Source organism: Glycomyces tarimensis (genome assembly GCF_054776215.1).
Genome location: NZ_BAAHCB010000015.1, coordinates 95,988 through 139,247, shown reverse-complemented (window position 1 = coordinate 139,247; position 43,260 = coordinate 95,988). Strand labels below are relative to the sequence as shown.

General features: G+C 69.8%; 43 protein-coding genes. 18 read left to right on the top strand and 25 right to left on the bottom strand.

What is annotated here, in order from left to right; all coding sequences use genetic code 11:
• The 8 genes from ACYVK3_RS12825 to mbhE form a co-directional block, all read right to left on the bottom strand.
• Window positions 1-628, bottom strand: a 628-nt coding sequence (locus tag ACYVK3_RS12825) for a DUF2306 domain-containing protein (protein WP_460497715.1), incomplete at its 3' end; no start/stop codon positions are given.
• A 141-nt stretch (window positions 629-769) separates the two neighbouring features.
• Window positions 770-1,978 (bottom strand): sulfotransferase family protein, encoded by a 1,209-nt coding sequence (locus tag ACYVK3_RS12820; RefSeq protein ID WP_460497714.1) that lies wholly within the window; start codon window positions 1,976-1,978, stop codon window positions 770-772.
• Between the two features lie 155 nt (window positions 1,979-2,133).
• Window positions 2,134-2,472 carry a cation:proton antiporter gene (gene mnhG / locus ACYVK3_RS12815; RefSeq protein WP_460497713.1) on the bottom strand — a complete coding sequence of 113 codons (339 nt, stop codon included), beginning with the start codon at window positions 2,470-2,472 and terminating at the stop codon, window positions 2,134-2,136.
• Complete coding sequence (locus ACYVK3_RS12810; RefSeq protein ID WP_460497712.1) at window positions 2,469-2,738, bottom strand: monovalent cation/H+ antiporter complex subunit F; 270 nt, start codon at window positions 2,736-2,738, stop codon at window positions 2,469-2,471. The genes mnhG and ACYVK3_RS12810 overlap by 4 nt, the downstream gene beginning before the upstream one ends.
• A complete protein-coding gene (locus ACYVK3_RS12805) occupies window positions 2,725-3,138 on the bottom strand; it encodes a Na+/H+ antiporter subunit E (RefSeq protein ID WP_460497711.1) in 414 nt (137 codons plus the stop codon). Before ACYVK3_RS12805 ends, ACYVK3_RS12810 begins: the two co-directional genes overlap by 14 nt.
• Entirely contained in the window at window positions 3,138-4,613 is a 1,476-nt protein-coding gene (locus tag ACYVK3_RS12800) for a monovalent cation/H+ antiporter subunit D family protein (RefSeq protein WP_460497710.1), read from the bottom strand. Before ACYVK3_RS12800 ends, ACYVK3_RS12805 begins: the two co-directional genes overlap by 1 nt.
• Window positions 4,610-4,921: a sodium:proton antiporter gene (locus ACYVK3_RS12795; RefSeq protein WP_460497709.1), complete on the bottom strand. Its 312-nt coding sequence runs from the start codon at window positions 4,919-4,921 to the stop codon at window positions 4,610-4,612. Before ACYVK3_RS12795 ends, ACYVK3_RS12800 begins: the two co-directional genes overlap by 4 nt.
• A complete protein-coding gene (gene mbhE / locus ACYVK3_RS12790; protein ID WP_460497708.1) occupies window positions 4,918-7,722 on the bottom strand; it encodes a hydrogen gas-evolving membrane-bound hydrogenase subunit E in 2,805 nt (934 codons plus the stop codon). Before mbhE ends, ACYVK3_RS12795 begins: the two co-directional genes overlap by 4 nt.
• A gap of 220 nt (window positions 7,723-7,942) precedes the next feature.
• Here mbhE and ACYVK3_RS12785 point away from each other — a divergent pair, with 220 nt between their 5' ends.
• Complete coding sequence (locus ACYVK3_RS12785; protein ID WP_460497707.1) at window positions 7,943-8,575, top strand: universal stress protein; 633 nt, start codon at window positions 7,943-7,945, stop codon at window positions 8,573-8,575.
• A 94-nt stretch (window positions 8,576-8,669) separates the two neighbouring features.
• Here the strand turns inward: ACYVK3_RS12785 and ACYVK3_RS12780 are convergent, their stop codons facing one another.
• Genes ACYVK3_RS12780 through ACYVK3_RS12770 form a run of 3 tightly spaced genes read right to left on the bottom strand, consistent with a single transcriptional unit; the run spans window position 8,670 to window position 9,774 of the window.
• Window positions 8,670-9,038 (bottom strand): DUF202 domain-containing protein, encoded by a 369-nt coding sequence (locus tag ACYVK3_RS12780; RefSeq protein ID WP_460497706.1) that lies wholly within the window; start codon window positions 9,036-9,038, stop codon window positions 8,670-8,672.
• Window positions 9,035-9,406 carry a YidH family protein gene (locus ACYVK3_RS12775; protein ID WP_460497705.1) on the bottom strand — a complete coding sequence of 124 codons (372 nt, stop codon included), beginning with the start codon at window positions 9,404-9,406 and terminating at the stop codon, window positions 9,035-9,037. Before ACYVK3_RS12775 ends, ACYVK3_RS12780 begins: the two co-directional genes overlap by 4 nt.
• On the bottom strand, window positions 9,403-9,774 hold the full coding sequence (locus ACYVK3_RS12770; RefSeq protein WP_460497704.1) for an ArsR/SmtB family transcription factor: 372 nt from the start codon (window positions 9,772-9,774) through the stop codon (window positions 9,403-9,405). The genes ACYVK3_RS12775 and ACYVK3_RS12770 overlap by 4 nt, the downstream gene beginning before the upstream one ends.
• Before the next feature lie 87 nt (window positions 9,775-9,861).
• On the opposite strand from ACYVK3_RS12770, the gene ACYVK3_RS12765 reads away from it, so the two are divergent.
• Window positions 9,862-10,860 (top strand): zinc-dependent alcohol dehydrogenase family protein, encoded by a 999-nt coding sequence (locus ACYVK3_RS12765; RefSeq protein ID WP_460497703.1) that lies wholly within the window; start codon window positions 9,862-9,864, stop codon window positions 10,858-10,860.
• Window positions 10,861-10,907: 47 nt separating this feature from the next.
• On the opposite strand, the gene ACYVK3_RS12760 is transcribed toward ACYVK3_RS12765, so the two are convergent.
• Window positions 10,908-11,894 carry a hypothetical protein gene (locus ACYVK3_RS12760; protein WP_460497702.1) on the bottom strand — a complete coding sequence of 329 codons (987 nt, stop codon included), beginning with the start codon at window positions 11,892-11,894 and terminating at the stop codon, window positions 10,908-10,910.
• Between the two features lie 223 nt (window positions 11,895-12,117).
• Here ACYVK3_RS12760 and ACYVK3_RS12755 point away from each other — a divergent pair, with 223 nt between their 5' ends.
• The 8 genes from ACYVK3_RS12755 (at window position 12,118) to ACYVK3_RS12720 (ending at window position 21,608) form a co-directional block, all read left to right on the top strand.
• Window positions 12,118-13,155, top strand: a complete 1,038-nt coding sequence (locus tag ACYVK3_RS12755) for a LacI family DNA-binding transcriptional regulator (protein WP_460497701.1) — start codon at window positions 12,118-12,120, stop codon at window positions 13,153-13,155.
• Between the two features lie 5 nt (window positions 13,156-13,160).
• Window positions 13,161-14,756: an FAD-dependent oxidoreductase gene (locus ACYVK3_RS12750; protein ID WP_460497749.1), complete on the top strand. Its 1,596-nt coding sequence runs from the start codon at window positions 13,161-13,163 to the stop codon at window positions 14,754-14,756.
• 15 nt (window positions 14,757-14,771) lie between these two features.
• Entirely contained in the window at window positions 14,772-16,031 is a 1,260-nt protein-coding gene (locus tag ACYVK3_RS12745; RefSeq protein ID WP_460497700.1) for an ABC transporter substrate-binding protein, read from the top strand.
• A complete protein-coding gene (locus ACYVK3_RS12740; RefSeq protein WP_460497699.1) occupies window positions 16,028-16,984 on the top strand; it encodes a carbohydrate ABC transporter permease in 957 nt (318 codons plus the stop codon). The genes ACYVK3_RS12745 and ACYVK3_RS12740 overlap by 4 nt, the downstream gene beginning before the upstream one ends.
• Window positions 16,974-17,816: a carbohydrate ABC transporter permease gene (locus ACYVK3_RS12735; RefSeq protein WP_460497698.1), complete on the top strand. Its 843-nt coding sequence runs from the start codon at window positions 16,974-16,976 to the stop codon at window positions 17,814-17,816. Before ACYVK3_RS12740 ends, ACYVK3_RS12735 begins: the two co-directional genes overlap by 11 nt.
• A gap of 67 nt (window positions 17,817-17,883) precedes the next feature.
• Window positions 17,884-18,690: an IclR family transcriptional regulator gene (locus ACYVK3_RS12730; RefSeq protein WP_460497697.1), complete on the top strand. Its 807-nt coding sequence runs from the start codon at window positions 17,884-17,886 to the stop codon at window positions 18,688-18,690.
• A gap of 77 nt (window positions 18,691-18,767) precedes the next feature.
• A complete protein-coding gene (locus tag ACYVK3_RS12725) occupies window positions 18,768-20,474 on the top strand; it encodes an IlvD/Edd family dehydratase (protein WP_460497696.1) in 1,707 nt (568 codons plus the stop codon).
• A gap of 102 nt (window positions 20,475-20,576) precedes the next feature.
• Window positions 20,577-21,608, top strand: coding sequence for a hypothetical protein (locus ACYVK3_RS12720; protein ID WP_460497695.1), 1,032 nt, complete (start codon window positions 20,577-20,579; stop codon window positions 21,606-21,608).
• Between the two features lie 124 nt (window positions 21,609-21,732).
• Here ACYVK3_RS12720 and ACYVK3_RS12715 read toward each other — a convergent pair whose 3' ends face one another.
• Both ACYVK3_RS12715 and ACYVK3_RS12710 read right to left on the bottom strand, forming a co-directional pair.
• Entirely contained in the window at window positions 21,733-23,964 is a 2,232-nt protein-coding gene (locus ACYVK3_RS12715; protein ID WP_460497694.1) for an alpha-galactosidase, read from the bottom strand.
• Between the two features lie 92 nt (window positions 23,965-24,056).
• Window positions 24,057-25,217 carry an ROK family protein gene (locus tag ACYVK3_RS12710; RefSeq protein ID WP_460497693.1) on the bottom strand — a complete coding sequence of 387 codons (1,161 nt, stop codon included), beginning with the start codon at window positions 25,215-25,217 and terminating at the stop codon, window positions 24,057-24,059.
• A 243-nt stretch (window positions 25,218-25,460) separates the two neighbouring features.
• On the opposite strand from ACYVK3_RS12710, the gene ACYVK3_RS12705 reads away from it, so the two are divergent.
• The 5 genes from ACYVK3_RS12705 (at window position 25,461) to ACYVK3_RS12685 (ending at window position 32,441) form a co-directional block, all read left to right on the top strand.
• Entirely contained in the window at window positions 25,461-27,164 is a 1,704-nt protein-coding gene (locus tag ACYVK3_RS12705) for a type 2 periplasmic-binding domain-containing protein (protein WP_460497692.1), read from the top strand.
• Window positions 27,165-27,253: 89 nt separating this feature from the next.
• Window positions 27,254-28,240, top strand: a complete 987-nt coding sequence (locus tag ACYVK3_RS12700; protein WP_460497691.1) for an ABC transporter permease — start codon at window positions 27,254-27,256, stop codon at window positions 28,238-28,240.
• Complete coding sequence (locus ACYVK3_RS12695) at window positions 28,237-29,184, top strand: carbohydrate ABC transporter permease (protein WP_460497690.1); 948 nt, start codon at window positions 28,237-28,239, stop codon at window positions 29,182-29,184. Before ACYVK3_RS12700 ends, ACYVK3_RS12695 begins: the two co-directional genes overlap by 4 nt.
• A 44-nt stretch (window positions 29,185-29,228) precedes the next feature.
• A complete protein-coding gene (locus ACYVK3_RS12690; protein WP_460497689.1) occupies window positions 29,229-29,729 on the top strand; it encodes a GNAT family N-acetyltransferase in 501 nt (166 codons plus the stop codon).
• A gap of 120 nt (window positions 29,730-29,849) precedes the next feature.
• A complete protein-coding gene (locus tag ACYVK3_RS12685) occupies window positions 29,850-32,441 on the top strand; it encodes a beta-galactosidase (protein ID WP_460497688.1) in 2,592 nt (863 codons plus the stop codon).
• 1 nt (window position 32,442) lies between these two features.
• Here ACYVK3_RS12685 and ACYVK3_RS12680 read toward each other — a convergent pair whose 3' ends face one another.
• From ACYVK3_RS12680 to ACYVK3_RS12660, 5 genes are all read right to left on the bottom strand, one after another.
• On the bottom strand, window positions 32,443-33,756 hold the full coding sequence (locus ACYVK3_RS12680) for a DUF2786 domain-containing protein (protein WP_460497687.1): 1,314 nt from the start codon (window positions 33,754-33,756) through the stop codon (window positions 32,443-32,445).
• Window positions 33,757-33,993: 237 nt separating this feature from the next.
• Entirely contained in the window at window positions 33,994-34,323 is a 330-nt protein-coding gene (locus tag ACYVK3_RS12675; protein WP_460497686.1) for a hypothetical protein, read from the bottom strand.
• Window positions 34,320-34,628: a hypothetical protein gene (locus ACYVK3_RS12670; protein WP_460497685.1), complete on the bottom strand. Its 309-nt coding sequence runs from the start codon at window positions 34,626-34,628 to the stop codon at window positions 34,320-34,322. The genes ACYVK3_RS12675 and ACYVK3_RS12670 overlap by 4 nt, the downstream gene beginning before the upstream one ends.
• 450 nt (window positions 34,629-35,078) lie before the next feature.
• The gene (locus tag ACYVK3_RS12665; RefSeq protein ID WP_460497684.1) at window positions 35,079-35,264 is read right to left on the bottom strand and encodes a DUF397 domain-containing protein; all 186 of its coding nucleotides are present in this window, start codon (window positions 35,262-35,264) and stop codon (window positions 35,079-35,081) included.
• A complete protein-coding gene (locus ACYVK3_RS12660) occupies window positions 35,261-36,082 on the bottom strand; it encodes a helix-turn-helix domain-containing protein (RefSeq protein ID WP_460497683.1) in 822 nt (273 codons plus the stop codon). The genes ACYVK3_RS12665 and ACYVK3_RS12660 overlap by 4 nt, the downstream gene beginning before the upstream one ends.
• A 248-nt stretch (window positions 36,083-36,330) precedes the next feature.
• On the opposite strand from ACYVK3_RS12660, the gene ACYVK3_RS12655 reads away from it, so the two are divergent.
• Window positions 36,331-37,233: a protein kinase family protein gene (locus ACYVK3_RS12655; RefSeq protein WP_460497682.1), complete on the top strand. Its 903-nt coding sequence runs from the start codon at window positions 36,331-36,333 to the stop codon at window positions 37,231-37,233.
• 6 nt (window positions 37,234-37,239) lie between these two features.
• On the opposite strand, the gene ACYVK3_RS12650 is transcribed toward ACYVK3_RS12655, so the two are convergent.
• From ACYVK3_RS12650 to ACYVK3_RS12640, 3 genes are all read right to left on the bottom strand, one after another.
• A complete protein-coding gene (locus tag ACYVK3_RS12650; protein ID WP_460497681.1) occupies window positions 37,240-38,178 on the bottom strand; it encodes a diacylglycerol/lipid kinase family protein in 939 nt (312 codons plus the stop codon).
• Complete coding sequence (locus tag ACYVK3_RS12645) at window positions 38,175-39,311, bottom strand: glutathione S-transferase family protein (RefSeq protein WP_460497680.1); 1,137 nt, start codon at window positions 39,309-39,311, stop codon at window positions 38,175-38,177. Before ACYVK3_RS12645 ends, ACYVK3_RS12650 begins: the two co-directional genes overlap by 4 nt.
• Before the next feature lie 126 nt (window positions 39,312-39,437).
• On the bottom strand, window positions 39,438-39,641 hold the full coding sequence (locus tag ACYVK3_RS12640; RefSeq protein WP_460497679.1) for a cold-shock protein: 204 nt from the start codon (window positions 39,639-39,641) through the stop codon (window positions 39,438-39,440).
• A 379-nt stretch (window positions 39,642-40,020) separates the two neighbouring features.
• On the opposite strand from ACYVK3_RS12640, the gene ACYVK3_RS12635 reads away from it, so the two are divergent.
• Window positions 40,021-40,722, top strand: a complete 702-nt coding sequence (locus ACYVK3_RS12635; RefSeq protein ID WP_460497678.1) for an HAD family hydrolase — start codon at window positions 40,021-40,023, stop codon at window positions 40,720-40,722.
• Between the two features lie 112 nt (window positions 40,723-40,834).
• Here ACYVK3_RS12635 and ACYVK3_RS12630 read toward each other — a convergent pair whose 3' ends face one another.
• The 3 genes from ACYVK3_RS12630 to ligD all read right to left on the bottom strand — a co-directional run bounded on the left by ACYVK3_RS12630 (window position 40,835) and on the right by ligD (window position 42,954).
• Window positions 40,835-41,104 (bottom strand): GlsB/YeaQ/YmgE family stress response membrane protein, encoded by a 270-nt coding sequence (locus tag ACYVK3_RS12630; RefSeq protein ID WP_460497677.1) that lies wholly within the window; start codon window positions 41,102-41,104, stop codon window positions 40,835-40,837.
• 284 nt (window positions 41,105-41,388) lie between these two features.
• Window positions 41,389-41,856: an SRPBCC family protein gene (locus tag ACYVK3_RS12625; protein ID WP_460497676.1), complete on the bottom strand. Its 468-nt coding sequence runs from the start codon at window positions 41,854-41,856 to the stop codon at window positions 41,389-41,391.
• Window positions 41,857-42,045: 189 nt separating this feature from the next.
• The gene (ligD, locus tag ACYVK3_RS12620; protein ID WP_460497675.1) at window positions 42,046-42,954 is read right to left on the bottom strand and encodes a DNA polymerase domain-containing protein; all 909 of its coding nucleotides are present in this window, start codon (window positions 42,952-42,954) and stop codon (window positions 42,046-42,048) included.
• Between the two features lie 124 nt (window positions 42,955-43,078).
• On the opposite strand from ligD, the gene ACYVK3_RS12615 reads away from it, so the two are divergent.
• Window positions 43,079-43,260 (top strand): ArsR/SmtB family transcription factor (locus ACYVK3_RS12615; protein ID WP_460497674.1); only part of this gene is annotated, 182 nt, incomplete at its 3' end.

Here is a 43,260-nt window from a genome sequence, read left to right as displayed (position 1 = left end):
GGCGGGCGATCACCCATTCGGCCACCAGGGCGTTGATGATCCATCCGGCGTCCATCTGGAGGAGGCGCATGAGGGCGTCGGGCTCCCCGAACATCAGCAGGAACGGCCCTGAGGTGAGGACTTGGGTGCCCGCGCCCATGGCCAGTGCGTAGGCGCGGATCATCCACGAGCCGTGCGCGAAAACCTCGCCCCGGGCGATCGCGGCGGCCCCCAGCACGAGGAACGCGAGCATGAGCGCGCCGACGAGGTATCGCGAGACGGCGACGGGGCCGTCGTCCATGGAGGGCACGTCGTAGAACGCGGTCATCCACAGTCCGCTCGCGGCCACGACGAGTCCCGCGGGCATGAGCAGGAATCGCCCGGCGAAGCGATGCCACGACAGGTGCCGCCCGCGCAGGCCCGGAAGGAACTGGAACGCGCCGACGATCGAGTAGACGAGCGCGCCGAGAATGTGCAGGACGACGGGCAGCGGCATCCGCAGGAACCGGGCGTTGGCGGAGGTCTCAGGGGCCCCCGAGGCTATCTCGCCGAGGCGGACCATCCCGGCGAGCGACGGCACGAGCGCGAGGACGATGAGGCCGGCGGCGATCAGCCACTCGCGGCGGGGAATGTTCTGCGGCGGGTTCATACCGCAATCCTCATCGCGGCGACGACTCCCCGCTTCAGCCATGTGGCCTAATCGGGGAACCTCGGCGACGCGCTTGCCGTGGTCGTCTCCGGCCTCGAGCCGCGAGCGCCGCCGTCGCCCAGGACGCGGGCGGCAGGGGGTTCAGAAGTTGAGCGAGCTGACCATGCGCTCGTAGTCGCCGAAGGCGCGATCGATCTGCTCGGGCGTGAGCCCGTAGGCGCCGACGTGGTATTCGTGCTTGCGGTCGCGCACCGGGTTGCCGAGCGCGTTGACGAGGTGCTCGCCGTCGTCCCAGGTCCATTCGATGCCGAGGTCCTTGTACAGGCCGGGGACGAACATGCCGGGGTCGGCGGCGAGGCGGTGGTAGGGCACGTCGACCACCGAGGCGCGATGGCGCTGGCGGAAGGCACGGCCGGCTTCGACCGTCTCGACCATCAGCTCCAGGGCGAGCTCGCCGAGGGCGTCCCGGTCGACCCGGGCGAGGAACAGCGACTGCGCCAGGTCGGCGAGCGAGCACAGCGAGCCCATGACCGTGGTCGGGCTCCGGTGCGTCCACACGAACGTCGCGTCCGGGAAGACCTGCTTGATGGCGCTCATCTGGCCGAGGTCCATCGGGTATTTGAGCACCCAGCGGCGACGCGGGCGGCCGTGCTGGAGGACTTGGAGCGCCGACTTGAGGTACTTGTAGTCGATCGTGGTGTCGCGCGAGGCGAACCACTCCCGGTAGGCGGGCATGGGCGCGTGGAACAGCAGGTGGTAGAGCCCGTGCGGCAGTAGGAACATGCTCTCCTCGGGATTCTCGGCGTCGACGGGGTGAATGAAGTCGAAGTCGGGGGCGTAGCGGGTCGAGGAGAACTGCCGGCGCACCGTCCTGATCCGTTTCGCGGTGGTCTTCGGATCGCGTTCGAGGTCGGTGTTGACCATCTCCCACAGCAGCGGTCCGCGGCAGGCCGGCGAGGCGGCCAGCACCTGGTGGGCGAGGGTCGTCGCCGTCCGCGGAAGCCCGACGACGAACACCGGCCGCTCGATCGGCTCGGCCCCGATCTCGGGGTGCCGCTGATGGAGCCGGCGGATCCGCAATCGGTTCACCAGCCGGGCCCGGGCGTCCATGATGGTCGTCAGCCAGCCGATCGGCGAGAGGTCGGGAACGTCGGCGACGCAGCCTATGAGGAACCGGAAGTCCTCGATCCACTGGCGGTCGGTCTCGTCGACGTCGATGCCGCTGGTGCGCTCGGCCTGGCGGATGGCCCTGTCCCAAGCGGCCCCCGGGTCGCGCCGGGACCGCGCCAGCGGAGTCAGACTCGCGTTCAGCGCTTTGAAGGTGAGGGTGGTGCGGCTGCGGCGACTCATGAGGGGGTCCTCTCAATGGCATGAGCGTGGTGGCGATACGGATATTACGGAAGCAGGAGGAGCCGGGACGTCGGGCCGTGTATACCGCCGAGAAGAGCGTAAACCGGAGTTTCCCCGGTGCGCTCGCGACCCGGGGGCGGCGCTCGCCATGCGACTCAGTCTCGTTGCCGATCTTCCCGCAGCTCGTCGTACCGGGCCCGTTTCCCCAGTGGAACGCCGGAGCGGTGCAGGGCGCGTCCGATCGCGTAGCCGCCCACCGGCGCGGTGGTCAGCAGCAGCCAGGTCGCCAGCAGCACCTCCACGGCCGCGAGCCATCCGGGCTCGGCCATCCAGGCACCGGCCAGCACCAGCACCAGTCCCAAGGTCGCGGCCTTGGTGACGGCGTTGAGCCGTGAATACGGGTCGGGCAGGCGGAGGTATCCCACCGCCGCGACGGCGATGAGCCACACGCCCAGACCTAGGCATGCCCACGACATCACTTCGAGCGCGCTCACCAATCCTCCTCGCGGTCGTCTCGGTCGATCAATCGGGCGACGGAGACCGACGACAGGAAGCCGACCAGCGCCGCCACCAGCACCACCTCGAAGAAGGAGGTGTCTCCCAGGCGCGTGCCCAATACCGCGACGGCGGCGATGAAGGCGTAGAAGGCGAGGTCGCCGGCCACGGCGCGGTCGCCGTCGGTGGGTCCGCGGACCACGCCGACGGCCGCCGTGAGCAGCGCGAAGGCGGTGACGGCGAACATGGCGTCAAGCGCGCTCATGGCTGCCCCTGTCCTTTTCGGCGCCTTCGGCGTCGAAGCCATGGAAGCGGACCGCGGCGAGCATCCGGCTCTCCAGGACTCGCAGTCGTTCCCGGAACCGCTCGGGGTCGGGGGCGTACATGCCGTGCACATAGAGCATCGGCGGATCGCGGCGTACCGCGAGCGTCAGGGTGCCCGGGGTCAGCGAGATGAGGTTCGCCAGGAACGCGATCTCGAAGCGGGTCCGGCAGCGCAGCGGGAACCGCGCTATGCCCGGGGCGAGTCTGCTGCTGGGCGTCAGGATGTCCCAGGTGAGCGCGGCGTTGGCCGAGATCAGCTCCCACGTGAAGTAGAGCGCGAACGCCAGCATCCGCGCCATCCACGACAAGGCCGAGCCGAGGGCTCCCAGTGTCGTCCTCATCAGCCGTTCACCGCCTCCACATAGCTTGCGTAGTCCGAGAGCCCGCGGGCCGCCTGGTCGCACAGCGCCAGCAGCCACTCGCCCCACAGACCGAGCGCCACCGTCACGGCGGCCAGCGCCAAGGGAGGCACTGCCAGTCGCACCGGAATGCTGGTCAGCAGCGGGCCCGTGCGATCGTCGTCGTCCTTGGGGTCGCCGATGAAGGCGGACTGCCAGATCTTCGCCATCGACGCCAGCGTCAGCAGCCCGACCGCCACCGCCGCGACCGCCGCGACGTACTGCTCCTGGCTCACGGCAGCCCGAACGAGGACGTATTTGGCGATGAATCCCGAGAAGGGCGGCATGCCCGCCAGCGAGAGCGCCGGGATGAGGAAGACCAGGGCCACGAGCGGCTCGCGGCGCGCCAGTCCGCCGAGCGAATCGAGTCGCCCGGTCCCGTATCGGTGCTCGACCGCGCCGACCGAGAGGAACAGCGAGGCCTTCACCATCATGTGATGGAGCAGGTAGAAGATGCCGGCGGCCGCCCCGACGGGCGCCAGCAGCACGGCTCCGAGCGTGATGTAGCCGTTCTGGCTGACCATGTGGAACGCCAGGACGGGCCGCATCGAGCCCTGGCCGAACGCGGCCAGCGCGCCGACGACCATCGACAGGACGCACACCGCCACGGCGAGCCAGGCGAAGCTCGCCGCGCCGTCGTAGAGCAGGGTGTAGAGCCGGTAGATCGCGTAGATGCCGATCTTGGTGTGGAGCCCGGAGAACAACGCCGTCACGCCCGGTGCGGCATGCGGGTAGGTCTCGGCGAGCCAGCCGTGGACGGGCACGAGCGCCGATTTGACCGCCAGCGCCGCCAGCAGGACCGCGCCCGCCGCGGCCAGCAGCGGCGAGTCCGTCGCGGCACCGGCCAGGGAGGCGAGGTCGATCGTGCCGGCCGTTCCGTAGACGAGTCCGACCGCGAGCAGGAAGATCGTGGAGGTGAGCAGGCTCAGGGTGAGGAAGACCCGTCCTGCGGTGAACCGGGCGCGGTCGGACGACATGCTGATGAGCACATAGGACGGCATGAGCGTGACTTCGAGGAACACGAACATGTTGAACAGGTCGCCGGTGACCAGCACCCCGGTCACGCCCGCGGCGAGGATGAGCACGAGCGGCGCGAACATGTGCCGCTCGTCTTCCCCCGCCGCGAGCGCGAAGCCGACGCAGACGAGGGCCACCAGTGAGGTGGCGACCAGCATGAGGGCGCTGAACGTGTCGACGATGAAGGCGATGGCCACGCCGCCGGGCCAGTCTCCGATGCGGGTCGCGAGCACCGCGCCGTCGGCGACGAGCACGAGGAGGGCGAGGTGGTGGGCCAGCAGCAGGCCGAGCGTTCCGAGCAGGACGCCTCGTCGAAGCGTCTGGCGGCGGCGCAGCAGCGCCAGCAGCCCCGACGCCAGCAGCGGCAGGGCTATGGACAGCGGAATCGACAGTCCGCTCATGCGTCGGACTCCGTGTCGTCGTCGTCCCCGTCGGCCCTCGCGAGGGCGAACAGGTAGACGGTGATGCCGAAGGTGATCACGATGGCGGTCAGCACGAACGCCTGCGGCAGCGGATCGGCGGCGTCGCCGGGCACGAGGTGCCGGATCAAGGGCGGCTCGCGCGAGGACATGCCGCCGGACGCGATCAGCACGAGGTTCGCCGCGTGCCCGAGCATGATGAATCCGAGGGCGATCCGTATGAGTCCACGCTGGAGGATCAGGAAGACCCCTCCGGTCACCAGCAGGCCGACCGCCACCGCCGCGCTCATGTGCGCCCCCTTTCGTCCGCGGCTCCTCGCTCCGGGGCCGGCGAGGTCCGGGGCTCGTTCGCCGTCGTTTCGATGTCGTGGTGTTCCAAGCGGTTGAGCGCTGCGGCGACCATGCCGAGGACGACCAGGTACACGCCGAGGTCGAACACGAGCGAGCTGCTGAGTGAGACGTGCGCGCCGGCCAGGTCGACGTGGCCGTGCGCGGGCTTGAGGAACGGTTCGGCGGCGGCCAGGGCCGCGAGGCCGGTACCGGTGGCGACCGTCAGGCCGGCCGCGAGGAGCGGGGTCTGGATCGGAGGAAGCGGCTCGCGGCGCGCGCCGGGGCGCGAGAGGTGGAGCAGCGCCAGCCCGCAGCCGCCCACCAGTCCGGCGATGAAGCCGCCTCCCGGCTCGTGGTGTCCGCGTAGCAGCAGGTAGATGGAGAGGACGACGAGCACCGGGGTGAGGGCTCGCCGGACGACGTCGACGATGAGCGCGCTGTCGGGGACCGCGGCGCGGCTCGGGCGCGCCCCGGGCTCGGATCGGCGGGACGTCGTCAGGTCCATGATGGCGGCCACCCCCAGTCCCGCGGCGACGAGCACGGTGACTTCGCCGAGGGTGTCGAGGGCGCGGAACTCCACCAGGATCATGTTCACCACGTTGGAGCCGCCGGTCTGCGGGCCTGCCTCGCGCAGCAGGTATGCCGACACCGCCGAGGGCTCGCGGCGCCCGGTGAGCGTGAAGGTGGCGGCGGCGGCCGCGGTTCCCGCGGCGAGGGCCACGCCGGCGGTCGCGGCGGTGCGGCGTCTCGTGGCCGGATGGAACCTGCGCGGCAGGCGGCGAAGCACCATGACCGCCACGACGACCGTGATGACCTCGAACAGGACTTGGGTGATCGCCAGGTCGGGCGCTCCCGCGAGCAGGAACCACAGTCCGACGATGAACCCCGTCAGTCCGATCAGGACGATCGCGGCGACTCGCGAGCGCCGGGTGGCCGCCCCGGCCACGGTCGCGGCCAGCAGCGTGACCAGCACCCAGTCGGCTCCACGAGTGGTGGGCTCGGGCGCCGCCGGGACGGCGACCGGATGGAAGGCGTACGCGATCGCGATCGCGGCCATCGCCAGGAGCGGAACCACCAGGTGCGCGGCCGGGGAGGGCCGCTGCGTGATCGATCCGATCCGGGTGCCGGCGCGCCGGGTGGACTCGTAGCAGGCCGCGAACACGTCCCGCCCGTTCAGCGGCGAGCGGAGCCCCTGCAGGAACCGGTCGACGGGGTCGCGGGCCACGAAGAGCGCCGTCCCGACCGCGACGGTGGCCGCCGACATAGCCAGTTCCGGGGACAGGCCGTGCCACAGATGCAGATCGACCCGGGCCAGTTGCTCGCGCGTGTCGACGGCGACGCGTCTGATGAGCGGGTTCAGCATTTCCACACCGATCCCGAGCGCCACTCCGGCCGCCGCGGCGAACGCGGCCGGCGCCAGGAATGGCAGGCTCGGCTCGCGCAGGCGTCGCTGCACGGTGGGCCCGACGAAGGCGCCGGAGAAGATGCGCAGACCGTAGGCGAAGGTGAGCGAGGCCGCCGCGACCGCGACGACCACCGCGACATGCCCCGCCCATGCCGGGCCCGGGAGTCCGTGGAAGGCGGCGAACATCTGCTCCTTGCTGACGAAGCCGATCAGCGGTGGGACACCGGCCAGTGAGAGTCCGGCCAGGCCGGTGAGCGTGGCGGTGACGGGCATGACGCGCCGCAGGCCGGTCAGTTCCCGGATGTCGCGACTGCCGACCTGGTGGTCGATGATCCCTACGAGCATGAACAGGGTCGCCTTGAACAGCGCGTGGGCGAGCGCGTGCAGGGCCGCCGCCGCCAATGCCTCCGGCGTGCCCACGCCGATCAGTGCCACCAGGAAGCCGAGCTGGCTGATGGTCGAGTAGGCCAGCAGGGCCTTGAGGTCATGCTGCTTGAGGGCGAGCAGGGCGCCGACGACCGCGGTCGCGAGCCCGACCGTCGTCAGCGCCCACGTCCACAGCGGGGTCTCAGCGAACAGCGGCGAGAACCGCATGAGGAGGTAGATGCCGCCCTTGACCATCGAAGCGGCGTGGAGGTAGGCGCTCACGGGCGTGGAGGCGACCATCGCGTCGGGCAGCCAGAAATGGAACGGCAACTGCGCCGATTTGGTCATGGCGCCGACGACCACCAGCAGGGCCGCGGTCGTGGCGAGCGCTGAATCGCCCTTCCATGCGCTGTCGGCCAGGATCGCGCTCAGCCGCGTCGTTCCCGAGTGGACCGCGAGCAGGATCAGGCCGGTGAGGAGGGCGAGCCCGCCCGAGGCGGTGACCAAGAGCGCGCGGAGCGCCGGGGCCGCGGGTTTCGAACGCAGGTCGCCGATGAGGAAGAAGGAGCACAGCGTGGTGAGTTCCCAGCCGACGAACAGCACGACGACGTCGTCGGCGAGGACGAGCAGCAGCATGGACAGTGCGAAGACCGTCATGAGGGTGTAGAGCCACACGTGGCTTCCGCGGCTGAGGTAACGGGCGCAGTAGGCCATCACGAGCGCGCCCACGCCCAGGATGATCAGCGAGAACAACAGCGCCAATGCGTCGAGTCGCAACCGCAGCGCGACGTCGATCGAGGGCAGCCACGGCCAGGAGGCGGTGATCGTCTCTCCTGCGGTGATCGCGGGGAGCTGCGCCGCGAACAGGCCGGCCAGCGCCAGGAATCCCGCGGCGAGCAGCCATCCGGTGTCGCGTCCGAATCGGCGGTGCACGGGCGCGACCAGCAAGGCGAACACCGCCAGCGCGATCAATGCCGCCAACAACAACACGACCGGCCCATCACTCCTTCCGCGACCGCACACGCACCGTTGACCACCATCCGCAGTGGGGCTGCGGAATTGGACAGCGACAGCTCACGGACTCTTCCGAACCTGCCACGAGCGTAAAGACATTTCCGGATATACGCATGCCAAACCAGTTTTGTCCGCATAGGGGAGAATGAACCACGAATGCCTTGCGGCGTCACGGCACCGCACCTAGCATGGGGGCATGCCCGCGCTTGAAGTGTTCCTGATCGTCATCGTGCTGTGGGCCGGATCCGGATTGGTCGCCCTGCTGTGGATGGCCCGGTACGGCCACCGCGACCGCAAATGGATCCTCGCGGCGATCCTGCTCGGTCCCATCTTCGCGGCATCGGCGCCCGAACGCGTGCAAACGGACTCGCGATTGGTCGAGACCGAGCACGAACACGACGCCTCTGGGGCTCCGCGTCAGGCACTGGTGGGCATCGACGGCTCCGCGGAGGCGGATCGCGCCCTCGACACGGCGCTGGATCTGCTGCCGGGCGACCAGTACACCTTGATCCTCGCAAGGGTCGTCGACTTCGACCGCGCCGAAGCCGCCGAAAGCGACGCGGCTGACGCCGAGGAGATCCGAAGGATCGAAGACGAGCTCGCCGGCAGGGCCGAGCGGATCGGCGGGCGCGCGGTGAGTTCCGCGGTCCTGTCGGGGCCGCCCGCGGGGGCCTTGCTGGAGTACGCCGAAGAGCGCGGCGTCGACGTGATCGTGGTCGGCCGCCACGGCAAGGGCCTGTCGAAGGCGCTCATGGGCGACGTGAGCCAGGCCGTGATCCGACAGGCGTCCGTTCCGGTTCTCGTCTCCGGTGGTGCGTCGCCCCGATGAGCCGTCCCTGCCGCTCTCGGCAACGGGCATAGCGCGGTAGCACCGGATCGCAGACCCGCTCGGGGCTGGCCGGGGCCGATTCGCGGCATGCCGGTCACCGGTCGGCCGAGACGTGCCCGGTCAGGATCAGACCGGCGGCGGCTGCCGCGAGCAGTGCCGCGAACGCGGCGGTCACGAGGAGCAGCCGACCGCTCGGAGCCGCCGACGGCCCGCCACCGGGCGGGACCGCCCGCAGGTCCCGATCGAGGCGCCGGGACCGGACGCCGGCCGCGGCGAACAGCGCCGCCCCGGTGACGACCGCGGCGGCGGGCAAGGCGATGCCCAACCAGGGATGCGGGGCGGTGAGCAGGCGGGCGCCAATGGCCATCCCGGCGGTGATCCCGAGTGCGGTCCGGCGCCAGGCCAGGTTGTTGCGTTCCGGTTGCCGGCCGGGATCCCACGCGCCGACCGGCCGCCCGATCATCGTCCCGGCCCGGTCACGAGGGCGACGATGACGAGCGCACCGACGAGCATCACTCCGATCGCGACCGGGAGCATGGAGACCGGCGCGGGCAGGGGCCGCCCGAGGCGGATGGCGCGTTCGGTTCGCATCCAGCCGATCCACGCCTGAACGGGCAGTGCGAAGCCGATGGCGATCAGGACGAACGCGGCGATGAGCCGGAACGTCCCGTGCAGTGGCACGGCGAGCGCCTCCAACGCGACCCCGGCGGCGGTGAAGGCGAGCGAAGTGCGGATCCATGCCAGGAAGGTGCGCTCATTCGCCAGTGTGAACCGCGGATCGGGCTCCTCGCCGTGCTCGAACACCCGCCGCGGGAATCGCCGCTCGCTCACTCGTCCTCCCCCGCGTCGGCGACGATACCGGTCGGGGCGGATCGATGGGTTCCGGCGGTGCCGGTCTGCCCCGCGATGACGGCGTCGAGCAGGCCGGGGAACGCCTTGTCCAGGTCGGTGCGGCGGAGGCTGTTCATCCGTGAGGTGCCCGCGTAGTACTGCCGGATCAGACCGGCCTCGCGCAGCACGTTGAAGTGGTGAGTGGCGGTGGACTTGCTGACCGGGATGTCGAAGTCACCGCATTTGACGTCCCGGTCGGCAGCCGCGAGCTGGGCGACGATGCTGCGACGGACGGGGTCCACTATGGCCTCCAGTATCTGCTGGAGGCCCAATTCCGACAGCTCCGGGTGCGGAGGCACGCGTCCCATGACGGCGATAGTACTACGCTCGTCAAAGTTTGACAGGCATCGTACTTCATGATTAGAGTGGCTCGCGTCCACTGCGAAGGAGGGTCTATGGGCACGGTGAAGACGGTGCGGTTCAGCGAACTCGGCGGTCCGGAGGTGCTGCGGATCGAGCAGCTCGATCCGGGCGAGCCGGGGCCGGGCGAGGTACTGCTGCGGGTGGAGGCCATCGGCCTGAACCGGGCGGAGGCGCTGTTCCGCGCCGGACGGTACATCGAACCGGTCAGGCGGTTCCCGTCCGGGCTGGGCGCCGAGGCCGCCGGGATCGTGGAGGCCGTCGGTCCGGGGGTGACGGACGTCGAAACCGGGCAGGCGGTCAGCGTGGTGCCGTCGTTCTCGCAGAACGACTACTCCATGTACGCCGAGCGGACGATCGCGCCGGCGCACTCCCTGGTGCCCCGAGCCGAAGGCGTGGGCGCGGTGGCGGGCGCGGCGGTGTGGATGCCCTACTTGACCGCCTACGGCGCGCTCGTGGAGGTCGGCGGCATGCGTCCGGCCGATGCGGTGGTGTTCAACGCGGCTTCCAGCAGCGTCGGCCTGGCCACCATCCAGATCGCCAACCGCGTCGGCGCGGTCCCGATCGCGGTCACCCGCACCGGCGCCAAGCGGCAGCGGCTGCTCGACGAGGGCGCCGCCGCGGTGATCGTCGCCGAAGAGGAGGACGTCGCCGGCAGGGTGCGCGAACTGACGGGAGGCCGCGGGGCGCAGTACGTCTTCGACGCCGTGGCGGGGCCGGGGGTGACCGAACTGTCCAGTGCCGTCGCTCCGGGCGGCACGCACTTCCTCTACGGCGCCCTCAGCGGGCAGCCGACGCCGTATCCGGGCTTCGATCTCGGGATGCCGGCGCTGAACCTGCGCACCTTCGTAATGCACGAGATCAGCCGGGACCCGAAGCGGCTGCGCCGTGCCGTGGCTTATATCGACTCCGGGCTGCGAAGCGGCGCCTTCCGGCCTGTCGTGGACCGCGTGTTCGAGCTCGGCGAGATCGTCGAGGCGCACCGCCACATGGAATCGGGCACCCAGTTCGGCAAGCTGGTCGTCACCGCCTGAGCGGCGTGGGGGGGGGAACCGGCATGCCGGTTCGACCCCGTGCGGGTTCAGGTCCGGGCTATGGCGATGTTCGTCGCCGAGCGTTGGCCCGCTTCGTAGAACATGTAGAGCCGGCCGTTCTGCTCCGCGAAGCTCGGTGCCGCCGCGCGCCCGTTGTCCGGCGCGGTGGAGGCGGAGTCGAACAGCACGCCGAGGTGCTCCTCGCGGTCGAAGCTCGTCCCGACGTGCGCGACGTGGATGTTGCCGGCGCCGCTGTGGTAGACGACGTGGCCGCCGCCGTTGCGGGACCAGTAGTGGGCGCCCGAGAGCTGCCCTCCCTCGCCGGCCCTCGGAGCGATCAGCGGCTTCGGCTTGAACTGCCAGCCGGACGTGAGCCGGTGCGACCAGCCGATGAAGATCTTGCGCGTGCCGGCCTGGTTGCCCATGAACAGCATGACGTGGACGCCGGACTGCACCGGGTGGGGGAAGACGCGGGCGTAGGAGGCCTCGGTGACGTCCGAGGGCAGCATCGCCGTGGTCAGGACCGTGCCGTCGTAGGAGAAGGAGCGGCCGTCACTGGAACTGGCGACGCGGGTCGTGGTGTTCTCGCCGTGGAAGTACAGGTACATCCGGCCGTCGGCCGCGTTCCAGTAGGCGTCGGGGCTGGAGACGTGCGAGACCGAATAGTGCGGCGACCAGGTGCGCGGAATGATCGGGTTGCCCGAGTACTCCTTCCACGGCCCTTCGAGCGAGTCGGCGTAGGCCAGGCAGATGCCGCCGGGCGCGTCGTGCGGGGCGTAGTACATGTACCAGGCGCCCAAGGGATTCTGGACGCGTCCGGCGACGTACCGGACCGAGGGGAAGATGAGCTCGTTCGTCGGGTTGTAGTCCAGTGAGGACTTGTTGAGGGCCTCTTTGCGGTAGGTGAAGGTCGGAAAGCCGGGCACGGCCGCGTTAGCGGGCCCGGCGACACCGAGTGCGGCGGTGGTGCCGGCCGCCGCGGCGCCGAGCAGCAGCGCCCGCCGGTCCAATGTGGGCTTTCGATCGGATTGCATCGTTGAACTCCCGTCCGGCCCGCGCGACCGCCGCCGCGCCACGATGCGCGGCGGCGCGAGAGCGCCGCGGCGGGCCTGTCGGGATCGAGTCTCGAACGGGCGGCAACGGCTCGTCAAGATGATAATACGAATTATCATCTTGACGGCCCGGAAACGGGGGTGCAACATGGCTACTTATCGACTTGCTGATACGCATTATCAGCGGACAGAGAGGGCCCCCGAAGTGTCAGGAACCAGCCGCCGCGTGACGCAGCGCGACATCGCGCGCCTCAGCGGGGTCAGCCAGGCCACCGTGTCCCTGGTGCTCAACAACCGCCTCGACGCCGGCGTGCGCATCGCCCCCGAGACGCGCGAACGCGTCCTGCGCACCATCCGCGAGACCGGCTACGTCGCCGATCCGGTCGCGCGCCGCCTCGCCGACCGCTACAACCGCATCATCGGCGTGTTCACCTACGAGCCGGTCTTCCCCTCGGGGACCCGGGACTTCTACCACCCGTTCCTGGTCGGCATCGAGGAGCGCGCCGAGCGCCTCGGCTGCGATCTGCTGCTGCTCACCAGCGCGCCGGTCGAGGACGGGCGCCGCCGCATCTTCGCCGAGGGCAGCCGCATCAGGCTCGCCGACGGCTGCATCCTCCTCGGTCAGGAGATCGACCACGACGACCTGGCCCGGCTCGTGGCCGAGGGCATCCCGTTCGTGTCCGTCGGCCGCCGCGACGACGCGGGAGGCCCGGTCCCCTACGTCGGCGTCGACTACGCGGCCGCGACCGCCGCGCTCGTGCGACGCGCCGCCGCGCTCGGACACGCGAGCCTGGCCTACCTCGGGCGCGGCGCGGGACCGGAGTCCTACACCGACCGTCTGCGCGGATTCCGCACCGCCGCCGAGGCGGCCGGCACCGAGGCCCGCCATCTGCCCGAATTGGACCGCTCCCGCCTCGACGGCGCCGTCGCCGACGGCGTGACGGCCCTGTTCCTCGAAGAGCCCGCCGACGTCCCGGCCATCACCGCCTGGGCTCGCGACCGCGGACTCGACGTCCCCGCCGACCTGTCCATCGTCGCCCTCGGCGACCCGACCCGGCCGGTGTCGATCGAGCTCGACGTCACCGGCTACACCATTCCCCGCCGCGACATGGGCCTGCAGGCCGTCGACGTGTTCGCCGCGCTCATCGAGGGCGCCGAGACGGAGATCCAGCGGCTGCTCCCGTGCGAGCTGCACGACGGCGCGACCCTCGCGCCGTCCCCCACCGGAAGGAAGCACCCTTGAAGGAACTGCAAACCGACATCCTCGTCGTAGGCGGCGGCCTCGGCGGCGTCGCCGCCGCGCTCGCCGCGCTGCGCGTCGGCCGCCGCGTCGTCCTCACCGAGGAGTACGACTGGATCGGCGGCCAGCTCACCAGCCAGGCCGTCCCTCCCGACGAACCGTCCTGGGTCGAGCAGTTCGGCGTCACCGACTCCTATCGGAGCCTGCGCGAGGGCATCAGGGACTACTACCGGCGCTACTATCCGCTCACCGACGCCGCCCGGGTCAAACGCGATCTCAATCCGGGCGGCGGCAACGTCAGCCGGCTCTGCCACGAGCCGCGCGTCGCCGTCGCCGTCCTCGAGGCCATGCTCGCGCCGTATCTCGGCTCGGGCCGGCTCCGGCGGCTCCAGCCGTACCGGCCGGTGGCCGCCGAGGTCGACGGCGACCGGGTGGAGGCGGTCACGCTCGCGCACCGCGACAACGGCGAGCGCATCGTGGTCGCCGCGCCGTACGTCCTGGACGCGACCGAGACCGGGGAGCTGCTGCCGCTGACCGGCACCGAGTACGTCACCGGCTTCGAGTCGCAGCGGGACACCGGCGAGCCGAGCGCGCCGGACGAGGCGCAGCCGGAGAACATGCAGGCGGTGTCGGTGTGCTTCGCGATCGATCACGTCGACGGCGACCACACCATCGACAAGCCGGCCGACTACGAGTTCTGGCGCGACTTCCGCACCGATTTCTGGGGAGGGAACCTGCTCGGCCTCAGGGCGCCGAACCCGCGGACGCTCGAGCCGGGCGAGCGGACCTTCGAGCCCAACCCCGACGACGACCCGCTCGCGGTCGTCGGCGACCAGCGGCTCGGCAGCGGCGACCAGAACCTGTGGACGTTCCGCCGGATCGCCGCCCGCCGCACCTTCGCGCCGGGCACCTACGACAGCGACATCACGCTCGTCAACTGGCCGATGATCGACTACTTCCTGGCGCCGGTCGTCGACAATCCGGATGCCGCGGCACACCTGGAGAAGGCCCGCGGGCTGTCCTACAGCGTCCTGTACTGGCTCCAGACCGAGGCGCCGCGCGCCGACGGCGGCGCCGGCTGGCCGGGGCTGCGCCTGCGCGGCGACATCACCGGCTCTGCCGACGGACTCGCGCAGGCCCCGTACCACCGCGAGTCGCGGCGCATCAAGGCCGAGTACAGGATCGTCGAGCAGGACCTGTCGGCGGCCGTCCGCGGCGACAAGGGCGCGGCGTCCTATCACGACAGCGTCGGCATCGGCATGTACCGCATCGACCTGCACCCCTCCACCGGAGGCGACAACTACATCGACGTCCCCTCATGCCCGTTCGAAATCCCGCTCGGCGCGCTGCTGCCGGTGCGGATGGACAACCTGCTCCCGGCCGGGAAGAACCTCGGCACCACCCACATCACCAACGGCTGCTACCGGCTGCACCCGGTGGAGTGGAACATCGGCGAGGCCGCCGGGGCCCTCGCGGCCTACAGCTTCGAGCACGGCGTCGCACCGCGCGCCGTCGGCGCCGACCCGGCGCTCCTGGCCGACTTCCAGAACCGACTCGCCTCGCAGGGCGTCGAACTGCGATGGCCCGACATCAGCGCCTACTGAAAAGGAGAACCCCTTATGAAAAAGCTACTGGCATTGGCGGCGGCCGCGCCGCTCGTCCTGGCCGCCTGCGGCGGCGAGAGCGACGACGGTCCGGTCACCCTGCGCATGACGATCTGGTCGGCCAGCGAGGACCACCTCGCCATGCTCGACGAGATCGCCGACGCCTACATCGCCGACCACCCCGAGGTCGAGGCGATCGAGTTCGACCCGCTCCCGTTCGAGGGCTACACCAGTACCCTCACCACCCAGATCGCCGGCGACAACGCCCCCGACCTGGCGTGGATCCTCGAGAGCTCGGCACCCGACTTCGTCACCAGCGGCGCGCTCGTGCCGCTGAACGACACGCTCGAGGAGACCGAGGGATACGAGTTCGACGACCTCGTGCCGGCCGCCACCGAGCTGTGGCGGCACGACGGCGAACTGTACGCCTACCCGTTCTCGACCTCGCCGTTCGCGATGTTCGTCAACGACGACCTCCTCGCCGAGGCGGGACAGCCCACCGCCGCCGAGCTCATCGCCGACGGCGAGTGGAGCTGGGACCGGGCGGTCGAGGCCGGCGCCGCGGTCCACGCCGAGACCGGCACCGACGGCATCGTCATCCGCGACTTCGACTACTCCGGCTGGGACTATCTCTCCACGCTGTGGACCGGTTGGGGCGCCAGCGCCTGGAGCGAGGACGGCACGGACTGCGGCTTCGACGACCCCGAGATGATCGAGGCACTCACGTTCATGCACGACGCCGTGTTCGACCAGGAGGCGATGCCCGGACCGGGCACCACGGCGGACTTCTTCGCCGGCGAAGCCGCCATGACCGTCACTCAGATCTCCCGCGCCGGGCTCCTCGCCGACGCCTCCTTCGAATGGGACCTCGTGCCGCTGCCGTCCGGACCCGCCGGCGAGTACTCCGTCATCGGCCAGGCCGGGCTCGGCGTGCTCACCGTCGCCCCGCACCCGGAGGAGGCCGCCGACTTCCTCGCGTTCATGACGAGCCCGGAGAACTCCGCGAAACTCGCGCAGTACTTCCCGCCGCCGCGGGAGTCGCAACTGACCGCCGAGGTCCTGGGGCAGGCGAATCCGCTGCTGAGCCCCGAACAGCTCCAGTCGGTCGTCATCGATCGGATCGACTCGGGCGTCGTCAAGCCGAGCCACACCGGCCAGGCGCAGCTCGACCAGGCCGTCCGCGCCGCGCTCGATCCGCTCTGGACGCCCGAGGCGGACGTCGCGGGCGTCCTCGCCGAGCTGTGCACCGCCGTCGACCCGCTGCTGAGCCAATGACGGTCGACGTCGACTCCACCGCGCCCGGCCGGGGTCAGACCCGGCCGGGCCGGCCTCGGCGCGGCAGGGGCGGGTGGACCGCGCGCCGCCGCGACCGACTGGCCGGATACCTGTTCATCGCCCCGCAGATGGCCGGCAGCATCGTGTTCGTGCTGGTGCCATTGGCGATGGTGTTCTGGTACAGCTTCCACGAGTGGAACGTCCTGGCCGGGGGTTTCCGCTTCAACGGCGCCGAGAACTACGAGCGGCTCGCCGCCGATCCGGCCCTGCCGGGCGTGCTCGGCGCCACCGGGGCCTTCTCGATCGGCCTGGTCGTCCTCAACTTGAGCCTGGCGCTGGTGTTGGCGATCCTGCTGAACCAGCGGCTGCACGGGACGGTCTTCTTCCGCACCGTCTTCTTCTCGCCGGTGGCGGTCACGCTCGTCGCCTGGACGATCGTGTGGCGCTTCCTGCTCCAGGACGACGGCGGCGTCAACGGTCTGCTGTCGACCGTCGGCGTCGAGGGCCCGAACTGGCTGCGCGGCGAGACGACCGCGATGATCGCCGTCATCGTGGTGCAGGTGCTCAAGAACGTCGGGCTGAACATGGTGCTGTTCCTGGCCGCGCTGCAGGGGGTGCCCAGGGAGCTGTACGAGGCGTCCACCATCGACGGCGCCGGCGCGTGGACGCGGTTCCGCCGGATCACCGTGCCGATGATCAGCCCGACGATCCTCTTGACGTCGATCATCACCGTCGTCGGCTCGCTCCAGGTGTTCGCGCAGATCGACGTGCTCACCAGCGGCGGGCCCGGTACTTCGACCACGGTGCTCGTCTACTACCTGTACCAGAACGCCTTCCAGTTCCACGACTTCGGCTACGGCGCGACGCTGTCGGTCCTGCTGTTCGCGATCGTGCTGGTGCTCACCGTGATCCAGTGGCAGATGCGCAGAAAGTGGGTCGTCCATGAAGACTGAGCGCTCGCGGCGCACCAAGCTGCTCCTCTACGGGCTGCTGTGCGTGCTGGCCGTCCCGTTCCTGTTCCCGACCTGGTGGATGGTGACCTCGTCGCTCAAGCCCGCGAACGAGATCTTCGCGTTCCCGCCGTCGCTGCTCCCCTCCGAGGTGAGTCTCGACGCGTACGGGCGCGTGTTCGATTTCGCGCCGTTCGCGACGCAGCACTTCAACAGCATGTACATCGCGGCGGTCGTCACCGTCGGGACGCTCGCGGTGTCCTCGATGGCCGGCTACGCGTTCGCGCGCATCCGCTTCCCCGGTCACAACGCGCTGTTCCTGGTGGTGCTGGTCGGCCTGCTCATTCCCAGCGAGGTCACGATCGTGCCGCTGTTCCAGATGTTCAACGGGCTCGGCATGGTCGACACGCACTGGCCGCTGATCCTGGTGCCGATCTTCGGGGCGCCGAGCGTGCTGGCCACGCTCATCATGCGGCAGTTCTTCATCGCGCTGCCGGGCGAGATCGAGGAGGCCGGGCGCATGGACGGCCTCGGCCGGTTCGGCCTGTACTGGCGGGTGGCGCTGCCGCTGTCGCGCCCGGCTCTGGGCGCGGTCGCCATCTTCTCGTTCCTGCACAGCTGGAACCTGTACCTGGAGCCGGTGGTGTTCCTGTCCACGCCGGAGCGGTTCACGCTCCCGCAGGCGCTGACGCAGTTCACCGACGCCTACGGCGGTCCGATGTGGGACGTGCAGCTGTCGGCGGCGACCATGACGGCCCTGCCGGTGCTGGTCGTGTTCGTCCTGGCGCAGCGCCAGTTCGTCGAGGGGCTGGCCCACACTGGGCTCAAGGGCTGACCAGAGCGGGCCCGCACCTCACCGTATCCTGTTTTCCACGGATCGGAAGAGGGGCCTGGTAATCGGAATGACGGAAGCGGGACGGGAGGAGCGGCTGGTCGGGTCCGACCGGGTGCTCGCCGTGCTCATCGAGCTGGCCGAGCACGCCGACGGCGTCACACTCGACGAGCTCGCGCAGACGCTCGAGAGCTCGAAGCCGACGGTGCACCGCGCGCTCGTCGCACTGCGGCGCGCCGGACTGGCGGCGCAGGTGCGCCGGGGAACGTACATGCTCGGCGACGAGTTCCTGCGCCTCGCGTTCCGCTTCCACGCGGCCCGGCCCGAGTGGGTGCGGCTCGAGCCGGTCCTGCGCGAGCTCGCCGACCGCTACGGCGAGACCGTGCATTACGCGGTGCTCGACGGCGTCGAGGTGGTGTACCGCGCGAAGGTCGATCCGCCCCAGGGCGCGATACGCCTGACGTCGTCCATCGGCGGACGGAACTTCGCCCCGTGCACGGCGGTCGGCAAGGTGCTGCTCGCCGAGGAGGTGCACAGCGAGGAGGAGCTGCTCGAACGCGTCGGCGGCCCGGCGCTCGAGCCGCGCACGCCGGGCTCCATCACCTCGACGGCGGCGCTGTGGGCCGAGCTGGAGCGCACCCGAGCACGCGGATACGGCGTCGACGACCAGGAGAACGAGGTCGGCGTCAACTGCCTCGCCGTGCCCGTGCGAATCCATGACGCGCCCGAACCGGTCGGCGCCGTGAGCGTGAGCGCCCTGGCCTTTCGCCTGCCGATCGAGCGCCTGATGGAGGAGGCGCCCGCGATCCGCGCGAGGATCGACGCCGAGATCGGTGCGGCGCCCGTGGCCGCCGGAATTCGGGCGCGGCGTCAGTGACCACCGCGCTCGATATAGTGGCTGTATTCCATTCTTCAGACACATATTCCGAAAGTTAGTAAAACATGACGACAGCAATGCGAAGCTCGGAGTGGTACGAGGGCGACGACCGCAACGCGTACATCCATCGCGCGTGGATGCGTCGCGGCGTCCCCGACAGCGCCTTCCGCGGTCGCCCCCAGATCGCCATCGCGAACACCGCCTCCGACCTCGTGCCGTGCAATTCCCACCTCGACGAGGTCGCGCAGTCCGTGAAGCACGGCGTCTACGAGGCCGGCGGCATCCCGCTCGACCTGCCTGTCGTCGCGCCCGGGGAGACCCTCGTCAAGCCCACGGCGATGCTGTGGCGCAACATGACCGCGATGGCGGCCGAGGAGATGCTGCGCGCCAACCCCGTCGACGGCGTCGTCCTCCTCGGCGGCTGCGACAAGACCATTCCCGCACTGCTCATGGCGGCGGCCTCCGTCGACCTGCCGGCCGTCGTCGTCCCCGGCGGCCCCATGCTCACCGGGACGTTCCGCGGCGAGGCCCTCGGCTGCGGCACCGACGTGTGGCGCCTGTCCGAGGAAATGCGCGCCGGAACCCTGAGTCAGGCCGACTTCCTCAAGTCCGAGTCCGCGACGATCCGCAGCCGCGGCCACTGCAACACCATGGGCACCGCCTCCACGATGGCGCTCGTCGCCGAGGCCCTCGGCACCGTCATGCCGGGACTGGCCGGGACCCCCGCCCCCGACAGCCGCCTCCTCGAAGCGGCCCACCACACCGGGAAGATGGCCGTCGACCTCATCACCGAGGACCGCCGGCCTTCGACATACCTGACGAAGGCGAGCTTCCACAACGCGATCGTCGCGCTCGCGGCGATCGGCGGCTCGACGAACGCCGTCGTCCACCTGCTGGCGATCGCCGGGCGGCTCGGCATCGACCTCACCATCGACGACTTCGACCGGATCGGCGCCGACGTCCCGCTGCTGGTCAACCTCCAACCCGCGGGCAAGTACCTCATGGACGACCTGCAGCGCGCCGGCGGCTTCCAAGCCGTGCTGCGCGAGGTCCGCGACCTGCTCGACCCGACCGCCCTGACCATCACCGGGCGCCCCCTCGTCGAATACCTCGACGAGGCCCGCATCTGGGACGGCGACGTCATCGCGTCCAGGGACGAACCGCTCCAGGAGGCCGCCGGGATCGCGGTGCTGCGCGGCAACCTCGCGCCCGACGGCGCGATCATCAAGCCCGCCGCGGCCTCCCCGCACCTGCTCGAGCACCGCGGCCCCGCGCTGGTGTTCGACTCCATCGAGGACTTCCGGGCCCGCATCGACGACCCCGAGCTCGACGTGGACGCCGACACGGTCCTGATCCTGCGCGGCTGCGGCCCCAAGGGCTACCCGGGGATGCCCGAGGTCTCCAACATGCCGCTGCCGAAGAAGCTGCTCGCGCAGGGCGTCCGCGACATGGTGCGGATCTGCGACGGCCGCATGAGCGGCACCGCCTACGGCACCGTCGTCCTCCACGTCGCCCCCGAGGCCGCCGCGGGCGGACCGCTCGCGCTGGTCCAGACCGGCGACCCGGTGGTCCTCGACGTCGCGAACCGCCGCCTCGACATGGACGTGCCCGCAGAGGAACTGGCCTCGCGCCTGCCGAACCAGGCGACCCTCGACGGCTTCGCCGCGCCGAAACGCGGCTGGGAGCGCCTCTACATCGACCACGTCACCCAGGCCGACACCGGCGCCGACCTCGACTTCCTCCAGGGCGGCTCCGGGTCGGAGGTCAGCCGCGAGTCGCACTGAGCGCGTCGTCTAGCGCCTGCCCTGTGCATCGTGGAGCCGGTGGTGCCCCTTTTTCTGCGGGCCCCGGCAGCGTGCTGGTGGACCATGATGGAAGACCGTACGATGTCGGGCACCACCGTGTTCCGGCTCAGCGCCGCACCTTGTGATCGGATGAAGATGTATTCCATTGGCAGCCAAGACGTTCCCGCCGACCTAGCTCGATGGGGGCTGCATGCCTTCGCGCTCGGGGCCCGGAGCACACCGCACTCGGTGGTGGCCATGGACGACAACGGCGCTCTGCTCTACCACGCCCGGGAAGGCATCACGTTCGGCCAGCTCGAAGCACGCGGCGTCACCGCCTCCCAAAGCCAGCTCGCACTTTTGCAGGCGTATGACCTGGTCACCGTCGACGGCGACCGGCTCGCCACCGCGTTCCCCGTGGTTGGGCCCGAGGTCCTCGATCCGCTGCGGCCGCGCATACATCAGCTCGCTGCCGCCCTGGTGCCGCAGATCAGCAGCGCGGTCGCCGCGATCTCCGCGGAACTGCGTCGACGCGGGCATGCCGGACACGACTACACCGTGGTCTTCGGGCACGCCGTCGACGGATTGCTCTGGGACCGGCTGCGCGTCCACGGCCTGGCACCGACCACCGAACTCAGCATCGAACGCCCTTATTGGAACGGCGCCTTCTGGGCGATATACCCGCCGATCACGGGCTCTGCCGGCGTGAATGAACACTCCGGGACCGAGGCGACACTGGTGATGGTCTGGACCGACGCCACCTCCAGCGCCTTGTGGGACCTGGCCCGATCCGAAGCGGGAAGTGCGCTCGTGAATGATCCGACCGCCCAGAACGATATCCCAGTCCTAGCCGCCGACGAGAGCGATGCCCTCCACCGCCACAGCATGAGCATCGCCGACACCATCGCACAGATGCTTCGATCCGACCGGCAGGCCCAGGCGCTGCTCGACGCGATTCCGGACGCCGGCCGGCACGAAAACGTGCTCATCCTGGCTCACGAACTCATCTGGGAGATCATGGAAGCGCTCGTTGCAGCCGGGCACCTGCAACTCCCCCCAGGCTTGCGCTACCAGGACCCCGCCAACCAGGTGCTGAGCGAGCAAATGCTCCTTCGGCTTCACCGGCGAGACTGACCCGTCAGCGCCGCGAAGTCCAGGACGCGGGCCGACCAGCCGACGTCACCGGATACCGCTAGCTTGACTCTTGACCTTTGACACCGTCGAGGCGCCATCGGGCGCCTCGGCTTCCGCGCCGTCGCTACCCGATACGACCGAGCGGCTCTCGGACCAGTTCGATGACGAGCGCCTCGCCGGGGGCGAGCAGCGGCAGTTGCAGACCGACCTCGGCGAGGACGGAGCCGGGCAGGCGCACCTGCCCGCGCTCCAGCCAGGGCGGGGCGGTCACGTCCAGCCCGCGCGGCACCGGCAGCTCCCGGACGGGCGCGACCCGGTACGTGCCGTGCGGGTCGAGGCCCGGCACGCGCAGCGCCGGCGCGAGCGCGCGGTCGCCGCTGGCGTGGCGGGCGACGCGGACGACCGCACGGCCGCGGTCCTCGGCGATCACGGCGGTCGCGATCGTGCCGTCGTCGCCGGTGTCGGGGTGGACGAGTTCGCCGGTGTGCAGCAGGCCCCTGAGACGGCGGTAGCAGGCGATCCCCTCGCGCAGCCGGCGCAACTCGTCCGGCGCGCACGCGGTGATGTCCCATTCGATGCCGGCGGAGCCGAACAGCGCGACCGCGATCCGGAAGTCGAGGCTCGTGGCGCGGCGGGTGGTGTGGGCGATCGCCGGGCCGATGTGCGAACCGATGAGCTCCAGCGGGAGCACGAGCTCGGTCCAGCGCTGAATCGCCAGGCGCTCAATGGGATCGTTGGTGTCCGAGGCCCACACTCGGTCGGTGCGTTCGAGGATGCCGAGGTCGACGCGCGCGCCGCCCGAGGCGCAGGACTCGATCTCGAGCGACGGGTGGCGCGCTCGCAGCCGGTCCAGCAGGCGGTACACGGCCTCGGTGTGCCGGTGGACGTTCGCGCGGCCGTCGCGCACGGCCTCGATCAGGTCGCGGTTCTGGTCCCACTTGATGTAGTCCAGTCGGTATTCGCCGACGAGGGCCGAGATCGATTCGAGCAGGTAGTCGAAGGCCTCGGGACGCGAGACGTCGAGCACGAACTGGCCGCGCCACGCGCGAATCCCGGCGTCGAGGGGCTGCAGCATCCATTCGGGACGGCTGCGCGCGAGTTCGGAGTCCGGGTTGACCATCTCGGGTTCGAACCACAGGCCGAACTGCATGCCGAGGGAGCGGACGGTGCGCACGATCGGGTGCAGCCCTTCGGGCCAGACCTCGGGGTCGACCGTCCAGTCGCCGAGGCCGGCCCGGTCGTCGCGACGGCCCCGGAACCAGCCGTCGTCGAGGACGAACCGCTCGACGCCGATGTCGGCGGCGGTCCGCGCGAGCTCCTCAAGGCGGCCGATGTCGTGGCGGAAGTACACCGCCTCCCAGGTGTTCAGCACGACCGGGCGGGGCCCGCTCGGGTGCGACGGCCGCGCTCGCAGCGAGCGGTGCAGTCGGGTGCCGATGCCGTCGGTGCCTCGGTCGCTCCAGACGAAGACGGCGACCGGGCTTCGGAACGACTCGCCGGGCGCCAGTTCGGTCTCGCCGGCGCGCAGCAGCGGGCCGGCTCCCAGGAGCGGGCGGGCCTCGGGCAGGGCGTCATGGCGATAGCCGGCGTCGCCGCTCCAGGCCAGATGCACCGCCCACAGCTCGCCCGCGGACGAGGAGAACCCGGCGGTGCCGAGGGCCAGGACGAACGGCGCGTCGTGGCCGGTCCGCCCGCGCCGCGTCTCACGCAGGTGACTGCCTTGTGCGAGGGCCCGTCGCTGGGGGGCGCGTTCGCGGGTCCAGCGGCCGGTGAAGTCGAAAACCTCCGCGGCCCGGTCGTCGACCGGGAGCGTGGCTTCGAGGGAGGCGAGCGCGAGCGGGATGTCAGCGGTGTTCGTCAGTTCGTGGACGACGCGGAGGACGCCCGCGTCGTCGAGGGACAGTTCGCTGTCGAGCCGGAGGCCGTCCGACTCCGCGCGGAGTCGCAGCGTCCCGGCCTCGGCGCGGGTATCGGCGAGCGTCCATCGTGGGTGCTCGACTCGGCCGGCTCGGTGGGCCGCGAAGCCGGGCCGTCCCTCCCAGCCGTCGTGCTCGCCCGGCAGCAGGGTGAGCGGCCACGGCTCGTCGAGCGCGCTGGGCGATACGGGGCGCGCGCGGGCCAGGCGCAAGGAGGCGAGATCGTCGGCGTCGAGCTCGCCGAGATCGCGGCCCCAGTGCAGGACCTCCGGCAGGCCCTCGGCGGGAAGGTCCACGATCACCGCGACGCCCGCGCCCCGCAGGACATGGATTCCCGTGTCGATGGACGACCGACCCGAACCGGCGTCACCCGGTGTCCGTGCGGGGAGGTCGCGTCCTCGGGCGTGCGGGAGGGGGGCGGCGGGCGACGACTCGTTCATGCGGTCCTCTCGGGGGGTGGTGCGGACGTCGTCCAAGTATGGGGAGACGCTCCCACTTTGTCAACAACAGAAACTAACGAGGGCTTGGGATCTCAGAGCTGGAGGCAGGCGCGAATCGCGAGGACGGCTCCGGCGCGCGCCCACTCCACGAACTCGAAGGGCTGGATGTCGAGAGCGATCGGCGCTCCCGTGGGATGGCGGTTCGTCTCGATCGCGGCCTCGATCTCGGTGCGGGCGAGTTCGGTTACCGCGATGCCGTCGCCGGTGATCACGATCTTCTCCGGGTCCATGGTGTTCGCGATCGTCGCCACCAGGACCCCGAGCGCGTGCCCGGCGTCGCGAAAGGCCTGCACGGCCGCGTGGTCGCCGCTCCGGGCGAGCCCGACGACCGTCTCGTAGTCGAAGCCGGGCGTCCGCAGGGCGGCGACGATGGATCCGTTCGGCAGGTAGGTGCTGGCGCAGCCGCGGTGTCCGTATTGGCAGCGCGGACCGCTCGGGTCGACGATCAGGTGGTCGAGGCGGCCGGCCTTCCCGTGGGCGCCGGTGACGACCTTGCCGTCCACGACCAGTCCGAAGCCGATGCCGGCGCCGACGGTGAGCAGCGCCATCGAGTCGAAGCCGGCGCCCACCCCGAACCAGTGCTCGGCCGCGGTCAGGGAGCGCACGTCGTTCTCGGTGGCCACGGGGATGCCGAGTCGCGCACCGACCAGCTCGGCGAGCGCGACCTCGCGCCAGCCGAGGAACGGCGAGTCCACGACGATCTGGCGCCCGGCCGCGGCGATCAGATCGCCGGCGAGGCAGATCCCCGCCGCCGCGATGTCCGGGTGGGCGGCCGCGAAGCGCTCGTGAACGCGGCCGATCTGCGCGACGGTGTCGTCGACCGTTCGCGAGTCCAGCGGCTCGTCGTGGGAGGCGAGCACCCGCGCGCTCAGGTCGGTGACGACGGCGAAGAGCGTGTCGCTGGTGAGTTTGACGCCGAGGAAACTGCGCGCCTGCGGCCTGATGTGGAGCAGCTCGCTGGGCCTGCCGGTGGCGCCGCGGAGTTCCATGGCGCCCTCGGTGACGAAGCCGTGCTCGACGAGCGCGCGCGTGACGCGCGTGAGGCTCGCCCGCGACATGCCGAGCTGCCGCGCGATCTCGGCTCGCGATTTCGGGCCGTGGACCAGCAACTCGCGCAGCGCGCTGCGCTCGCCCGCGCTGAGCGTCGGCCAAGGTTCGGGACCCGCGACCTGTGGTGCCGGGAGAGTCGCCATTCCATGCTCCTTGCTTTGTTTAGCGCCAACAATATCCGCAACGCTCAGCGCGCCTTGTAGTCCTATAGGTCCGAGTTATATCCGATTGCGACTCGGCACTGGAGCCGACTTAATTTCACTTGTTGACAAAGTAGCGCGCGCTGCGTACCGTACTTCGCACCAGGTTGCGCATCCAAAGGCGTCGATCCCGGTGCCGAAGACCCGCGCCCCTCCGTATCCCTACTCAACGATGAGGACAGCAACATGGCTACTCCCCCTGGCAGCTTGCCGTTCAGGCGCCGCTCCCTCTTCAAGGCGGCCGGCATCGGCACGGCCGGCGCCGCCGGCCTCCCCCTCATGTCCGCCTGCGGCGAGGTCAGCGGCGGCGACGGCAATGTACAGCAGCTCGACCAGAGCCTCGACATCCTGCCCGAGTACAAGGAATGGCCCCTGCCGGTCCAGCCGGAACTGGTGGGCGAGCCGCCGAACCACCCCAGCGCCTTTCTCAGCTACCCCAACCCCGTCGCGCAGGCGATCCCGAACCCGCCGGACAACTCCGGCGAGTACCAGATCTACGTCCCCAACTGGGGGCCCACGCCCGCCAAGGACGACCCGTACTACCTCGCGATGCAGGAGGCCACGGGCGGAACGAAGATCGAGTTCGTCCAGAGCGACGGCGAGGCCTTCGCCGAAGCGTCGGTCCAGTGGATCCAGGCCCAGGAGTTCGGTGACGCGATCTTCCTGTTCAGCTGGATGACCGGCTCGCACGCCAACTTCAACGAGACGGTCGTCAACAGCTTCGCCGACATCACCGACATCGTCTCCGGCGACATCTCCGAGCGCTGGCCGCTGCTGGCCGGGCGCGGCGACACCGCCTGGGCCGACGCGATCTGGTCGACCGATCCGGAGAACGCCAAGGACACCGCAGGGGTCTACGGCGTGCCGTGGACCCTCAACGGCGGGCCCGGCAACGCCTTCTACTACCGGGCCGACCTGCTGGCCGACGCCGGGCTCGAGGTGCCGACCACCGTCGAGGAGCTGCTGGAGGTCGCACGCGCATGGTCGGACGACCGGGCCGGCAAGTGGGCCCTCGCCGGCACCGACTACATGTCCAGGGCGTGGTTCCGGCTCGCCAGCGGCCACGGCTGGGTCTGGGACGGCTCCGGGCTCGTGCACAACAACGAGCGCTCCGAGTTCAGGGAATGGGTCGAGTTCCAACGGACCCTGACCGACGAGAAGCTGCGCCACCCGAGCGTCGGTACCCCCGGCTTCGAGCCCAAGCAGTCGCAGAAGGCCGGGGAGGTCCTGTTCGACCAGGACGGCTGGAACCGCTGGAACGACCTCACCTTGGAGATGAACGCGAGCGGCGAGATCCCCGGTTTCGAACTGGGCGTGCTCGGCGCGCTCACCTACAAGGACCGCGAGCCGATGTACCACGCCGCCTGGGGTGTCGGCGGCTGGCTGTTCTTCCGCAAGGACCTGGAGGAGGACGCGATCGCCGAACTGCTCGACGTCTCCAACTTCGTCGGCGCCCCCTACGGCACCAAAGAGTACGAGATGATCCACTTCGGCATCGAGGGCGAGCACTTCGAATACGGCGACGACGGCAAGCCCGCGTTCACCGAGGCGGGCATCGCCTCGAAGCAGGACTCGCTGGCCTACACCGCGATGGGCGGCGCCACCCAGTTGTTCATCGAGGGCCCCGAAGACATCGTCAAGGCGCGCTTCGCGTTCAACGAGTCGATCCAGCCGTATCTGGACGAGAACCCCTTCCAAGGGCTGCGGCTGACCGCGCCCGAGGCCGGGACCAACGCCGGCATGGTCTTCGACGAGAAGGTCAACGACATCATCTACGGCCGCGCCGAGCTCAGCGAGCTCGACGCGGCGATCGAGACCTGGAAGCAGAACGGCGGCGAGGAGTCCCGCACGTTCTTCGAGGAGGCCTACAAGAGCCTCCACGGCGAGTAGCGCCCAGGGGCGGGGCAGCGGTCCCGCCCCTCCTCACACCCTTGAGGACGGTTCCACCGCAGATTCCCACCGAGCACCACGAGAGCAGCATGGCAGCGACAGCGACATCGGCGGACCGCACCGCCGAGACACCACCGAAGAGCAGGACCGCGAAGGCCGGGCGCAAACCGCTGCGGCATCGGCTGCGACGCGATTGGCCCCTGGTCGTGCTCACGCTGCCCGCGATGGTGCAGCTCGCGGTCTTCTTCTACACCCCTTCGGCCTACAACGTCATCGCGTTCATGGACTACAGCCCGTACCGGCCGCTGTGGGCCAATCCGATCATCGGGTTCACGCACTTCCAGATCCTCTTCGGGGACCCTTACTTCGTCGACGCGCTGCTCAACACGCTGCAGTTCGCGTTCGCGCAGCTGCTGCTCGTCTTCCCGTTCTCGATCGTGCTCGCGCTGCTCATGCACAGCGTCGTCTCGACCAGGCTCCGCAGCGTCTTCCAGTCGATCGTCTACTTGCCCTACTTCTTCTCCTGGGTGCTGGTCGTCTCGGTCTTCTCCCAGGTGCTCGGGCAGGACGGCCTGTTCAGCCGCTGGCTGCTGGGCATGGGCGGCGACCGGCTCGACATCATGCGCGACCCCGACACCTTCCTGGTCCTGGTCTGGATGCAGTGGACGTGGAAGGACGCCGGCTGGGGCATGATCATCTTCCTCGCGGCCCTGGCGTCGATCAACCCGGCGTTGTACGAGGCGGCGGCCGTCGACGGCGCGAACCGCTGGAGGCGCCTGTGGCACATCACGCTGCCCGGCATCCGCCCGGTGATCGTGCTCCTGTTCATCCTCCAGCTCGGCGGCATCCTGACCGTCGGCTTCGAGCAGTACCAACTGCAGCGGTCGGCGGTCGGCTGGGGCGCCTCCGAAGTGCTGGACACGTTCGTCTACTACCGGACCATTCTCGCGTCGAGCGGCGAATCGCTCGGCACCGCGGCAGGGCTGTTCAAGGGCGTCATCGGGTTGGTGCTCATCCTCGCCGCCAACAACGTCGCACACCGCTTCGGAGAGCAAGGGATCTACCAGAAGTCATGACCGCCATCACCGCCGACCGCTCGCGTCGCCGCCGCAGCAAGCGCCCCATCTGGGACGAGGAACCGTCGTTCATCGGCAAGTCGGTCAAGGCGCTGTTCCTGACCTGCTATGCCGCCGCAATCCTCGTTCCCCTGTGGGCGGTGCTGGCGACGAGTGTCGCGACCGACGAGGCGCTCACCCGGGCCGGGGGCGACATGGTCTTCTTCCCCACCGAGGTGAGCTTCCAGTCCTATCGCGAGATCCTCTCCGGCGGTGCGGTGACCAAGTCGCTGCTGTTCACCTTGATGCTGACCGTCATCGGCACCGCACTGAGCCTGGTCATCACCGTCGGCGCGGCCTACGGGCTCTCCCGGCCGGGGTCGGTGTGGCACCGCAAGTTCCTCACGGCCATCCTCATCACCCTCCTGTTCGCCCCGGGCATGTACCCGGCGTACCTGGTGGTCCAGGACCTCGGGCTGCTCAACGACATGTGGTCGCTGATCCTGCCGGTGTGCTTCAGCGCCTGGAACCTCATCGTCCTGCGCACCTTCTTCATGACGGCCATTCCCGCCGAGCTGATCGACGCCGCCAGCATCGACGGCGCCGGGGAGTTCCGCACCATGTTCAAAGTGGTGCTGCCGATGTCGAAGGCGATCCTGGCGGTCATCGGGCTGTTCTACGCCGTCGGTTACTGGAACACCTACTTCCTCGCCGTGCTCTACACGCCGGGGCTGGAGACCAAGCCCATCCAGGTGCTGATCCAGCAGTGGCTGCTGTCGTCCACCGGCCCGTCCGGGCAGGACGCCGCCGCCGCGGCGGCGATCTCCTCGGGCATGGACAACGCTCCGGCCGCCTCACTGAAGATGGCCGCGGTCGTGTGCACGATCATCCCGATCGTGATCATGTACCCGTTCATCCAGAAGCACTTCACGAAGGCGGTCATCACCGGCGCCATCAAGGGCTAGCGCTCAGGCGGGCGATGCGTTCGCCCGCCTTAGACTCTGGTGCCATGAGCGAGCACACCGTCCTTGCCGACGGCGCCCTCCTGCGCCGCGCCGAGCCCCGCGACCTGCCCGAGATCCTCCAACGGATCAAGGACCTCGCCGCATACGAGCGCGAACCGGACGCGGTCGAGACGACCGTCGACGATCTCGATGCCGCCCTGTTCGGGCCGAGCCCCGCGGTGTTCGCGCACGTCGTCGAGGCCGGCGGACGCATCGCCGGCATCGCCGTCTGGTTCCTCAACTTCTCCACTTGGACCGGCAAGCACGGCATCTACCTCGAAGACCTCTACGTCGACCCCGCCGCCCGCGGACACGGCTACGGCGCCGCGCTCCTGCGCGAACTCGCCCGCACCTGCGTGGCAAACGGCTACCAGCGACTCGACTGGTCGGTGCTCACATGGAACGAGCCCTCTCTCGCGTTCTACGAATCGCTCGGAGCGTTCCCCATGGACGAATGGGTCGGCTACCGGCTCACCGGCACCGCGCTGCGCGACCTCGGCGCCTGACCGGCGGAAGCCCGAGCGAACCTGAAAATGTTTCACACCATGTCTATCCAACCATTCGTCTATGGGTTAGATTTATCGCCGTCTCTCTTTGGACCTCCAGGGTGGAAGCGCGGGTGTCACGTGACTGATCTGTCCACCGCGACCGTCGAACTCGGCCCCTCCGGGCTCGTCGTCGACGGCCGCGAAGAGGCGCTGCTGTGCGCGTCGCTGTTCTACTTCCGGCTGCCGCGCGAAGTCTGGGAGGCGAGGCTCGCACAGGTCCGCGCCACCGGATATCGGGCGATCGACGTCTACCTGCCGTGGAACTTCCACGAGACCGCACCCCGGGTGTGGGACTTCGAAGGCCGGCGTGACGTCGGGGCGTTCCTCGACCTCGCGCACGAGGCCGGTCTGGCGGTGATCGCGCGGCCCGGACCGTACATCTGCTCGGAATGGGACGGCGGCGCCCTGCCGGCGTGGCTCGGACTGGACGAAGGGCTCCGGCTGCGCCAGGCGGAGCCGCACTTCCTCGCCCACGTGCGACGCTGGTTCGACCGGGCCATGCCGGTCCTCGCGGCACGCCAGCACGGCCGCGGCGGCGGCGTCATCGCGGTGCAGCTCGAGAACGAGCTCGACTTCTTCGACACCGACGACCGCCGCGCCTACCTCTCGGCGCTGCGCGACATGGCGATCGAGCACGGCATCGACGTCCCGCTGGTCGCATGCGCCGGACAGGGGGACCTGATCGGTGCGACCGGCGGCGTCGACGGCGTGGCGCCCGCGTTCAACTTCTACCCCGACGACCGCTCGCCGTTCGTCGAGCCCGAGGTGCGGCGGTACGCGGAACTGGTCGCCGCACGCGGCCTGCCGCTGCTGGTGACCGAGACGAACCGGAGGCACACGACGCTGCGCCGCCTGCTGGTGAGCGGCGCGACGGTGATCGCGCCCTACCTCCAGGCGTCGGGCTTCGACCTGGGGTACACGCCGTCGGTCGGCAATTGGGGCGACCCGGGCGGTTTCATGACCCACGACTACGACTTCGGCGGCTACCTCTCCCCCGTCGGCGAATCGCGGCCCGAGGCGGCGGAGGCCCGCGTCCTGGCGGCGTTCGTCCGCACGCTCGGTCCCGGCCTCGCGCGTGCCACGGCCGAGGCCGCGGACGAGCTCGCGCACGTGACCGTCCCGACCAGTGCGTCCGCCTCGAAGCTGGTGCTCGACGGCGGCGGCACGGTCACCGGCGTCCCGAACCTCGCTCGGGAGCGGGGCACGGCCACGATCGCCGCCGCGGACGGCTTGCCGGAGGTCACCGTGCAGTTGCCGCCGTTCTCGTGCGTGCTGCTCGTCCGCGACCTGCCGCTTGAGCGGTTCGGCCTGCCGGGCACGCTGCGGCTCGGTTCGGCCGACCTCGTGGGCGCGGGCCCGGACGGCCTCGAGCTGGCGGCGCGTACACCGAGCGTGGTCGCGCTCGAAGGCGCGGAAGGCGTGCGGCTCGTCGAGCTCGACGCGCCCGCACTGGGCGAGCCCGTGCGCTCGACGGTACGCTCCGGCGGTGACCGGTGGGACCTCGTCGTCCGCCACCCCGAGGACGTGCCCGCGCCGGGCGGCGAAGCCGCCCCCGCGATCACCGCGTCCGCGGGAGAGCCGGTGGCGCTCACCGGTGCGGTCCGCCTCGACCTCGAGACCCGTTCGGGCCGCATGTCGGCGCACGATCTCCCACCGGCGTCCGAGGAGGTCGGTGTCCATCGCGGGCGCACGCACTACGCCACTTCGCTCGCCGGGGTCGAGGAGCTCCTGCTGGAAGGGGCGGGCGACATCGTCGACCTCGCGCTCGACGGGCGCGCGCTGCCGAGCCTCACGCCCTACGGCGCGTCCGTGTGCGTGCCGGTCGGCGCGGCGGGCGGGCTCGAGGCCACGGTCGAGACGTGGGGGCATTCGAACTTCGACGACGCGCGCCTTCCCGCCCTCGCGCTCGGGTCGCTGCGCGGTCTCGGACACGTCTGGTCGGTGACCGCACGTGAGGACGCCGGTGCGCTGTGGACGGTCGACGGCGGTGCGCAGTGGGCGGGAGATCCGGCGCCGGTGCGCGACCTCGGCGGCTGGAGCAGCACCCGGGTCGGTCGTCCCGTGACGTACCGGCGCGAACTGCCGGTGGACGGACGCAGCCATCACGCGCTGCACTTGGCCGGGCTCGAGGTTTCGTGCGAGGTCGCGATCGACGGCTCGGTGCGGACGGTGGGTCCGGAGGACCCCTGGGTCCATCTGGCGCCCGGGGAGGGGCGCGAAGTGGCGGTCACGCTGGCGCACCGGGCAGGGGCGCTGGGCGGTGCCGAGCTGCTGCGTCTCGCGCCCGTGCGGGAGTGGCGGGTCGAACCCCAAGCCGACGGCGTCCTTCTCGATCTGGCCGGGCGGGAGTGCGCCGGTCATGACGTCGACCTGCCGCTCGAACTCGCTCCCGGCGCGGAGACCTGGCTCGACCTCGCCGTGCCGGAAGGCGGGCGCTCCCTGCGGTTCGAGGGCGTGCAGGTGCGTGTCAGCGCGTTCGCCGGCAGCGAGTTGCTCGGCCGTGTCTGGCTGGCGGATTCGGCGCGTCCGCGGTTCACCGGCGGCGATCCGGGACGGCTGTGGCTGCCGGGCGCGTGGAATTCGGGTTCGATCCGATTGCTGCTCCGGGGGACCGCCGGGGGCGACCGTCCACGCTTGGAGAGCGTGACCGCCTCCGCCACGCCGGAATGATTCAGGCCTCCACCTCGTCGGCGCCTTGGAGCCGTGCCCGATCGGCGGCGATGCGACCGGCGATGTGGCCTTCGTAGTCGCTGATCCGCGTGGCGGCTGCCGACGTCAGGTTCGGGAACATCGCTTCGGTCTTGGCGTCCACGGCTTCACGCCGCAGCCGCAGCACCGGGATCAGATCGGTCCCGGTCTCGTCGGCGACGTCGCGCGCGGTCTGGTCGGCGGATTCGGCGAGCCGCTCGCCGATCCGAACCGCGAACGAGGCCAGGAACGACTGTCGGAACGACCGCGTGCGCGAGCGGCCGACACCGTCGCGTTTGGACCCGGCCCGGGTCATCGCCGAGGTGGCCTGGACGAGCAGGGAATTGTAGAGCAGTTCCACCGCGCGCAGGTCCGTCTCGCCGCCGACCACGGTGCAGAATCCGGCCTCCCGCGAGTACACGGCCCTACAGCCGTTGGCGGAGGCAACGACGTGCAGCAGTTCGGACTTCGGTTGCTCGTAAGGCCTCGCGATATAGACGCGCACCGGCGCGGCCTCCAAGCCCGCCTCCGAGGACTCGGCGAGGAGCGCTTCGTTGATCGAGTGCCGGGCGATGAGCTGCTGCGCCTTCGCGGTGAAGGCCTCGGCCTCGGCGTCGGCGTCGGTGGACTCGGCCTTGGCCAGCAGTGCCCGGATCTTGTCGTACACCTTGGACGAGTCCGCGCCGCCGCCCCGGACGGCACGCACGCCGCTGCCGGGCCGCGGCTGCACGGGAGCGATCGGCCGAAGACCGGCGATGGCGTACATCGCCTCCAGGATCGCCGCCGAAGCCGCGATCCACGCGGAGCCTTCGAGCCCCGCGAGCGCCTCCTTGGCGCACGCCGAGGTCGAGCGCTCGGACAGTGACCGGCGCTGGGCGCTCCACTGGTCGCTCAGATGCGCCTCGGAGTAGCGCCGCAGCTCGGCGCGCATGAGCGTCGCCGCGGCACGCACACCTGCGCTGGAGACGTCCTTGGCCATCAGGCTGAGCACGTCCTTGGGCATCCATCCGCGATCCCAAGCCTGCCCGACGGCGTCCTCGGCCAGCGCGTCGATGGCGGTGGCGACCGCCTCGGGCCAGCGGGCATGCGCGGTCGTACGGGCCAGCAGCCGCGCCGATCGCTCCCAGCTCGGGGCGTCGCACTTGCCGCACGGGCACGAGTCCGCCATGATCTGAACCAGGACGTAGCGGGCCTGGACGACGAGCTCCTCCCAGGTGGGAGCGGCCGAATCCCCTTGTCCCGGACGGCGCCTGAGCCGTTGCCGCGACTTGGCCTTGCGCCGGTCGTCTCGTCCCATACCGCATCTCCCCCGCCGTTCCTGAATGGTCTAACGGCCGAGGCTTCATCGGGCAACGGCCGCGCTCCGGTGAGGATCTCATTGACCGCGAAGGTCTCCACGATGCGGCCGAATCCGGCCGGGGTCGAGCCCTCCGGCTGCTGCTCGGCGACCGACTCAAGGTGTCGGTGAATGAGCCCGCTCGGCTTTGTCGCCACTGGCTCCGCATGGTGGATCCAGCCTCAGTCTGACCGGATCTCAGGGACGCGGCCCCGCTCGTCCACCACACCGGGCCTGGCGGACGACGCCGATGGTGTTGCCGTAGATGACGCGGGCCCAGGGGTCGCCGGGGTCGATCCAGCCTTTGCGCCAAGCGACTTCTGGTGAGGGGTAGTAGCAGCCGACGCCTTCGATGGCGAGGATCTGATACGGGCTTTGGATGCCGTCGTCGAGCATGACGCGCACGGCGATCGGGTCGCGTTCGTCATCGCCGTAGACGGTGAAGCGCAGCGTTTTCGCGAAGTGGAACTCGCCGAGCCGGTGCGGCATCGCATCGGCTTCGACGGCCGTGCCGGTGCGCTCGCTCATGCCGCTGCCCGCCCGTGGTCGACGCGGCCGATGTAGAGGCCGGAGCTGTACCAGAGGGCGGCGGCCTGTTCGAGGATGATCAGCCGCTCCTCCACATCGAGCAGGTGAGCGTGGTCGGGTTGAACCCGCAGGCGCGGATCGCTGTCGAGATCGACCACGACGCCGAAGCGGACGGACTGGCCTGCGAAGTCGAGTCCGACCGCGTCGCCCATGCGCGGCCAGGTGACGGCCGCCCGACTGCCGGCGATATCGATCTCGCCGAGGACTTCGATGAGCGGTTCGGTCAGGGCCTGTTGTTGCGGCATGGCCGCCTCCGTTCGATGCCGAGTTCGAGATGGCGAGCGGAGGCCCCACCAACGGCAGCGCCGAGCCGCCTCCACTCGCCTGCCGATGCACCCCACCGTGCACCGACGAGTTGAACCTACGGGATCGGAAAGTCGTTTCCAAGCCTCTGACCTCGGATTTAATTCGGCACGGCTGGACACTATGCACAGAGGAGTTGTCGCAGAGAGGTGTGGTGAGCGGTGCAGCTGAGCGGTGTCAATGACCGACACTGAACATGAGCGCTTGGCACATACCTTGTTGTCGATATAGATCGGCCGGGACCCGTAGGACAGGCCCCGGCTCGGTGCTGGTTGATGTGCTGCTTCTTGGCGCTCTGGTGTGCTGCTGCTTGTTGCCTGGCCTTGGGGCACCTTGCCCAGTGGTGTCAGCACCTGAAGGTGTCGGGCCGGGAGGTTGTACGGCGCTGGGGATCAGCGCTGTGCGGTCTCCAGGAGGGCGATGAAGTCGCCCTGCGCGAGCCCGAAGACTGGGGAGTCGTCGGACAGCTTGGAGTCGCGGACCTCGAACCCGGCCACGGTGGCACGGGCTTCAACGCAGTTGCTGCCAGCGTCGCCGTTGCCGGACCTGCTGGACTTGCGCCACTTCGTTGTCCTCATGACAGTTCGAATTCCTTAATCGGTATGGCCTGCTTGACGGACTCGTCGAAGGCGTTCTGGAACGAGGCGACCGTCTCGGGCACCTCAAGGTAACGAGCCCCCTCAAACGATTCTAGATAGACCGTCTTGGGGAACTCCCCTCCCTCGAACTCGAAGATCTCGTACGCGCTGCCGATCGAGTCATAGGCGCCAGCATCGTATGGCACCACCAGGAACTTGAACAGCGAGTATTCCCGGTCGAGGGTCTTGAGGTGTTCAAGCTGCTCAGCCATTACCTCAGGCCCGCCAACTCGCCGGTGAAGCGCAGCCTCGGAGGTGAGATAGACGATCTCCGGCAGCCAGGATCTCGCCATGAACTCCTTCTGCCGGTCTTGCCTGAATCCTGCGGCTCCAGCCGGACCCTTGCGATCCGGTGCGTTGTCATCTCGGATGGCTGCGTTGTACGCAGGCGTCTGAAACAGTCCGGTGATCAGCTCGTTCTCGCAGATCATGATCTTCGAGGCCGTCAGCTCCATCTGGAGGAACGTGAAGAACACCGAGGGAATCTTGAAGGAGTGGAACAGGTCCGGGCTCTCCGAGGACTCCGCGAGCCGCACCAGATTCTCTTGCTCCTCGGGGCTGAGCTTGTAGATGCGCGCGAAGCCGAGCATGTCGACCCACTTGACCTGTGGCGAACGGGCATGTTCGAGATCCCTGATCTTCGAAACGCTCATGCTGAGCTCGTCAGCGGCTCGCTTGTGGGTGTAGCCGGCACGCTTGCGGTACTGGACCAGCAGCCGTGCGATTTGGATGATGGTGAGGAAAGCCTTCGCGCTCATGTAACACAGGGTCGCAGAGCGAACACGCAAGCACAACATTCGACTCGGCGTTGATGGCACGGTTCTGTCTCGTAAGGAACCCCGTAACTCTTTGGGAGTCGTGTATCCGACTATCCGTCTCAAGCGAGCCGGCGCATCGGTGATCGCTACGGCCCGTTCACCGTCAAGTCCTTCCAATGACACGGACTCACTTGGATAGGCTGGCCGGGCCACGGATCTGTCGGCGGCGCTGCTGAGGGGACTTTCTGTTGAGTGACTTGGTGATCGATGAGGCGCTCGTACGATCGCTGTTGAGCGATCAGCATCCGGATCTGGCGGATCGGGACCTGCGGCTCGTGGACGGCGGCTGGGACAACCAGATGTGGCGCCTGGGCGATGACCTGGCGGTGCGATTGCCGCGAACGCCGCGCGCCCCGTCACTGCTGGAGAAGGAGCATCGGTGGCTGCCGGTGCTGGCTCCTCGCTTGCCGCTGCCGGTACCGGTCCCCCTTCGCGTCGGCGCGGCTTCGGAGCGGTTCCCCGAGACGTGGATCGTGACCACGTGGGTCACTGGATCACCGGCCGACGCCACCCCGATCGACCGCGGCGCTGATGCGGCCGACGCCTTGGCGGCCTTCTTGGCGGCGCTCCACCAGGCGGCGCCCGACGACGCCCCGACCTCGCCGAATCGCGGTGTGCCGATCAGCGTGGTCGCCGATGAGGCCGAGCGGCGCTTCGAGGGCATGGACCTGGGCGAGTCCGTCGGCCGGATGCGGGAGGTCTGGAACGACGCGGCCGCCGCTCCCGAGTGGGAGGGACCGGCGCTGTGGTTGCACGGCGACCTGCACCCCGCGAACGTCCTCGTCGCCGACGGCACCCTGGCGGGGGTGGTCGACTTCGGTGACCTGTCCAATGGCGATCCGGCCTGGGACCTCGCCTCGGCCTGGCTGCTGCTTCCGGAGGGCGCGGCGCCGCGGTTCTTCGACGCGTACGCCATGGCCGATGAGGCCACGGTCCGCCGGGCGCGAGGATGGGCGCTGCTGCGGAGCCTGATGCTGTTGGAGATCGGTCGGGCCGGCGAAATGGGTTGGACCGGCGGCAAGCCGACGTGGAAGCCCGCGGCCGAGGCCGCGCTCGAACGGCTCCTCGCATCGCCTTCGCCGACAAGGTGAGGCGCCTCAGCGCACCCGCACGGCGCCGGCTTGGACTTCGATGGAGAAGCCCGCCGACTCGCCCAGGTCCTCGCCGTCGATCTCCAGCATGCGCGGCTGCGCCAGCGTGGCCCGCACGCTGCGCGCCCTCGCATGTGTCGTCGTCTCGGCGTCCCGCACGCCGTCCTCGCCGCCGAGGAGCCGTCGGATGCCGTTGTCCCACACGTACGAGCGGAGCGTGTCGAGCCATTCGCCGACGCTCTCGGCCCTCAATAGGAGGAGATCGAGCTCGCCGTCGGAGGGGTCCGCGCCGGGCAGGAGCGCGATGCCGCCCTGGAGCGTCCCGCAGTTGCCGATCATGAGCGTATGGGCCGCGGTCCGCTCGGGCACCGCGCCGTCGACGGTGAGCTCGAACTCCACGGCCTCAGTGGCGTCGAGGGCGCGTCCGAGCGATTCGACGTAGGCGAGCCATCCGACCTTGCTCTTGAGGTCCTCGTCGGTTTCGACGACCATGTGCGCGTCGATGCCGAAGCCCGCCGTGACGGCGAACGCCTGGCGCATGGGAGAACCATTCACCTCCGCTTCGACCCAGCCGAGGTCGACCGCGCGCGACTCACCGTCGAACGCTCGCTCCAGTGCCGCCGCGAAGTCGCCGAGCGGCACATCGAGGTTCCTGGCGAAGAGGTTGCCGGTGCCGATCGGGACGATCGCGAGCTCGGCCGTGGCGTGGTCCTGCGCGAGCCGCTCGGCGACGACGCGCACGGTCCCGTCGCCGCCCGCCGCGACGACCACGTCGGCTCCTGTCGCCAGTGCCTCGCCCGCAGCGCCGAAGCCCTGGTCTTCGGCGCTCGTCTCGTGCCAGGTGAGCTCCACGTCCGCGGCGCGGGCGGGCAGCGCCTCTTCGAGCTCTTCCCGCGAGGTCTTCGCGGGGTTCAACACGATGGCGATCCGGTCGGCGGCCGTCATGATCGCCGGTAGAGCGGGTTGGCTCCCGGCGGCTGCTCCTCGGCCGACACCGGGCCCGGGGCGGTGCCGCGACCGAACGGCGTCCCGCCCAGCCGTTCGCGGCCGTGGTCGGAGAGCCAGTGCTCCAGGTCGGGACCGACCGGCACGATCCGGGTCGGGTTGATGTCCTCGTGCACCACGTAGTAGTGGCGCTTGATCTGGTCGAAGTCCGCGGTGTCGCCGAAGCCGGGCGTCTGGAACAGGTCGCGCGCGTAGCCCCACAGGTTCGGCATCTCGGTGAGTTTGTTCCGGTTGCACTTGAAGTGCCCGTGGTAGACCGGGTCGAACCGCAGCAGGGTGGTGAACAGGCGGACGTCGGCCTCGGTGATGGTGTCTCCCATGAGGTATCGCCGGTCCGCCAGCCGCTCCTCCAGCCAGTCGAGCGCGGTGAAGAGCCGCTCGTAGGCCTTGTTGTAGGCGCGCTGCGATCCGGCGAAGCCGGCACGGTACACCCCGTTGTTGACCTCGGTGTAGACGCGCTCGATCACCGGGAGCATGTCGTCGATGAGCTCGGACGGGATCAGGTCCGGCGCCCCGTCCCTGTGGTACGGGGCCCATTGGGTGGACAGGTCGAAGGTCAGCTGCGGGTAGTTGTTGGTGACCACCGCGCCGGAGGGAATGTCGACCAGGGCGGGCACGGTGATGCCGCGGGGATAGTCGGGGAAGCGCTTGAAGTAGTGCTCTTGGAGCCGCTCGGTGCCGAGCACGGGGTCGCGGCCGTCGGGTGAAAGGTCGAACGTCCAGGAGCGGACGTCGTGCACCGGCCCGGGGGTGGCCAGCGAGATGACGTCCTCGAGGCCCAGGAGGCGACGGATGATGATCGAGCGGTGCGCCCAGGGGCAGGCCCGCGCGGCCACGAGACGGTACCGGTCGGGCTCGACGGGCCAGGCCTTCGCGCCTTCGGTGAGGCCGGCCGTCCTCGGGTCGCCGATCTCGGAGGCTTCCTCGATCGGTGCGGAACGGGCGGCCTCGACGTCGGCCACGACGCGATCCTCGATGTAATTGGTGTCCCTGGTGAATTCTTCGCCGGAAACGTAGGCGCCCTTGGTGGAATGCTCCGTTCCGGCGGACTGCTGCGTTGGATGCTGTGCCATGGACTCAGCCTACGCATTGTCGGCGTCGCAGCGGAGGCAAGCGGCCAACGCTTCAGGCCCCGGGCACGATGAAAGCCGCTGTCCTTCGAAGGAAGGGCAGCGGCTTCGTGTTCTCAGAGCTTGGGACTAGAGCGCGCGCAGGTTAGTGGCCTGCGGACCCTTGTTGCCCTGCTCGACGTCGAATTCTACCCGCTGGTTCTCCTCGAGCGAACGGTATCCGTTGCCGGAGATCGCGGAGAAGTGGACGAAGATGTCCGGGCCGTTGTCCTCCGGAGCGATGAAGCCGAAGCCCTTCTCCGAGTTGAACCATTTAACGGTGCCTTGCGCCATTACTACATATCCTTGCGATGTTGATGCTCAGACCGGCTGCCGTGTATTCCAGGTGTTGAAACCCGGTTACGCCTGCCGCCACGTGGCCTGATATTGCCGCCATTGCTGGCGCTTCACCTCGCCGGTTCTTTTCGAATCGGAGTGGTAATCAGACCCTACAGCCCTTTTGACCGCTGTGAACATCCGGCCCGGGAAAATTTTCTCGCGAATTGGCATTTGTGCTGCGGACAGCGCTGATCGTTGCAGCAACGTATGGGCCAACTCACTCGAAAGGGGCGCGGGCTCGCCGAGACCCGCCGCCCGGCGGGCGGCGGTAAACTGCGGCCGGAATGCGCTTCCGGCACAGGCGGATCAACGGACGAACGGAAGGCGGAGCCGTATGCTCTCGCACGCTGATATCGACCTGGTCGTATTCGACGTTCTGGGGACCCTCGTCGACGAGCCCGGCGGGCTCAGGGCGAGCATCCGCGAGACGGCTCCAGATCTCGACGCCGAACGCGTCGATGCGCTCGCCGAAGCGTGGCAGCGCCACGTCGCCCAGCGGCAGCGGCCGATGCTCGACGGGCACGGGCCCTACGCCGACAGCGACATCGTGGACCGCGAAGCGGCCGAGCTCGTGGCCGCCGAATGCGGCGTCACCGACGCCGGGGCCATCGACCGGCTCGCCACCGCCGAACGGCGGCTCGACCCCTGGCCCGACACCGTCGAATCCCTCGAGCGACTCGCGCGTCGTTTCGCGCTCGCGGGCCTGTCCAACGCGAGCCGGGCGACGCTGACGCGCCTCAATGCCCGGGTCGGCATGCGCTGGCACTTCGTACTTTCGGCGGAGGACGCGCGAAGCTACAAGCCCGCCCCCGAGGTCTACCGCTTGGCCCTCGACATCGCGGGCGGCGCGCCGGAGCGCGTGCTCATGGTCGCCGCTCACGCATGGGATCTGCGGGGCGCGCAGGCGATGGGGATGCGCACGGCCTATGTGCAACGGCCGGTGGGCGACCCGCCTCTGGCGAGCGACTCCTTCGACCTCCGCGCCGAAGGCCTCGCCGAACTCGCGGATGCGATGCTCGACCGCCGGCCCTCGTGACGCCGACGACGGCAGCGGTCGAGCGCGGCGAACCTGCGACGGTTCGCCGCGCTCGGCGGCGATTCGGGCAGGCCGAACTAGGCGGCCTGCGAGCGGGATGGCGCGCTAGGCGCTAGTGAGCGGAACGGCGGCTGCGGCTGCGTCCGGCGATGCCCTCGGCGACGCCGATGAGCAGCACCGCGGCGATGACCGCGCAGATGAACCCGAGGACGTTGAGCTCCATGATGCCCCCCGTGCCGAGCAGGTTCGCTATGGTCCCGCCGATCACGGAGCCGACCAGGCCCAGGATCAGCGTGGCGATGATGCCGAGTCGCTGCTTGCCGGGAGTGACGAGGCGCGCGAGCGCACCGATGATCAGTCCTGCGACGATGAATCCGATCATGAAGACCTCCTGCGTTCTACCTTGCCCGGGGCCGTGGCCGGTGCCCTTCCGGTCGGTGCGCCCCTAGGGACGCGGACGGCGGTCGGATACCGGCTCACTGCCGCTCGGGCTCGTTGACCGTCACTATGGAGCGTGCCGCGGGCGCTGGGTCCGGTCGCCACGATCTGGTCGAAAACGCCCGAATGCGCCTTGGCCCTCCCCATTGACGGCGTTCGATGATTGATGTACCCAATCGGGCATCGTTCACACCTGCGCCGCTTGGGGACGCCGTCTGCCGTGGCCGCTCAGGTCGGGATGCCGGGCGGGCGGACATCGCCGCGCCAGGAGCCGGTCTCCCGGCCGTGCTGCTCGATGAACTCCTTGAAGCGCCGCATGTCGCCCTTGACGCGGCGGTCCAGGACACCGAGCTTGTCGGCGGCCTCTTCCACGAAGCCGTCCGGGTCGATGTCCATCTGGGCCGTGACCCGGGTCGTGTCGTCGTTGAGCCGGTGAAAGGTGATCACGCCGGCGTGCGTCGGCCCGCTGACGGACTTCCATGCCACCCGCTCGTCCGGGTGCTGTTCGGTGATGCGGGCGTCGAACTCGCGCGTGACCCCGCCAATGCTCGTCACCCAGTGCGTGTGCGTGTCGTCGACCTGTCGGATCTCCTCGACGCCCTCCATGAACGAGGGGAACGTCTCGAACTGCGTCCACTGGTTGTAGGCCGTAGAAACCGGGACCTCGACATCGACTGCTTCGGTGATGGTGCTCAACGCACTTCCTCCTTCGGTTGCGAATCGCTGCATCGCTCGCGCGCTGCGCGTCTGGTGGCGGTTACCCCTGAGGCCGAGCCGCACACATCCGCGTGCCGACGCCGGGCCTATCAGACCCGTCGCCGACTGATAGGTTTTTCCCAATCAAAAACTTGAGGAGTGCGGTCGTGCGAGGAGCGGTCGTTCGGGTCAGCGGCTCCGGTCCAGGCGCTCCCGGGCAGTGGCGGGGGCGGCGGCGTGGTCGTCCATCGAGGACCACGGGTCGGTCTTCTGCGCGAGGCGTCTGCCGATCGTCTTGGTGCTGTGGCCGTCGGGGGCGGATCGGCCCAGCTCGCCCCAGTCGAGCGGGGTCGCGACCGCGGCGCCGGGACGGGCGCGCAGCGAGTAAGGCGCGATGAAGGTCTGGCCGTAGGCGTTGCGGTTGGCGTCGAGGAAGATCCGGTCGCCGCGACGGTTCTTGCGCTGGGCGGTGGTCAGCAGCTCGGGGTCGCCGTCCGCGAGGTCGTCGGCGATGTCGGCGGCCAGGGCGCGGACGAAGTCGAAGTCGGCGGAGCGGTCCAGCGGTGCGACCACGTGGAAGCCGCGCCCGCCGGTGGCCTGCACGAACGGGGTGAGGCCGAGCTCGGTGTAGAGCTCGCGCGTCCGGCGGGCGACTGCGCGCAGGGTGGCCACCGGGACGTCGGACGGCGGGTCGATGTCGATGACCAGCCGGTCGGGGCGTTCGAGGTCGTCGAGGGTGGACAGCCAGACGTGGAACTCGATCGTGGCCTGGTTGGCGAGGTACACGAGTGTGGCGGCGTCGTCGCAGACGACGTGGCCCACCGTGCCGTCGGTGCGCTGCGGTACCTCGACGATCCTCATCCAGTCGGGGAAGTAGTCCGACGCCTCCTTCTGGAAGAAGCCGTCGGTGCCGATCCCGTCCGGATAGCGGCGCATGGTCAGCGGCCGGCCCGCGAGGTGCGGGACCATCGCGTCGGCGACCGAGCGGTAGTGGTCGATCACGTCGCCCTTGCTGATGTGGTCGCCCGGGTAGAGCTCCTTGTCGAGCCGCGACACGTCGATGTCGTGGTCGGCCACGTGGATCGTCTGTGAGGCCATGTCAGCTCGTCTCCCTCTGGGCGCCCCCTGCCTCGCGGCAGATACCCGGCGGGCTGGCACGGCAAACCGAACAGCACAGTACACGACTTGATGAATACACGTTCGCGTGTACTATTCGGGTGTGGTGGAGACCTTGACCTACGGACAGGTCCTGGCCCGCTTCGGCCACGCCCTGTCCGACCCGACCCGCTCGCGCCTGCTCCTGGCGCTGCGCGAGGCGCCGGGCTACCCGGCCGAACTGGCCGAGACGCTCGGCGTCTCGCGCCAGTCCCTGTCGAACCACCTGGCGTGCCTGCGCGGCTGCGG

Excerpts from the sequence above, each read along its gene's own strand:
- ACYVK3_RS12820 (WP_460497714.1), bottom strand. The coding sequence starts at position 1,978 with ATGAGTCGCCGCAGCCGCACCACCCTCACCTTCAAAGCGCTGAACGCG.
- ACYVK3_RS12810 (WP_460497712.1), bottom strand. The coding sequence starts at position 2,738 with ATGAGCGCGCTTGACGCCATGTTCGCCGTCACCGCCTTCGCGCTGCTC.
- ACYVK3_RS12805 (WP_460497711.1), bottom strand. The coding sequence starts at position 3,138 with ATGAGGACGACACTGGGAGCCCTCGGCTCGGCCTTGTCGTGGATGGCG.
- ACYVK3_RS12800 (WP_460497710.1), bottom strand. The coding sequence starts at position 4,613 with ATGAGCGGACTGTCGATTCCGCTGTCCATAGCCCTGCCGCTGCTGGCG.
- ACYVK3_RS12795 (WP_460497709.1), bottom strand. The coding sequence starts at position 4,921 with ATGAGCGCGGCGGTGGCGGTCGGCCTGCTGGTGACCGGAGGGGTCTTC.
- ACYVK3_RS12785 (WP_460497707.1), top strand. The coding sequence starts at position 7,943 with ATGCCCGCGCTTGAAGTGTTCCTGATCGTCATCGTGCTGTGGGCCGGA.
- ACYVK3_RS12780 (WP_460497706.1), bottom strand. The coding sequence starts at position 9,038 with ATGATCGGGCGGCCGGTCGGCGCGTGGGATCCCGGCCGGCAACCGGAA.
- ACYVK3_RS12770 (WP_460497704.1), bottom strand. The coding sequence starts at position 9,774 with ATGGGACGCGTGCCTCCGCACCCGGAGCTGTCGGAATTGGGCCTCCAG.
- ACYVK3_RS12765 (WP_460497703.1), top strand. The coding sequence starts at position 9,862 with ATGGGCACGGTGAAGACGGTGCGGTTCAGCGAACTCGGCGGTCCGGAG.
- ACYVK3_RS12760 (WP_460497702.1), bottom strand. The coding sequence starts at position 11,894 with ATGCAATCCGATCGAAAGCCCACATTGGACCGGCGGGCGCTGCTGCTC.
- ACYVK3_RS12745 (WP_460497700.1), top strand. The coding sequence starts at position 14,772 with ATGAAAAAGCTACTGGCATTGGCGGCGGCCGCGCCGCTCGTCCTGGCC.
- ACYVK3_RS12740 (WP_460497699.1), top strand. The coding sequence starts at position 16,028 with ATGACGGTCGACGTCGACTCCACCGCGCCCGGCCGGGGTCAGACCCGG.
- ACYVK3_RS12735 (WP_460497698.1), top strand. The coding sequence starts at position 16,974 with ATGAAGACTGAGCGCTCGCGGCGCACCAAGCTGCTCCTCTACGGGCTG.
- ACYVK3_RS12730 (WP_460497697.1), top strand. The coding sequence starts at position 17,884 with ATGACGGAAGCGGGACGGGAGGAGCGGCTGGTCGGGTCCGACCGGGTG.
- ACYVK3_RS12725 (WP_460497696.1), top strand. The coding sequence starts at position 18,768 with ATGCGAAGCTCGGAGTGGTACGAGGGCGACGACCGCAACGCGTACATC.
- ACYVK3_RS12720 (WP_460497695.1), top strand. The coding sequence starts at position 20,577 with ATGTCGGGCACCACCGTGTTCCGGCTCAGCGCCGCACCTTGTGATCGG.
- ACYVK3_RS12715 (WP_460497694.1), bottom strand. The coding sequence starts at position 23,964 with ATGAACGAGTCGTCGCCCGCCGCCCCCCTCCCGCACGCCCGAGGACGC.
- ACYVK3_RS12710 (WP_460497693.1), bottom strand. The coding sequence starts at position 25,217 with ATGGCGACTCTCCCGGCACCACAGGTCGCGGGTCCCGAACCTTGGCCG.
- ACYVK3_RS12705 (WP_460497692.1), top strand. The coding sequence starts at position 25,461 with ATGGCTACTCCCCCTGGCAGCTTGCCGTTCAGGCGCCGCTCCCTCTTC.
- ACYVK3_RS12700 (WP_460497691.1), top strand. The coding sequence starts at position 27,254 with ATGGCAGCGACAGCGACATCGGCGGACCGCACCGCCGAGACACCACCG.
- ACYVK3_RS12695 (WP_460497690.1), top strand. The coding sequence starts at position 28,237 with ATGACCGCCATCACCGCCGACCGCTCGCGTCGCCGCCGCAGCAAGCGC.
- ACYVK3_RS12690 (WP_460497689.1), top strand. The coding sequence starts at position 29,229 with ATGAGCGAGCACACCGTCCTTGCCGACGGCGCCCTCCTGCGCCGCGCC.
- ACYVK3_RS12680 (WP_460497687.1), bottom strand. The coding sequence starts at position 33,756 with ATGGGACGAGACGACCGGCGCAAGGCCAAGTCGCGGCAACGGCTCAGG.
- ACYVK3_RS12675 (WP_460497686.1), bottom strand. The coding sequence starts at position 34,323 with ATGAGCGAGCGCACCGGCACGGCCGTCGAAGCCGATGCGATGCCGCAC.
- ACYVK3_RS12670 (WP_460497685.1), bottom strand. The coding sequence starts at position 34,628 with ATGCCGCAACAACAGGCCCTGACCGAACCGCTCATCGAAGTCCTCGGC.
- ACYVK3_RS12665 (WP_460497684.1), bottom strand. The coding sequence starts at position 35,264 with ATGAGGACAACGAAGTGGCGCAAGTCCAGCAGGTCCGGCAACGGCGAC.
- ACYVK3_RS12660 (WP_460497683.1), bottom strand. The coding sequence starts at position 36,082 with ATGAGCGCGAAGGCTTTCCTCACCATCATCCAAATCGCACGGCTGCTG.
- ACYVK3_RS12650 (WP_460497681.1), bottom strand. The coding sequence starts at position 38,178 with ATGACGGCCGCCGACCGGATCGCCATCGTGTTGAACCCCGCGAAGACC.
- ACYVK3_RS12645 (WP_460497680.1), bottom strand. The coding sequence starts at position 39,311 with ATGGCACAGCATCCAACGCAGCAGTCCGCCGGAACGGAGCATTCCACC.
- ACYVK3_RS12640 (WP_460497679.1), bottom strand. The coding sequence starts at position 39,641 with ATGGCGCAAGGCACCGTTAAATGGTTCAACTCGGAGAAGGGCTTCGGC.
- ACYVK3_RS12635 (WP_460497678.1), top strand. The coding sequence starts at position 40,021 with ATGCTCTCGCACGCTGATATCGACCTGGTCGTATTCGACGTTCTGGGG.
- ACYVK3_RS12630 (WP_460497677.1), bottom strand. The coding sequence starts at position 41,104 with ATGATCGGATTCATCGTCGCAGGACTGATCATCGGTGCGCTCGCGCGC.
- ligD (WP_460497675.1), bottom strand. The coding sequence starts at position 42,954 with ATGGCCTCACAGACGATCCACGTGGCCGACCACGACATCGACGTGTCG.